This is a genomic window from Streptomyces sp. NPDC001002 (assembly GCF_053599215.1).
Map to the genome: position 1 here is coordinate 1 of NZ_JBSFLV010000024.1, position 57,671 is coordinate 57,671.

51 protein-coding genes and 5 tRNA genes (1 of these 56 running past the window's edge) are annotated in these 57,671 nt (G+C 70.0%); 21 read left to right on the plus strand and 35 right to left on the minus strand.

The genetic code is table 11. The features are described 5' to 3' along the window. Positions 1–203 precede the first annotated feature (203 nt). From ACWDR3_RS13635 to nsdA, 3 genes are all read right to left on the minus strand, one after another. Positions 204–542, minus strand: a complete 339-nt coding sequence (locus ACWDR3_RS13635) for a P-II family nitrogen regulator (RefSeq protein ID WP_123997477.1) — start codon at positions 540–542, stop codon at positions 204–206. Further along, positions 539–1,861, minus strand: coding sequence for an ammonium transporter (locus ACWDR3_RS13640; protein ID WP_450352669.1), 1,323 nt, complete (start codon positions 1,859–1,861; stop codon positions 539–541). The genes ACWDR3_RS13635 and ACWDR3_RS13640 overlap by 4 nt, the downstream gene beginning before the upstream one ends. Positions 1,862–2,185: 324 nt before the next feature. Continuing rightward, complete coding sequence (gene nsdA, locus ACWDR3_RS13645) at positions 2,186–3,673, minus strand: transcriptional repressor NsdA (RefSeq protein WP_450352670.1); 1,488 nt, start codon at positions 3,671–3,673, stop codon at positions 2,186–2,188. 456 nt (positions 3,674–4,129) lie between these two features. Here nsdA and ACWDR3_RS13650 point away from each other — a divergent pair, with 456 nt between their 5' ends. Next, on the plus strand, positions 4,130–4,786 hold the full coding sequence (locus ACWDR3_RS13650; RefSeq protein WP_450352671.1) for a bifunctional DNA primase/polymerase: 657 nt from the start codon (positions 4,130–4,132) through the stop codon (positions 4,784–4,786). 249 nt (positions 4,787–5,035) lie between these two features. Here ACWDR3_RS13650 and ftsY read toward each other — a convergent pair whose 3' ends face one another. Then, positions 5,036–6,247, minus strand: a complete 1,212-nt coding sequence (gene ftsY, locus ACWDR3_RS13655) for a signal recognition particle-docking protein FtsY (RefSeq protein WP_450352672.1) — start codon at positions 6,245–6,247, stop codon at positions 5,036–5,038. Between the two features lie 157 nt (positions 6,248–6,404). On the opposite strand from ftsY, the gene ACWDR3_RS13660 reads away from it, so the two are divergent. Continuing rightward, on the plus strand, positions 6,405–7,373 hold the full coding sequence (locus ACWDR3_RS13660) for an LLM class flavin-dependent oxidoreductase (protein WP_450352673.1): 969 nt from the start codon (positions 6,405–6,407) through the stop codon (positions 7,371–7,373). 6 nt (positions 7,374–7,379) lie between these two features. Here the strand turns inward: ACWDR3_RS13660 and ACWDR3_RS13665 are convergent, their stop codons facing one another. From ACWDR3_RS13665 to ACWDR3_RS13680, 4 genes are all read right to left on the minus strand, one after another. After that, the gene (locus ACWDR3_RS13665; protein ID WP_450352674.1) at positions 7,380–8,801 is read right to left on the minus strand and encodes a sugar porter family MFS transporter; all 1,422 of its coding nucleotides are present in this window, start codon (positions 8,799–8,801) and stop codon (positions 7,380–7,382) included. A gap of 179 nt (positions 8,802–8,980) precedes the next feature. Continuing rightward, positions 8,981–12,622 (minus strand): chromosome segregation protein SMC, encoded by a 3,642-nt coding sequence (smc, locus tag ACWDR3_RS13670; protein WP_450352675.1) that lies wholly within the window; start codon positions 12,620–12,622, stop codon positions 8,981–8,983. 215 nt (positions 12,623–12,837) lie between these two features. Then, positions 12,838–13,041 (minus strand): hypothetical protein, encoded by a 204-nt coding sequence (locus tag ACWDR3_RS13675; RefSeq protein WP_079659246.1) that lies wholly within the window; start codon positions 13,039–13,041, stop codon positions 12,838–12,840. Between the two features lie 378 nt (positions 13,042–13,419). Continuing rightward, complete coding sequence (locus ACWDR3_RS13680) at positions 13,420–13,701, minus strand: acylphosphatase (RefSeq protein WP_450352676.1); 282 nt, start codon at positions 13,699–13,701, stop codon at positions 13,420–13,422. 210 nt (positions 13,702–13,911) lie between these two features. On the opposite strand from ACWDR3_RS13680, the gene ACWDR3_RS13685 reads away from it, so the two are divergent. Together ACWDR3_RS13685 and ACWDR3_RS13690 are read left to right on the plus strand one after the other, a co-directional pair. Further along, a complete protein-coding gene (locus ACWDR3_RS13685) occupies positions 13,912–15,024 on the plus strand; it encodes a CAP domain-containing protein (protein WP_450352677.1) in 1,113 nt (370 codons plus the stop codon). An 80-nt stretch (positions 15,025–15,104) separates the two neighbouring features. Further along, entirely contained in the window at positions 15,105–15,506 is a 402-nt protein-coding gene (locus ACWDR3_RS13690) for a winged helix-turn-helix transcriptional regulator (protein ID WP_450352678.1), read from the plus strand. Here ACWDR3_RS13690 and mutM read toward each other — a convergent pair. The 8 genes from mutM to recG form a co-directional block, all read right to left on the minus strand. Continuing rightward, entirely contained in the window at positions 15,479–16,339 is an 861-nt protein-coding gene (gene mutM / locus ACWDR3_RS13695) for a bifunctional DNA-formamidopyrimidine glycosylase/DNA-(apurinic or apyrimidinic site) lyase (protein ID WP_450352679.1), read from the minus strand. The genes ACWDR3_RS13690 and mutM overlap by 28 nt on opposite strands. 84 nt (positions 16,340–16,423) lie before the next feature. Next, on the minus strand, positions 16,424–17,344 hold the full coding sequence (gene rnc, locus ACWDR3_RS13700) for a ribonuclease III (protein ID WP_450352680.1): 921 nt from the start codon (positions 17,342–17,344) through the stop codon (positions 16,424–16,426). 7 nt (positions 17,345–17,351) lie between these two features. After that, a complete protein-coding gene (gene rpmF, locus ACWDR3_RS13705) occupies positions 17,352–17,525 on the minus strand; it encodes a 50S ribosomal protein L32 (protein ID WP_073491177.1) in 174 nt (57 codons plus the stop codon). 2 nt (positions 17,526–17,527) lie between these two features. Then, positions 17,528–18,181: a YceD family protein gene (locus tag ACWDR3_RS13710; protein WP_401722748.1), complete on the minus strand. Its 654-nt coding sequence runs from the start codon at positions 18,179–18,181 to the stop codon at positions 17,528–17,530. Between the two features lie 133 nt (positions 18,182–18,314). Further along, entirely contained in the window at positions 18,315–19,376 is a 1,062-nt protein-coding gene (locus ACWDR3_RS13715) for an ATP synthase F0 subunit B (protein WP_450352730.1), read from the minus strand. Positions 19,377–19,445: 69 nt separating this feature from the next. Further along, positions 19,446–19,925 carry a pantetheine-phosphate adenylyltransferase gene (gene coaD / locus ACWDR3_RS13720; RefSeq protein WP_280880318.1) on the minus strand — a complete coding sequence of 160 codons (480 nt, stop codon included), beginning with the start codon at positions 19,923–19,925 and terminating at the stop codon, positions 19,446–19,448. Between the two features lie 26 nt (positions 19,926–19,951). After that, entirely contained in the window at positions 19,952–20,539 is a 588-nt protein-coding gene (gene rsmD, locus ACWDR3_RS13725) for a 16S rRNA (guanine(966)-N(2))-methyltransferase RsmD (RefSeq protein ID WP_450352681.1), read from the minus strand. 78 nt (positions 20,540–20,617) lie between these two features. Next, positions 20,618–22,846: an ATP-dependent DNA helicase RecG gene (gene recG, locus ACWDR3_RS13730; RefSeq protein ID WP_450352683.1), complete on the minus strand. Its 2,229-nt coding sequence runs from the start codon at positions 22,844–22,846 to the stop codon at positions 20,618–20,620. Between the two features lie 169 nt (positions 22,847–23,015). Here recG and ACWDR3_RS13735 point away from each other — a divergent pair, with 169 nt between their 5' ends. Beyond that, positions 23,016–24,875, plus strand: a complete 1,860-nt coding sequence (locus ACWDR3_RS13735) for an HSP90 family protein (RefSeq protein WP_450352684.1) — start codon at positions 23,016–23,018, stop codon at positions 24,873–24,875. Further along, positions 24,875–27,817, plus strand: coding sequence for a tetratricopeptide repeat protein (locus tag ACWDR3_RS13740; protein WP_450352685.1), 2,943 nt, complete (start codon positions 24,875–24,877; stop codon positions 27,815–27,817). Before ACWDR3_RS13735 ends, ACWDR3_RS13740 begins: the two co-directional genes overlap by 1 nt. An 89-nt stretch (positions 27,818–27,906) precedes the next feature. On the opposite strand, the gene ACWDR3_RS13745 is transcribed toward ACWDR3_RS13740, so the two are convergent. Further along, entirely contained in the window at positions 27,907–29,610 is a 1,704-nt protein-coding gene (locus ACWDR3_RS13745; RefSeq protein ID WP_450352686.1) for a DAK2 domain-containing protein, read from the minus strand. Positions 29,611–29,819: 209 nt separating this feature from the next. Between ACWDR3_RS13745 and rpmB the strand changes: the two genes are divergently transcribed. Beyond that, a complete protein-coding gene (rpmB, locus tag ACWDR3_RS13750) occupies positions 29,820–30,005 on the plus strand; it encodes a 50S ribosomal protein L28 (RefSeq protein ID WP_004924906.1) in 186 nt (61 codons plus the stop codon). A 200-nt stretch (positions 30,006–30,205) separates the two neighbouring features. Here the strand turns inward: rpmB and thiD are convergent, their stop codons facing one another. Both thiD and ACWDR3_RS13760 read right to left on the minus strand, forming a co-directional pair. Then, positions 30,206–31,018, minus strand: a complete 813-nt coding sequence (thiD, locus tag ACWDR3_RS13755; protein ID WP_450352687.1) for a bifunctional hydroxymethylpyrimidine kinase/phosphomethylpyrimidine kinase — start codon at positions 31,016–31,018, stop codon at positions 30,206–30,208. Beyond that, entirely contained in the window at positions 31,015–31,980 is a 966-nt protein-coding gene (locus tag ACWDR3_RS13760) for a thiamine-phosphate kinase (RefSeq protein WP_450352688.1), read from the minus strand. The genes thiD and ACWDR3_RS13760 overlap by 4 nt, the downstream gene beginning before the upstream one ends. A gap of 206 nt (positions 31,981–32,186) precedes the next feature. On the opposite strand from ACWDR3_RS13760, the gene ACWDR3_RS13765 reads away from it, so the two are divergent. Together ACWDR3_RS13765 and ACWDR3_RS13770 are read left to right on the plus strand one after the other, a co-directional pair. Next, positions 32,187–32,420, plus strand: coding sequence for an Lrp/AsnC family transcriptional regulator (locus tag ACWDR3_RS13765; RefSeq protein ID WP_003997603.1), 234 nt, complete (start codon positions 32,187–32,189; stop codon positions 32,418–32,420). Between the two features lie 20 nt (positions 32,421–32,440). Next, complete coding sequence (locus ACWDR3_RS13770; RefSeq protein ID WP_450352689.1) at positions 32,441–32,932, plus strand: DUF3515 domain-containing protein; 492 nt, start codon at positions 32,441–32,443, stop codon at positions 32,930–32,932. Positions 32,933–32,944: 12 nt separating this feature from the next. Here the strand turns inward: ACWDR3_RS13770 and ACWDR3_RS13775 are convergent, their stop codons facing one another. The 3 genes from ACWDR3_RS13775 to ACWDR3_RS13785 are packed head-to-tail and all read right to left on the minus strand — an operon-like array spanning position 32,945 to position 36,020. Further along, positions 32,945–34,102 (minus strand): D-alanine--D-alanine ligase family protein, encoded by a 1,158-nt coding sequence (locus ACWDR3_RS13775; protein WP_450352690.1) that lies wholly within the window; start codon positions 34,100–34,102, stop codon positions 32,945–32,947. Between the two features lie 59 nt (positions 34,103–34,161). After that, complete coding sequence (locus ACWDR3_RS13780; protein ID WP_450352691.1) at positions 34,162–35,172, minus strand: NAD(P)H-dependent glycerol-3-phosphate dehydrogenase; 1,011 nt, start codon at positions 35,170–35,172, stop codon at positions 34,162–34,164. After that, positions 35,169–36,020 carry a lysophospholipid acyltransferase family protein gene (locus ACWDR3_RS13785; RefSeq protein WP_450352692.1) on the minus strand — a complete coding sequence of 284 codons (852 nt, stop codon included), beginning with the start codon at positions 36,018–36,020 and terminating at the stop codon, positions 35,169–35,171. The genes ACWDR3_RS13780 and ACWDR3_RS13785 overlap by 4 nt, the downstream gene beginning before the upstream one ends. Before the next feature lie 155 nt (positions 36,021–36,175). On the opposite strand from ACWDR3_RS13785, the gene cofC reads away from it, so the two are divergent. Next, positions 36,176–36,814, plus strand: coding sequence for a 2-phospho-L-lactate guanylyltransferase (cofC, locus tag ACWDR3_RS13790; protein ID WP_450352693.1), 639 nt, complete (start codon positions 36,176–36,178; stop codon positions 36,812–36,814). Positions 36,815–36,996: 182 nt separating this feature from the next. Further along, a complete protein-coding gene (locus ACWDR3_RS13795) occupies positions 36,997–37,200 on the plus strand; it encodes a hypothetical protein (RefSeq protein WP_450352694.1) in 204 nt (67 codons plus the stop codon). Between the two features lie 216 nt (positions 37,201–37,416). Here ACWDR3_RS13795 and ACWDR3_RS13800 read toward each other — a convergent pair whose 3' ends face one another. The 4 genes from ACWDR3_RS13800 to leuC all read right to left on the minus strand — a co-directional run bounded on the left by ACWDR3_RS13800 (position 37,417) and on the right by leuC (position 40,720). Further along, positions 37,417–38,064, minus strand: coding sequence for an HU family DNA-binding protein (locus ACWDR3_RS13800; protein ID WP_450352695.1), 648 nt, complete (start codon positions 38,062–38,064; stop codon positions 37,417–37,419). Positions 38,065–38,201: 137 nt separating this feature from the next. Then, a complete protein-coding gene (locus ACWDR3_RS13805; protein ID WP_123997506.1) occupies positions 38,202–38,432 on the minus strand; it encodes an SCO5555 family protein in 231 nt (76 codons plus the stop codon). 264 nt (positions 38,433–38,696) lie between these two features. After that, positions 38,697–39,290, minus strand: a complete 594-nt coding sequence (gene leuD / locus ACWDR3_RS13810; RefSeq protein WP_450352696.1) for a 3-isopropylmalate dehydratase small subunit — start codon at positions 39,288–39,290, stop codon at positions 38,697–38,699. A gap of 2 nt (positions 39,291–39,292) precedes the next feature. Then, entirely contained in the window at positions 39,293–40,720 is a 1,428-nt protein-coding gene (gene leuC / locus ACWDR3_RS13815; protein WP_123997508.1) for a 3-isopropylmalate dehydratase large subunit, read from the minus strand. Between the two features lie 186 nt (positions 40,721–40,906). Between leuC and ndgR the strand changes: the two genes are divergently transcribed. Continuing rightward, positions 40,907–41,623, plus strand: a complete 717-nt coding sequence (gene ndgR, locus ACWDR3_RS13820) for an IclR family transcriptional regulator NdgR (RefSeq protein WP_123997509.1) — start codon at positions 40,907–40,909, stop codon at positions 41,621–41,623. A 200-nt stretch (positions 41,624–41,823) separates the two neighbouring features. Here ndgR and ACWDR3_RS13825 read toward each other — a convergent pair. The 9 genes from ACWDR3_RS13825 to ACWDR3_RS13865 form a co-directional block, all read right to left on the minus strand. Further along, positions 41,824–41,896, minus strand: a tRNA-Glu gene (locus ACWDR3_RS13825). A gap of 28 nt (positions 41,897–41,924) precedes the next feature. Continuing rightward, a tRNA-Gln gene (locus ACWDR3_RS13830) sits at positions 41,925–41,996 on the minus strand. A gap of 20 nt (positions 41,997–42,016) precedes the next feature. Further along, a tRNA-Glu gene (locus ACWDR3_RS13835) sits at positions 42,017–42,089 on the minus strand. 62 nt (positions 42,090–42,151) lie between these two features. Continuing rightward, positions 42,152–42,224: transfer RNA gene (locus ACWDR3_RS13840), tRNA-Glu, on the minus strand. A 42-nt stretch (positions 42,225–42,266) separates the two neighbouring features. Beyond that, a tRNA-Gln gene (locus ACWDR3_RS13845) sits at positions 42,267–42,338 on the minus strand. A gap of 91 nt (positions 42,339–42,429) precedes the next feature. Next, complete coding sequence (locus ACWDR3_RS13850) at positions 42,430–43,161, minus strand: HAD family hydrolase (protein ID WP_450352697.1); 732 nt, start codon at positions 43,159–43,161, stop codon at positions 42,430–42,432. Between the two features lie 81 nt (positions 43,162–43,242). Continuing rightward, positions 43,243–44,727: a glutamate--tRNA ligase gene (gltX, locus tag ACWDR3_RS13855; RefSeq protein ID WP_450352698.1), complete on the minus strand. Its 1,485-nt coding sequence runs from the start codon at positions 44,725–44,727 to the stop codon at positions 43,243–43,245. Beyond that, on the minus strand, positions 44,720–45,505 hold the full coding sequence (locus ACWDR3_RS13860; RefSeq protein WP_123997513.1) for a fumarylacetoacetate hydrolase family protein: 786 nt from the start codon (positions 45,503–45,505) through the stop codon (positions 44,720–44,722). Before ACWDR3_RS13860 ends, gltX begins: the two co-directional genes overlap by 8 nt. 134 nt (positions 45,506–45,639) lie before the next feature. Next, the gene (locus ACWDR3_RS13865; protein ID WP_450352699.1) at positions 45,640–45,828 is read right to left on the minus strand and encodes a hypothetical protein; all 189 of its coding nucleotides are present in this window, start codon (positions 45,826–45,828) and stop codon (positions 45,640–45,642) included. Between the two features lie 605 nt (positions 45,829–46,433). Between ACWDR3_RS13865 and ACWDR3_RS13870 the strand changes: the two genes are divergently transcribed. The 9 genes from ACWDR3_RS13870 to ACWDR3_RS13910 all read left to right on the plus strand — a co-directional run. Beyond that, positions 46,434–50,354 carry a sensor histidine kinase gene (locus tag ACWDR3_RS13870; protein ID WP_450352700.1) on the plus strand — a complete coding sequence of 1,307 codons (3,921 nt, stop codon included), beginning with the start codon at positions 46,434–46,436 and terminating at the stop codon, positions 50,352–50,354. 9 nt (positions 50,355–50,363) lie between these two features. Further along, positions 50,364–50,777, plus strand: a complete 414-nt coding sequence (locus ACWDR3_RS13875) for a roadblock/LC7 domain-containing protein (protein ID WP_123999246.1) — start codon at positions 50,364–50,366, stop codon at positions 50,775–50,777. Between the two features lie 111 nt (positions 50,778–50,888). Continuing rightward, positions 50,889–51,284, plus strand: coding sequence for a DUF742 domain-containing protein (locus tag ACWDR3_RS13880; protein ID WP_016432454.1), 396 nt, complete (start codon positions 50,889–50,891; stop codon positions 51,282–51,284). Beyond that, positions 51,265–51,840, plus strand: coding sequence for a GTP-binding protein (locus ACWDR3_RS13885; RefSeq protein WP_015657619.1), 576 nt, complete (start codon positions 51,265–51,267; stop codon positions 51,838–51,840). The genes ACWDR3_RS13880 and ACWDR3_RS13885 overlap by 20 nt, the downstream gene beginning before the upstream one ends. A 391-nt stretch (positions 51,841–52,231) precedes the next feature. Beyond that, entirely contained in the window at positions 52,232–55,537 is a 3,306-nt protein-coding gene (locus ACWDR3_RS13890; protein ID WP_450352701.1) for a nitrate- and nitrite sensing domain-containing protein, read from the plus strand. A 10-nt stretch (positions 55,538–55,547) separates the two neighbouring features. Continuing rightward, complete coding sequence (locus tag ACWDR3_RS13895; protein ID WP_005479603.1) at positions 55,548–55,961, plus strand: roadblock/LC7 domain-containing protein; 414 nt, start codon at positions 55,548–55,550, stop codon at positions 55,959–55,961. A gap of 95 nt (positions 55,962–56,056) precedes the next feature. Next, complete coding sequence (locus ACWDR3_RS13900) at positions 56,057–56,638, plus strand: DUF742 domain-containing protein (RefSeq protein WP_123997516.1); 582 nt, start codon at positions 56,057–56,059, stop codon at positions 56,636–56,638. Beyond that, a complete protein-coding gene (locus ACWDR3_RS13905; RefSeq protein WP_026248371.1) occupies positions 56,619–57,200 on the plus strand; it encodes a GTP-binding protein in 582 nt (193 codons plus the stop codon). The genes ACWDR3_RS13900 and ACWDR3_RS13905 overlap by 20 nt, the downstream gene beginning before the upstream one ends. Before the next feature lie 102 nt (positions 57,201–57,302). Then, on the plus strand, positions 57,303–57,671 hold the 5' portion of the coding sequence (locus ACWDR3_RS13910) for an NACHT domain-containing protein (protein WP_450352702.1). Its footprint extends 2,658 nt past the window's final position; 369 of the gene's 3,027 nt are visible here — the first part of the coding sequence; the start codon lies at positions 57,303–57,305; its stop codon lies beyond the right edge, outside the window.

The window sequence follows — 57,671 nt, forward strand, 5'->3', positions numbered from 1 at the left end:
GGCGGCCCGGACGCACGCCCCGACGTCCGCGACCACGAAGTGGACCCGCCAGTGGGGCCGGAGCGTGGGATCGGGGGCGGCTCCCAGAGCGCCGGCTCCTGGAGGAGGCGCAGCCGGGCCGCCGCGTAGCCGCTGGGTCCCGAATCCTCTGCTTCGTTGCGCACGTCCGTGCTCGACACCCAGCGACTCCTGTTCCTCTTCTTTTAGAGCGCGTCCGGTCCGCGCTCGCCGGTCCGGACCCGTACGGCCGTCTCGACCGGGAGGGACCAGACCTTGCCGTCACCGATCTTGCCGGTGCGGGCGGCCTTGACGATGACGTCGATCAGCTGCTCGGTGTCGTCGTCCTCGGCCAGTACCTCGATACGGATCTTCGGTACCAGGTCGACCGTGTACTCGGCACCGCGGTAGACCTCGGTGTGACCCCGCTGACGACCGTAGCCGCTGGCTTCGGTGACCGTCAGGCCGTGGACCCCGAAGGCCTGGAGGGCCTCCTTGATCTCGTCGAGCCGATGCGGCTTCACGACGGCGGTGATGAGCTTCATGCGTCCACCTTCTTCGTCTCCGCGGCGGCCAGTGCGCCGCTGCCGATGCCACCGCCGGCGCCGCTGAAGTCGTATGCGGTCTCGGCGTGCTCGGCCTGGTCGATGCCCGAGATCTCCTCGTCCTCGCTGACCCGCATACCGATGGTCTTGTCGATGAGGAAGGCGAGGATCGCGGAGGCGATCAGGGAGTAGGCCAGGACGGCGAAGACACCGGCGCACTGCTTCCAGAACTGGTCGAGGCCGCCGCCGTAGAAGAGGCCCTCGACGTCGGACTGGCCCTTGCCGCTGGCGAAGAAGCCGATGAGCAGGGAGCCGACGACACCGCCGACCATGTGGACGCCGACCACGTCGAGCGAGTCGTCGTAGTTGAAGCGGTACTTCAGGCCGACGGCCGCGGCGCAGGCGACACCGGCGATGACACCGACCGCGATCGCGCCGAGCGGGCTGACCGCACCGCCGGACGGGGTGATGGCGACCAGACCGGCGACCGCGCCGGAGGCGGCGCCCAGGGTGGTGAACGCGCCGTGCCGGATCTTCTCGTAGGCGAGCCAGGCGAGCATGGCGGCCGCGGTGGCGATCTGCGTGTTGACGAACATCAGCGGGCCGACGCCGTCGTCGTTGCCGAGCCAGGAGCCGGCGTTGAAGCCGAACCAGCCGAACCACAGGAGACCGGCGCCGAGCATGACCAGCGGGAGGCTGTGCGGGCGCATCGGGTCACGCTTGAAGCCGGTGCGCTTGCCGATGACGAGGATCACGCCGAGTGCCGCGGCACCCGCGTTGATGTGGACCGCCGTACCACCGGCGAAGTCGATCACACCGAGCTCGAAGGCCCAGCCGCCGGTGCCCCAGACCCAGTGCGCGACCGGGAAGTACACGACCGTCGCCCACAGCACGACGAAGAGCGACCAGGCGGTGAACTTCACGCGGTCGGCGATCGCGCCGCTTATCAGGGCCGGCGTGATGATCGCGAACATCATCTGGAAGACGGCGAAGACGAAGACCGGGATCGTGTACCCCGACCAGATGTCCATCTTGTCGATGCCGCTGAATCCGACGAAGTCGGACTCCCAGCCGATCAGCGAGCCGTGGTCGGTTCCGAACGACATGGAGAAGCCGTAGAGCACCCACAGGATCGTGACGATCCCGATGCTGATGAAGCTCATCATCAGCATGTTGAGCGTGCTCTTGACGCGGACCATGCCTCCGTAGAAGAAGGCGAGGCCCGGAGTCATGATCAGCACCAGGGCGGAACAGATAAGCATGAAGCCTGTGTTGGCGGCAGACAACTTGTCTGCGGCAAGCGTGATGGCTGGTGCCATCGGCGTCTCCTCGTCGTTGGTACGGCCCCGTGCGGGCGAAGCCTGAGCGGTCATGAGGGGTGGGCCGGTTATGCGCCATGAGATTGGCGCAGCGCGGTTTCCGTCGAAGCCCCTCGATGTTTCGCCGCCGTGACGAAGGCGTCCTGCGTGTTACGCGTCGATGAACTGGCAGATGTTCGGCGGAGCGATCGTTATCGTGGCGCAACCTTCCCTGGAGGAAGCAAACCGGCCGCGGTCGGCCTTCCGATGACCTGGCATGGGGGAGCCGAGTCGGGCAGTTCGGGAGGGCCGGCCGCGGCCGGAGTTCTGGGGCTGTGCCGTGTCTCAGACCGCTTCGGCGGTCTCCGGCAGCTCGATGGCGAGCTTGTCGGTGAGGTCGATGACCTCGGCGAGGTCACCGAAGTCGCGGACGGCCGTGTCGACCGTCTTTCGAATACGAGTGTTGACGCGCTCCGAGCGGACCTTCTTGGCTACGTGCATGGCCTCCTCGACCAGAACCGTGCTCCGCTCGGGCTCACGCTGCAGCAGGTGCACGGTGGCCATGCCGATCAGATTCAGTGCGTACGACCGCTGGTGCTCGCTGTCCTTGGCGAACAGGTCGACGGCCCGCCGCATCACGGGCTCGGCCAGCGAGGCGTAGGTGGGGCTGCGGCCGGCCACGTAGGCCAGGTCGCGGAAGGAGTGGCTGTTCTCGCCGTGCAGTTCGGCCTCGGAGAAGAAGCGGATCCAGTCGGACTCCGGCTCGTCCCAGTCGTCGACGTCGGCGAAGGTGTCCTCGGCCATCCGGACCGCCCGCTTGCACTTGCCGGGCTGCCCCATGTTGGCGTAGGCGCGGGCCTCCATCGCATACAGCATGGACTGGGTGCGCGGGCTCGCGCAGTCCCGGCTGCCGTACTGCGCGAGGTGGATCAGCTCCAGCGCGTCCTCGGGCCGGCCGAGGTGGATCATCTGACGGCTCATGCTGGACAGGACGTACGAGCCGAGCGGCTTGTCGCCCGCCTCCTTGGCGGCGTGCAGGGCGAGGACGAAGTACTTCTGCGCGGTCGGCTGCAGCCCGACGTCGTACGACATCCAGCCGGCCAGCTCCGCCAGTTCGGCGGCGACCTTGAACAGCTTGCGGGTGGTGGAGTCGGGCTGGGGCTCCTGGAGGAGGTCCGTCACCTCGTGCAGCTGGCCGACGACGGCCTTGCGGCGCAGCCCGCCGCCGCACTGGGCGTCCCACTGGCGGAACATCACCGTGGTGGACTCCAGCAGCTCCAGCTCGGGCCGCGACAGCCGGCCGCCGCGCCGACTCGCCGCGAGCGACTCGGCCTGGGCCGACTGGGGGGTGTGCTGCGAGGGCACCAGCCAGCGCTGCATGGGCTCGATGAGGGACGGGCCCGCGGACAGGGCCAGCGAGGTTCCGAGGAAGCCGCGCCGGGCCAGCATGAGGTCACTGCGCGAGAACTCGCTGAGCAGGGCCACCGTCTGCGGGCCCGTCCAGGGCAGGTCGACGCCGGTCGCGGAGGGTGACTGGCGGGCCGCGCGCAGGCCGAGGTCCTCGACGGAGACCACACAGCCGAAGCGCTCGGAGAACAGCTCGGAGAGGATCCTGGGGATGGGTTCGCGGGGGTTCTCGCCGTCCAGCCAGCGGCGCACGCGCGAGGTGTCCGTCGAGATGTGGTTGGCGCCCAACTGGCGTGCCCTGCGGTTGACTTGGCGGGCGAGCTCGCCCTTCGACCAGCCGCTGCGCACGAACCACGACGTGAGCAGCTCGTTGGGCAGCTTCTCCGTGCTGGTCGCGGTTGTCCCGCTTCCGCCGTTGCCGCTCACTGGAACGCCCCCATCCCTGAGACCACTTGTCGCTGAGTGCGCCAAGCCTTATCAGAATGCCGGTAAATACGGCCGTCCGTCTGCTGGTTGTCACCCTTCGAACGGAAAGCCGACTTGCCTCCGGCATACCCACGAGTGCATGTGCCCCCAGGACCCGTGCACTCAAAGTAATCCTACGATCACCGCTCCAGCCATGGCGATCCCGGAAACGCCACCATTCGCCACCCCTTCGAATGAACCTACGGTCGCCCACGCACGATTCACTTGACATAGGACGACCGGGAGTCGGCGGAGCGGTGCACTCAGGGGCGCGCACCGCCGAGTTCACCACCCGGGGCACACTCGCGCGCCGCCTGGACCACGCGACGCGGGGAAGTCGAGAAGCACGAGACAACACAGAGTCACGTTCCGCATCCGCGTCGTAACCACCGACGCGTCGGACACGTTGGAGGGGGCATGGGCTTCACGATCGGCGGCATCCGGGAGATCCGCTCCGGCACGCGTCGGCGCGGCCGCTCCTTCGAGTGCACGGCCGTCGCCGAGTTCACCGGTCTCTGGGGCTGGGACGTGGTACGGGGCGCGCGGGCCGCGGGCGGCGCCTGCTCCTGCGGTCGCACGGACTGCCCCGAACCGGGCGCGCATCCACTGGAGTTCGCGCCCCAGGTGCCGGCCGGCGCCACGCTCGACGAAGTCACCAAGGCCTGGGCGGAGTTCCCGGGAGCGTCGGTCATGCTGGCCGTCGGCCGCGCGTTCGACGTCATCGAGGTGGCCGAACCCGCCGGGCGCCGCGCCCTGGTCCGCCTGGAGCGCATGGGCCTGCCCGTCGGCCCGGTCGCCGCGACCCCCGAGGGCCGCGCCCACTTCTTCGTCGCCCCCGGCGCCGCCGCCGAACTCCCCGAGCTGCTCTACCGCATGGGCTGGGACGACCCGACCTCCCTCGACCTGCGGGGCCTGGGCCCGGGTACGTACATCACGGCCCCACCGTCCGACCGCGGCGGCCTGGGCCCGGTCCACTGGCTGCGCCCACCCGCCCTGGACGCGGCGACCCGCCCCCCGCAGGCCCGCCTGCTCCTGGGCACGCTGGCGTACGTGGCCCACCGCTCGGGGGCGTAGGCCTCCGGCGGTTGGCACGGGGTTCCGGCGTGGGCGTCCGGCAGTGAGCACAGCGAGTTCCGGCGCGGACTCCGGGCGACGAACGCCGCAGGGCGCCGGTCGACGAACACGGAGGGCCTCGGTCCGAGGGCACGAATGGCGCCGCTCCCGGCGCACAAAAGCCGCGCCCGCCCCTGACTGCATATCGGGGGCGGGCGCCTCTTCTTCGGTGCGCGCGGGCTCGCGGTGGCCGCAGGCGGCGCGTGCGGGTCAGTCCCCGATAAGCGCATCCACGAACGCCTCCGGCTCGAAGGGTGCCAGGTCGTCCGCGCCCTCGCCCAGGCCCACCAGCTTGACCGGTACGCCCAGTTCGCGCTGGACCGCGATCACGATGCCGCCCTTGGCGGTGCCGTCGAGCTTGGTGAGGACGATGCCGGTGACGTCGACGACCTCGGCGAACACGCGGGCCTGGACCAGGCCGTTCTGCCCGGTCGTGGCGTCGAGGACGAGCAGCACCTCGTCCAGCGGCGCCTGCTTCTCGACGACCCGCTTCACCTTGCCGAGCTCGTCCATCAGGCCGGTCTTGGTGTGCAGCCGTCCCGCGGTGTCGATGAGGACGACGTCGGCCCCCATCTCCTTGCCCTCCTTGACCGCGTCGAAGGCGACGGAGGCGGGGTCGCCGCCCTCGGGCCCGCGCACGGTGTAGGCGCCGACCCGCTCGCCCCAGGTCTGCAACTGGTCGGCGGCGGCGGCACGGAAGGTGTCGGCCGCGCCCAGCACGACGCTGTTGCCGTCGGCCACCAGGACGCGGGCGAGCTTGCCGGTGGTGGTGGTCTTGCCGGTGCCGTTGACCCCGACGACCATCACGATGCCGGGCTTGCGGTCCTCGGGTTCGGTCTTCACGACCCGGTCGACGTCGGTGCCGACCAGCTTGAGCAGCTCCTCGCGCAGCAGCGAGCGCAGCTCGTCGGGGGTGCGGGTGCCGAGCACCTTCACCCGGGCACGGAGGCCGTCGACCAGTTCCTGGGTGGGCTGCACGCCGACGTCGGCGGTGAGCAGGATGTCCTCGATCTCCTCCCAGGTGTCCTCGTCGAGGTGCTCGCGCGACAGCAGCGTGAGCAGCCCCTTGCCCAGGGCGTTCTGGGAGCGGGAGAGACGGGAGCGCAGCCGGACGAGGCGTCCGGCGGTCGGCTCGGGGACCTCGATCTCGGGGGACGTGAGATCGGGTCCGGCGGGCGGTTCCTCGACGGCGACGGGCGCCGAGCCGCCCGGCAGATCCACCTCCTCTATGGTCCGGCGCGGTTCGTCGCGCGGGGTCTCGGCCTCGTCGCCGACGTGCGGCTCGGCCGGCGGGGCGGTGATGTCGGGCACGGAGGTGGGCGGCGGGGGCAGCGGCTTCTTGCGCCGGCTGCCGATGACGAGCCCGCCGATCGCACCGAGCACGACCACGGCGATGACTACAGCAAGGATGACGGTTTCCATAACGCACCCAGTATCGGCCATGGGTCTTCGCCGTGCTCAGTGCCGTACGGCCCGGAACCACCGCCCGTACGGATCGTGACCGGGGGCCCACGACTCTGGCCGTCTGACGCTCCGTCAGCTACCGTCCCCCGCACATCCGCCCGGCGAAGGGGACCCCATGCCCGTCACGGTCGTACGTTTCAACCTCGTCGAACCCGACGCCACCCCCGCCTCCCTCGGCGCCCGCTACCGGGCCGCCGTGGAGATGGCCGCGTACGCGGACGAGCGCGGGGTCACCACCGTGCAGACCGAGGAGCACCACGGCGTCGCCAACAACTGGCTGCCCTCGCCGTTCGCCTTCGCGGCCACGGTGTTCGGCGCGACCCGCACGATCGCGGTCACCGTCTCCGCGATCATCGGCCCGCTGCACGACCCGCTCCGGCTGGCCGAGGACATCGCGGTGCTCGACCTGCTCAGCGGCGGCCGCCTGGTGACGGTCGCCGGCATCGGCTACCGGCCCGAGGAGTACGCCCAGTTCGACGTCGACTGGAAGCGCCGCGGCAAGCTCCAGGACGAGCTCCTGGAGACCCTCCTCAAGGCCTGGACCGGCGAGGAGTTCGAGTACCGCGGCCGTACGGTACGGGTCACCCCGCGCCCGGCGACCGAGCCGCACCCGCTGCTCCTGGTGGGCGGCTCATCGAAGGCCGCCGCCCGCCGCGCCGCCCGCCTGGGCCTGCCGTTCTTCCCCAGCGCGCATCTGCCGGAGCTGGAGGCCTACTACAAGGAGCGGCTGGTCGAGTACGGCACCGAGGGCTGGACCATGATGCCGACCGCCGAGACGCCCCTGCTGCACATCGCCGAGGACCCCGACCGGGCCTGGGCCCAGTACGGCGAGCACTTCCTGCACGAGGCACGGACGTACGCCTCCTGGCAGTCCGGCGAGATCCGGTCGGCCGTGAAGTCGGGGGCGACGGACGTCGACGAGCTGCGCGCCGAGGGCGTCTACCGGATCCTCACGCCGGACGAGGTCGTCGAGCAGGGGCTCGACAACCTCGTACTGCATCCGCTCGCCGGTGGGATGCCGGTGGAGGAGGGGTGGCGGAGTCTGCGGCTGTTCTGCGACGAGGTGCTGCCGCGGCTCGGCTGAGCCGGGTCAGCCCATCTCCTCCAGCTTCTTGCCCTTGGTCTCCTTCACGAACTTCAGGACGAACGGGATGGAGAGCGCGGCGAAGACCGTGTAGATCACGTAGGTCGCGGAGAGGTTCCAGTCGGCCAGGGACGGGAAGCTCGCGGTGATGGCCCAGTTGGCGATCCACTGTGCGGAGGCGGCGACGCCGAGGGCGGCGGCGCGGATCCGGCTCGGGAACATCTCGCCGAGGAAGACCCAGACCACGACGCCCCAGGACAGGGCGAAGAAGAGGACGAAGACGTGGGCCGCGATCAGCGCGGTCCAGCCCTGTGCGCTGGGCAGCTTGCCGTCGACCAGGTCGAAGGAGAAGGCCCATGCCTCCAGCGCGAGACCGACGACCATGCCGACCGAGCCGATGAGGGCCAGCGGCTTACGGCCGATGCGGTCCACGAAGATCATGGCGATCACGGTGCCGATGATGTTCACGATCGACGTCGTGAAGGAGTAGAAGAACGACTCCGTGGGGTCGACGCCGACCGACTGCCACAGCGTCGAGGAGTAGTAGAACGCGACGTTGATGCCGACGAGCTGCTGGAAGGCCGAGAGGCCGATGCCGACCCAGACGATCGGCTTGAAGAAGAAGCCGCCACCGCCGAGCAGGTCCTTGAAGGTCGACTTGTGCTCGCTCTTCATCGCGTGCTCGATCTCGGCGACGCGGGCGTCCAGGTCGACGTCGTCGCCCTCGACCTCGCGCAGCACGGTGTGGGCGCGGTCGATCTTGCCCGCGGAGATCAGGAAGCGCGGGGACTCGGGGATGGCGAAGGAGAGCAGGCCGTAGAGGACGGCCGGGATCACCATGACGCCGAGCATGACCTGCCAGGCCTCCAGGCCCATGAGCTTGCCGCGCTGGTCGCCGTCGGCGGCGTTCAGCAGACCCCAGTTGACCAGCTGCGAGATCGCGATGCCGATGACGATGGCGGCCTGCTGGAAGGAGCCGAGCCGGCCGCGGTACGCCGGCGGGGAGACCTCGGCGATGTAGGCGGGGCCGATGACGGAGGCCATGCCGATGGCGAAGCCGCCGATGATCCGCCAGAAGGCGAGGTCCCAGAGCGCGAAGGGCAGCGCGGAGCCGACGGCGCTGATGGTGAACAGCACGGCGGAGATCTGCATACAGCGGATACGGCCGATGCGGTCGGCGATCCGGCCCGCGGTCGCCGCGCCGATGGCACAGCCGATCAGGGCGATGGCGATGACCTGCGCCAGGGCCGCGGAGCCGATGTCGTAGCGGTCCCGGATGGCCTCGACGGCGCCGTTGATCACGGAGCTGTCGTAGCCGAAGAGGAATCCGCCCATCGCGGCCGCCGCCGCGATGAAGATGACGTGCCCGAGATGTTCGGGGTGAGCCGGTCCGGCTCCTGACTTGGGGGCCTCAGCGGTGCTGGTCACGTGTACTCCTTGGGCCACCGGCAACACTGCCGAATGGGGACCATGCCAGATCGGTGGCATCTGCAAGTAAAAACGACGTTGCCGAGACTATGCCTTCAAGTTTCGAAGTCAATGGGCGATGAATGTGAGATATCAGCCCACCCGTGAGGGGTTTGTGTTCAAGATTTGAAGGAACGGCTTCAGCGCAGTCGCTGGCTGATGACCTTCGAGACCCCGTCGCCCTGCATGGAGACGCCGTACAGGGCATCGGCGACCTCCATCGTCCGCTTCTGGTGCGTGATCACGATGAGCTGTGACGCCTCCTGCAGCTCCTGCATGATCCGGATCAGTCGCTGGAGGTTGGTGTCGTCGAGGGCTGCCTCGACCTCGTCCATGACGTAGAAGGGGCTGGGTCGAGCTTTGAAGATCGACACCAGCAACGCTACGGCGGTGAGTGAGCGCTCGCCACCGGAGAGCAGGCTCAGCCGCTTGACCTTCTTGCCCGGCGGGCGGGCCTCGACGTCCACGCCCGTGGTGAGCATGTTGTCGGGATCGGTGAGGATCAACCGGCCCTCACCGCCCGGGAAGAGCCGGCTGAAGACGCCCTCGAACTGCACGGCCGTGTCCCGGTAGGCCTCGGTGAAGACCTGCTCGACGCGCTCGTCGACCTCCTTCACCACCTGGAGCAGGTCGGCGCGGGTCTTCTTCAGGTCTTCGAGCTGCTCGCTGAGGAACTTGTGGCGCTCCTCCAGCGCGGCGAACTCCTCAAGCGCGAGCGGATTCACCTTGCCGAGCTGCTGGTACGCCCGTTCGGCCGACTTCAGCCGCTTCTCCTGCTCGGCCCGGTGGAAGGCCTTGGGCCGGTTGCGCGGGTGCTCGGGATCGTCCGGGAGCTCCTCGCCCTCGGCGGCGAGCGAGGGCGGTACGAGCTGGTGGGGGCCGTACTCCTCGACGAGCCCGGCCGGCTCCACGCCGAGCTCCTCCAGTGCCTTGGTCTCCAGCTGCTCGATGCGCATCCGCTTCTCGGCGCCGAGCACCTCGCCGCGGTGCACGGAGTCCGTCAGCTTGTCGAGCTCGCCCTTGAGGTCGCGGCCGGTGGTGCGGGCGACGGTCAGCTCCTGCTCGCGCCTCGCCTTGGCCGCGTCGGCCGCGGTCCGCTCCTCGTCGGCCCGGCCGAGCGACACCTCCACGTGCAGGAGCAGCTGGCGCGCACCGGAGGCGACGGCTTCGGCGACGGCCGCCTCGTGACGCAGCCGGGCACGGCGCTGTTCGGCACGCGCGCGGGCCTCGCGTTCGGCGCGGGCGGCGCGGTCGAGGGAGTCGGCTCGGCCGGCCAGGCCCTTCACACGTTCCTCGTGTGTACGGACCTGGAGGCGGGCCTCCATCTCCGTCTGGCGGGCGTTGGCGCCGTCGGCGGCGAGACGGTCCCGTACGGAGGTGTCGGGTTCCTCCTCGACCGGCATCTCCTCGGCCACGGCGAGCCGTTCGGCGAGTTCTTCGGCGTCTTCCAGGGCCTTGTCGAGGGCGTCCTGTGCGCGGGCGGCGGCTGCGGTGGATCTCTCGGCCTCGCCGGCCGCTCCGCGAGCTTGGCCGGACAGGCGGCCGAGCTGTTGTGCGACGGCGGACTTCTCTCGGTCGGCGGCTCTGCGGCGCTCCCCCAGCGCCTCGACCTGTGCGGCGGCTTCTTTGCGGTGTTCTGTTGCCGCGTGCTGGGTCTCGGTCAACTCGTCGCAGCGGACTGCCAGTTCTTCGAGTTCTGCGGCGGCCTCGTCTACGGAGGCCTGTACTTCGAGGAGGCTGGGGGCGCCTGCGGAGCCGCCGTGGGCGAAGTGGGCGCCCAGTAGGTCGCCTTCGGCGGTGACGGCGGTCAACTCCGGGTGCCGGTAGACCAGTTCCTCGGCGTCTTCGAGGGTGCCGACGACGACGATGCGGTTGAGGAGGCGGCGGATGGCCGGCATGAGGTCGGAGGGGGCGCGGACCAGTTCCGCGGCAGAGAGGGAGGTGTTCTGTGATTCGGCGGCTGCGGGCTCGTCGTGGCTGGTCGCGCCCCGCGGCGGAGCCGCAAATGGATGCAGCCCCGCGCCCCTTGAGGGCGTTGTGGCACCCGGCGTCGAGTCGTCAGGGCCCCCCGCCAACAGCAACGCTGCCCTGCCGCCGTCCTGTTTGCGCAGCAAGCGGATTGCGTCCGCCGCCGAGGACGGGGAGGTCACCGCGATCGCGTCCGCCGCCGCGCCGAACGCCGCCGCCAGTGCCACCTCGTAACCCGGTGTCACCGTGAGGAGTTCTGCGGCCGGGCCCAGTAGTCCGGTGAGGCGGTCCTTCGCGCCCAGCAGTATTCCGGTGCCGTCCTTGCGGCGCAGGCCCAGGGCCAGGGCGTCGTGGCGGGCCTTGGTCGCGGCTCGGCTGCGTTCCGCCGTGGTGGCCGCTTCTCGGGCGGAGGTCAGCGCTGATTCCGCCTCGGCCAGCCGCTGCTTGGCGGTGTTCTGTTGCTCGCCGAGTTCCGCGTCGTCGGCGTCCAGGCCGTCGACCTCCGCCTTGAGGGCCTCGTACTCCTCCTGGGCGGTGACGGCGCGTTCCTGGGCCTCGTCGCGGGCGGCGGCCAGGCGGTCGATCTCGGCCTGCGCGGAGGCGGCGCGCGAACGGGCCGCGTTGACCTGGCCGTTGAGCCGGGCGAGGCCCTCGCGGCGGTCGGCGATCGCGCGGGCCACGTCCTTGAGGCGCCGTTCCTCCTGGGTGAGTTCGCGCTCCAGGTCGGCGCGGTGCGCGACCGTGTCCTCCAGGGCGCGCTCGGCCGCTTCGAGGGCCGCTTCGAGTTCGGCCTCCTGCTCGCGGACCCGGGCGGCCTCGCGCTCCATGTCCTCGGGGTCACGCCCGCGCCGCTCCTCCGGGGGCACCGAGGTGGCGCTCTTCACGCGCGCGTCGGCCAGCGAGATCGTGCCGCGCACCCGCTCGGCGAGCTGGGAGAGTTCGTACCAGGTCTGCTGGGCGCGCTGGAGTCGCGGGGTGAGCTGGCGTACCTCGTCCTCAAGGAGGGCCTCGCGCTGCTGGGCCTTCTTCAGCTCCAGCTCGGCGGCTTCCTTGCGTTCCTTCAGCGCGGCCTCGTCGGCGACCTCGGTCTGCAGCGCGGAGCGCAGCCGTACGAGGTCGTCGGCGAGCAGGCGCAGGCGGGCGTCGCGGAGGTCGGCCTGGATGACGGCGGCCCGGCGGGCGACGGCGGCCTGCCGGCCCAAAGGCTTGAGCTGGCGGCGCAGTTCGTCGGTGAGGTCCTGCACGCGCGCGAGGTTGGCCTGCATCGCGTCCAGCTTGCGCAGCGCCTTCTCCTTGCGCTTGCGGTGCTTGAGGACGCCGGCCGCCTCCTCGATGAAGGCGCGGCGGCCCATGGGATCGGCGTGCAGGACGGAGTCGAGCTGGCCCTGGCCGACGATGACGTGCATCTCGCGGCCGATGCCGGAGTCGGACAGGAGTTCCTGGATGTCGAGGAGGCGACACGTGTCGCCGTTGATCTGGTACTCGCTGCCGCCGTTGCGGAACATGATCCGCGTGATGGTGACCTCGGCGTACTCGATGGGCAGCGCCCCGTCGGAGTTGTCGATGGTCAGGGAGACTTCGGCGCGGCCGAGGGGCGGACGCCCCGTGGTGCCGGCGAAGATGACGTCCTCCATCTTGCCGCCGCGCAGCGACTTGGCGCCCTGTTCGCCCATGACCCAGCTGAGCGCGTCCACGACGTTGGACTTGCCCGAGCCGTTGGGCCCGACGACACACGTGATACCCGGCTCGAACCGGAGCGTGGTCGCCGAGGCGAACGACTTGAACCCTCGGAGGGTCAGGGCCTTGAGGTGCACGCCGCTGGACTCTACCTTCCGCCGCTATCTCACTCCACGAACGTCCGGTTCCCCGCGGTTTCGCCTTTGAACGTGCAGGGCACACCAAACGTTAAAGAGGGTGAAGGGCGACGGGGGAAAGAAAGAAGGGACGCCGAAGCGTCCCTTGCAAACTCTGACAACTTAGCGGCTGATGTTCGCCACCGAACCCCTGCTGTCGTGGTGCGATGCAGTGATCAGGTGAGCGCAGGCTCCGCCTGGCGTGCGTCGATGCTCTCGAGAAGCGAGTCGTGAGAAGCGGCAGCCGTCAGCGCGTCGTTCTCCGCCTGGATCCGTCCGAGCTCGGATTCCAGGTCCTGGACGCGCTGCTGGAGCCGTCGCATCTCGGCGAGGAGTCGCGGGTCGGAACCGCCGACGTAACCGAGAAGCGCCTTTGCCATGATGGATGGTCCTCCACACTGAGTGACCGACCGAAGCGGTGTGGGTCGTGAGGGAATCGCACCCGCAGTGCCTGGCACTGTTGAGATAGTGCTGCCGTTCTCCATGCCAAACAGCTAAGGTGCGCGGGGTTTTCAGCGTCTCACCAAAAAGTTTGACGGTCAACACGATCACGCCCTGTATTGACGGGCAACCCGCTGTCGGCGGCCTGAAGACGGCGGCGCCGCGACTCCTGCGGGGTCCTGAGGGCGTTCGATCATTCTTAGCTGCGGAGCCTGCCACGACACGGGGTTCTTGACAACCACCAGGCCATTTCTGCTTCGGGCAGCTGCCGGTGGCATGTCCCTCCGCTTCCGCCTGCGCCTCTTTACAGAACCGGCTCAACGGATGGCGAAGCCGTCGTATCCCCCACGGGGTGTGTCCCAGATCTCGGTGACACCGTCCACGCGCCCGGGCGTGTCGTCACCCTGGAGCCACCCCAGGAGTCCCTCGCACCGCTCCCGAGGCCCCTCCGCGACCACCTGAACCCGTCCGTCCGCCAAATTGAGAGCAAAACCACTCAGGGACCCGAGCTCCAGCGCCTTGGCCCGCGTGAACCAGCGGAAACCCACACCTTGGACCCGTCCCCGCACCCAGGCGACCAGCCGCACATCCTCGCTCATGAGTGCAACCTAACCGGCCAATGTCTCTCGGGGCACTCCCTCCTCTGGCGCCATGCGGTACCGTCCCCATCCAATGAATCTCATATGAAACTCACTCGATCGAGTGAGATCGCGTGAGTCGGGTCACAGCGAAGATTCCACGGCCCAGAGGTTCCGCGGATCCCGAGGTCCTATGGGTCCGCTCGACCGCAGAACGAGGAAGGCAAGGACATGGGACGCCACCGACGCTCCGCCGCCGGCCGCGCCGCCACGAGCCGCGCCACGGGGGTCACTACAAGGGACGGCTCGTACACGAGCGGCTACGACCCTCAGGAGTACTCGTACAGCTATGAAGCACCGCAGTCCTACGGCGGTGGGGCCCCGGAGTCGTTCGGGACCGGCCCCGTCACGGACAGCGAGGCGCACACCAGGGCGTCCGCGCGCAGCGCCGCCTATCTCTTCGCCAACGAGGACGACTTCGCCACGGTCTTCCCCGACGACGGGCGCTCGCCCGGCGGGGGCTCCGGCCGGGGCCGCTCGCACCGCCGGCGCAAGAAGACCGTGACGCCGGTGAAGTCCGGTCTGCTCGGGGTCTCGGCCGCGGTCGCCATCGGCACCGTCGCGGTCGCCACGGGTTCGATGCCCGGGCTCGAGAACTACAAGCTCGGCGGCGGGGGCGGCGGCGACAAGACGCAGGCCGTCGGTACGCCGAGCAACTCCGCGACCGAGCAGGGCGGCACGTCCGGCAGCGCGGAGAACCGGGACGACGGCTCCTCGACGAGCCGCGACTCCGACCGGGCGGCCTCGCCGAGCACGGTTCCCTCGACCTCGCCCTCGACGGCCGCGCCGACCAAGAAGCCGACCGAGAAGCCGGTGGAGACACCGAGCGAGAAGCCGACCACCACGCCGTCGGCGAAGGAGCCGGCCCCGCCGAAGGAGAGCTCCTCCGCGATCACGGTCACCGCGGAGGCCGCCGCCGAGGCGCAGGTGCTCCAGCTGGTCAACGACGAGCGGGCCAAGGCCGGCTGCAGCCCGGTGGCCGCGAACAGCGCGCTGTCGGACCTGGCCACGGCCTTCAGCGACGCGATGGCCGCGCAGGGCTTCTTCGACCACACCGACCCGAGCGGGGCCACTCCGTGGGACCGCGCGGCGGCCCTGGGCATCACCGGCCTCGGCGGCGAGAACATCGCCCGCGGCCAGGCCGACGCGGCCGCGGTGATGGAGGCCTGGATGAACAGCCCCGGCCACAAGGCCAACATCCTGAACTGCGACTTCAAGACCCTGGGCGTCGGCGTGCACTTCGGCGAGGGCGGCCCCTGGTGGACGCAGGACTTCGGGTACTAGATCCCGTACGTACCCGGGTAGGCACGAATCGAAGGCAGCGCTAACCGGTGGTTAGCGCTGCCTTCGAGTACGCTCGTGGCATGGACATCACGCAGGAGCCCACGGACGTACGGGACCTCCCCTTCAGCGTGTTCGCGAAGGCCTGCCCCTCGCGCGTGACGCTGGAGCACGTCACGGGACGCTGGGGCGGACTGACCCTCGGGGCCCTGTACGAGGGCTCGCTGCGCTTCAACGAGCTGCGCCGGCGCGTCGACGGCGTCAGCGAGAAGATGCTCTCCCAGACCCTGCACGCGCTGGAGCGCGACGGCCTGGTGCACCGCGAGGCCCAGCCGACGAACCCGCCCCGCGTGGACTACGAACTGACCCCCCTCGGCCGCGAGGTCGCCGAGCGCCTCCTCGGCCTCATCCACTTCGTCGAGGGCCGCATGGACGAGGTCCTCGCGGCCCGCGAGCGCTACGACGGGACGCGCGGCGCCCGCTGACACGTCGGGCAGAAGTAGCTGGACCGGTTCATCCACGGCCGCCGGCGCATCGCCGTACCGCACCTCTTGCACGGCAGACCCTCACGCCCGTACGCGTCGAGCGACCGGTCGAAGTACCCGGACTCGCCATTGACGTTGACGTAGAGGCTGTCGAAGCTGGTGCCGCCGACGGCGAGCGCCGCGTTCATCACATCCCTTACGTGGCCCAGGAGTTCGGCCGTGCGCGGGCGGGTGAAGCCGGACGTGGGGCGTTCGTAGTGGACGCGGGCGCGCCAAAGGGCCTCGTCCGCATAGATGTTGCCGACTCCGCTGATCAACGACTGGTCCAGCAGGGCCCGTTTGATCGTCGTGCGCTTGCGGCGCAGCGCTTGGTGGAAGGCCTCGTCGTCGAACAGCGGGTCGAGGGGGTCACGGGCGATGTGCGCGATGACGTCGGGCAGTCCCTCGGGGGTGTTGTCGTGCAACGACAGTCCGCCGAAGGTGCGTTGGTCGACGAAGCGGAGTTCCGTGGCCAGGTCGTCCGCGAATCGGACGCGAATGCGCAGGTGCTTCTCGTCGGGCGACTCCTGCGGCTGGACCAGGAGCTGGCCGCTCATCCCGAGGTGCGCCAGGACCGACTGGTGGGTGTCCTCCAGGGGCAGCCACAGGTACTTGCCGCGCCGGCTGGGGACGCCGACGCGGTGTCCCTTGAGGCGGTGCGCGAAGTCGTCGGCACCGGCGATGTGCCGGCGTACGGCACGCGGGTGCAGCACCTCGGCGTCGGCGACGACACGATGGGCGACCCACCGCTCCAGGCCGCGCCGGACGACCTCGACCTCGGGCAACTCGGGCATCGGGACTCCCGTACCGGAAAACCGCTGTGGATGAACCGAGCGCCCGGCCCACGGAGGGGACGGGCGCTCGGGGTGCGCTGTTCGTCAGGCGGAGACGGACGACGGGCCTTCCCCGTCCTCCTCGGCGGCTTCGACGACTGCCGGTTCGGCAGCCTCCTCGGCCTCCTGCTCGGCGGCCTGTGCGGCCGCCAGCTCGGCAGCTTCCTCGGCGGCCTTCTCGACCGCCAGTTTGGCTCGCTGGTCCGCGTCGGCCCGGATGGACCGCCATGCGGACTCGGCGGCCTGCTGCTCCGCCTCCTTCTTGCTGCGGCCGGTGCCGGTGCCGTACGAGACGCCTCCGACGCGGGCGGCAGCAGTGAAGGTCTTCTCGTGATCGGGGCCGGTCTCCGTGACCAGGTACTCGGGCACGCCGAGACTTTCGGTCGCGGTGAGCTCCTGGAGACTGGTCTTCCAGTCCAGGCCGGCTCCGAGGTTCGAGGACTTCTCGATGAGCGGGTCGAACAGGCGATGCACCAGTTCGGAAGCCGCGTCGAGGCCTCGGTCGAGATAGACCGCGCCGATCACCGCTTCTAGGGTGTCGGCGAGGATGGACGCCTTGTCCCGGCCGCCCGTGCCCTCTTCACCACGGCCGAGCCGGATGAAGGAACCCAGGTCGAGACCTCGACTGACCTCCGCCAGCGCACGAGAGTTGACCACCGCGGCCCGCAACTTGGCCAGTTGGCCTTCGGGCAGGTCGGGGTGGGTCGTGTACAGCGTGTCCGTGACCACGAGGCCGAGCACGGAGTCCCCGAGGAACTCCAGCCGTTCGTTGGTCGGCAGACCGCCGTTCTCGTACGCGTAGGAACGGTGGGTCAGCGCACGCACCAGAAGGGCGGACTCGAGCTGGTAGCCGAGCCGCCCTTCCAGAAGCGTGTGGGACGAGGCCGTGTTGTCCGACTTTTTCCTGGCGGTTGGGTCCGCCTTGGCGTCATCCGCCTTCTTGGCAGTGGACACGGTGCCTCTCACCAGCCGCTCAGACCTCGAGGACCTGGCGCTTGTTGTAAGTGCCGCAAGACGGGCACGCGATGTGCTGCAGCTTGGGCTCGTGGCAGCGCTCGCACGCAACCAGGTTGGGGACCGCAGCCTTCCACTGCGACCGGCGGTGGCGCGTGTTGCTGCGCGACATCTTCCGCTTCGGAACAGCCACGGCTACTTCTCCTGCTTCTCGGCGGCACGGGCTGAACGAGGCTCGTCGCCGCTCATCTTGTCCTTCTCGCCGTCTTCGAGTGAACCGGCGAGTCCCTGCAGTGCCGCCCAACGGATGTCGACGGCGTCGTGGTGGTGGTCCGGGTCGTCCGTGAGCCGCTCTCCGCACTCGGAGCACAGGCCCAGACAGTCGTCCTGGCACACCGGCTGCATCGGCAGTGCGAGCACCACCGCATCCCGCAGCACGGGTTCGAGGTCGAACAGGCCGTCCTCGATGAAGAGTCTGTCCTCGTCTTCCTCGGCGTCGTCGACCGGCTCCGCCTTGGGGCGGCCCCGGTCATCGGCGTCGGGGTAGGAGAACATCTCCTGGAATTCCGCTACGAGCGCCAGCTCAAGCGGCTCCAGACACCTTACGCACTCCCCCTCGGCCTGTGCACGGGCGGTGCCTGTGACAAGCACCCCTTCCATGACCGACTCAAGGCGGAGGTCGAGCTCCACCGGGGCGCCTTCCGGCACTCCGATGACCCCCTGGAGACCGAGGTCCTTCGGGGCGTCGATCGTGCGGGACAGCCGCTGCAGCGCGCCGGGCCGCCGCCCGAGCTCGTGAGTGTCGAACACGAGCGGGTTGCGGTGGTCTAGGCGTGCGTTGGAGGTCATTCCTGCTTTCGATCTTCAGAGCTCAGAGGGACGCTGCCCTTCGGTGACTCCGGGCAGCGCTGATCGCGGACGTACACGCGACCGAAGAGCCAGGATACTGGACCTTTCGCTCTCGGCCCAATCCGGATGTCCGTTACTGGCCGCGACCCTGTTCGTAGGCCCGCAGCTGCTCCGGAGTGATCATGCCGGTGTCGAAGAGGCTGGTCTCGTCCAGGGCGTACGACTGCTGGGCCTGCTGCGCCTGCTGGGCCTGGTTCGGGTCGTACGCCTGCTGCTGGGCGTCGTAGCCCTGGCCCTGGTAGGCGTAGGGATCGGCCTGCTGCTGATAGCCGTACGCGTCCTGCTGGCCGTAGCCCTGCTGCTGGTACTGCCCGGCGTAGGGGTCGGCCTGCTGCTGATAGCCGTACGCCGGCTGCGGCTCGGCGTAGCCCTGCTGCTGGGCGGGCTGCTGGGGCGCCGCCGCGGCGTTCTCCTGCTCGGTGAGGGCGGTGAGGTCGGCCAGGTAGTCGGCGTCGCTGGAGTGCTGGAAGGTCGTCTGGTCGTCGGCCAGGGCGCCGAGGTCGTCGGTGGCGATCCGGCCGTGCAGCTTCTGCCGGCCGCGGCCGACCGCCTCCAGGGTCTTGGCGAGCACCGCCTCGAAGGCACCCAGCTTGACGTCCACGTAGGAGTCGGCGTCCTTGCGCAGGGTCTCCGGGTCGTGGCTGCGCTCGGGGGCGTCCTCGTCCTCGTAGCCCTGCTCGTCCAGGCCCGGGCCGGTGCCGAGCAGCTTCTCGCGGCCGCGGCCGACCGAGCCGAGGGTCTTGGTGAGGACGACCTCGAAGTTGGCGAGTTTGGAGTCGACGTAGTCGTCGGCCTCCGCGCGCACGTCCTCGGCCTCCTTGCGGGCCTCGGCGAGGATGCGGTCGGCCTCGGCCTGGGAGCGGCGGGCGATCTCGGTGTCGGAGATCAGGGAGCCGCGCTCGGCGTGCGCGTGCTGGATGATCTGCTCCGCCTCCTGGCGGGCCGACTCGACCATGTGGTCGCGGTCGCCGATCAGCTCCTGGGCCTGGGCGAGCGAACCGGGCAGCGCCTGCCGCAGCTCTTCGAGCTGCGCGAGCAGTTCGGCGCGGTTGACCACGCACGACGCCGACATGGGCATGGAACGGGCGCCCGAGACCGAGGCCACGATCTCGTCGAGCTTCTTCTGCACGTCCACCTGTACGTCCACCGGTGCTCGCCACTCTCTACAGCTGGGTTGGAGACGGACGGGAAGACTGTAGCCCCATCAGCCCTTGCGCAGGCGCTTGTCCAGAGCCTCCAGGACCAACGGCGGTACCAGGTGCGAGACATCGCCGCCCCAGGTGGCCACCTCCTTGACCAGCGAGGAGGAGAGGAAGCTGTAGGTGGGGTTGGTCGGCACGAAGAGGGTCTCCACGCCGGACAGGCCGTTGTTCATCTGCGCCATCTGCAACTCGTAGTCGAAGTCGCTGACGGCGCGCAGGCCCTTGACGATCGCCGGGATGTCTCGCTGCTTGCAGAAGTCGACGAGGAGGCCGTGAAAGGCCTCGACGCGTACGTTGCCGTAGTCGGCGGTGACCTCGCGGATCAGGTCGATCCGCTCCTCGATCTCGAACAGGCCCTTCTTGGACTTGTTGATCATCACCGCGACGTAGACCTCGTCATAGAGGCGGGAGGCGCGGGAGATGATGTCGAGGTGTCCATTGGTGATCGGGTCGAACGACCCGGGACAGACGGCACGGCGCACTTGTGGTCCCTCGCTCTCCGGTCCGGTCATCGTGCGTCTTCGCACGTAGAGGCGGCGCGACCGTACCAAAACGTCCCTTCGCCGTAGCGACGGGCCCTGATCGCTTCGAAACCGTCCGGCCACCGGAATTCGCCGCCTCTGGTGCTGCGCTCAACGGTGACCAGTGCGTCCCGCGTGAGCCAGGCCCCGGTGCGGAGTGTGAGGAGAATCTCCCGAAGATCGGCGTCCGTGACGGCGTACGGCGGGTCCAGGAAGACCAGGTCGTACGGCTGTGACGGGGCCGGTGACTGGATGATCTGTTCCGCCTTGCCCGCGCGGACCTCGGCGCCGGGGAGGCCGAGGTTCTTGACGTTCTCCTTGATGGTGCGGGCGGCTCTGGCGTCGGCCTCGACCAGGAGGGTGTGGCTCGCGCCCCGTGACAGTGCCTCCAGGCCGATGGCTCCCGAGCCGGCGTACAGGTCCAGGACCCGGGTCCCTTCCAAGGGGGTGCCGAGGAGGGACTGCCAGGTGGAGAAGAGGCCTTCTTTGGCGCGGTCGGAGGTGGGGCGGGTTCCGGTTCCCGGCGGGACGGCCAGGCGGCGTCCGCCGGCTTCGCCTGCGATCACGCGGGTCATGTGGGGTCCTTGTGTGTGGACGGCTTCAGGTCTCAGTGTGGCTGGTCGCGCAGTTCCCCGCGCCCCTGGGGGGTGCCACTAGCCCTTTTCCAAGTACTGCTCTCTCTCCTCGTCCAAAAGGGCGTCCAGGGCCGTTCGCAGACCTGGGAAGCCCGTCAGCTCGGGATCCGTCGCCACCACGGCCGTCGCCTCCGCTCTCGCCTCGGCGATGACCTCCTCGTCCTCGATGACCGCCAGGACGCGGAGGCTGGAGCGGGCGCCGGACTGGGCCTGGCCGAGGACGTCGCCTTCTCGGCGTTGTTCCAGGTCGATGCGGGAGAGTTCGAAGCCGTCGGTGGTGGAGGCGACCGCGGTCAGGCGCTGGCGGGCGGGGCTGGCCTCGGGCATCTCGGTGACCAGGAGGCAGAGGCCGGGGGCGGAGCCTCGGCCGACGCGGCCGCGGAGCTGGTGGAGCTGGGAGACGCCGAAGCGGTCGGCGTCCATGATCACCATCGCCGTGGCGTTCGGGACGTTCACCCCGACCTCGATGACCGTCGTGGCGACCAGGACGTCGGTGTCGCCGGCGGCGAACCGGCGCATGACGGCGTCCTTGTCGTCGGGGTGCATCCGGCCGTGCAGGACCTCGACGGAGAGGCCCTGGAGAGGGCCCTTGGCGAGGTGGTCGGCCACTTCCAGGACGGCCAGGGGCGGGCGCTTCTCGGCCTCGTCCTCGGGAGACTTCTTCTTGGCGGCCTTCTTGGGGTCGCCCTGTTCGTCGGCGTCATCGCCGATGCGGGGGCAGACGACGTACGCCTGATGGCCGTTCTCCACCTCCTCGCGCACGCGCTCCCACGCGCGGGCCAGGAAGTGGGGTTTGTCGGCGGCCGGGACGACGTGGGTGGCGATGGGTGAGCGGCCGGCGGGGAGCTGGTCGAGGACCGAGGTCTCCAGGTCGCCGAAGACCGTCATGGCGACCGTGCGCGGGATGGGGGTGGCCGTCATGACCAGCAGGTGCGGGGGCTGCTTGCCCTTGCCGCGCAGGGCGTCCCGCTGCTCGACGCCGAAGCGGTGCTGCTCGTCCACCACCACCAGGCCGAGGTCGTGGAACTGGACCTTGTCCTCGATCAACGCGTGCGTGCCGATCACGATGCCGGCCTCACCGGTGACGAGATCGAGCAGGGCCTGCCGCCGGCCGGCCATGCCCATGGAACCGGTGAGCAGCACCACCTTGGTGGCCGTTTCGGCCCCGCCCAGCATGCCGCCCTCGGCCAACTCCCCCATCATCTCGACGATGGACCGGTGGTGCTGCTGCGCGAGCACCTCGGTGGGGGCGAGCATCGCGGCCTGCCCACCGGCGTCGACGACGGCGAGCATGGCGCGGAGGGCCACCATCGTCTTGCCCGATCCGACCTCGCCCTGCAGCAGCCGGTGCATCGGGTGGTCCGTCGCCAGGTCGTCGAAGATCTCCTTCGAGACCTTCTGCTGACCCTCGGTGAGGGTGAAGGGGAGGCGGTCGTCGAAGGATGTGAGGAGGCCGTCGGGGGACGGTTTGCGGGGGACCGCCGGGAGTTGGGCGTCGGCGTGGCGGCGGCGGGCGAGGGCTACCTGGAGGACGAAGGCCTCGTCCCACTTGAGGCGGGTGCGGGCGTCGGCGATGTCGGCCTGGGTGCGGGGGCGGTGGATCTTGAGGAGGGCCTCGGGGAGGGAGACCAGGCCGCGGCCCTCGCGCAGAGTGTCCGGGAGGGGGTCGATGGCCTCCTGGGCGCTGGGCAGCACCGTCTGGATCGCCTTGCCGATCTTCCAGGACTCCATCTTGGCGGTGGCGGGGTAGAGCGGGATCAGGGAGCCGGCCCAGGTCTCGACCGGTTCGTCCGTGTCTCCGTGCAGCAACTCGTAGGCGGGATGCGCCAGTTGGAGGCGGCGGTTGAAGACGGAGACCTTGCCGGCGAACATCGCGCGCGTGCCCGGCAGGAGTTCCTTGTGGGGCTTGTGCACGCCGTTGCCGAAGAAGACCAGCTGAATCCGGCCGCTGCCGTCGGTGATCGTGACTTCGAGGCGCTGGCCCTTGCCGCGCGGTGCCTTGGACGAGGCGAAGGTGTGCAGACGGGCGTCGGCGACCTGGGCGACCACCGTGACGTGCTCGTCCATGGGGAGCTCGGCCAGGTGCGTGAGCTGGCCCCGCTCCTCGTATCTGCGCGGGTAGTGGTGCAGGAGGTCGCCTACGGTGTGCAGGCCGAGATGCTCGGCCATCACCTTCGCGGTGGCGGGGCCGAGCACCGATTTCAGTGGCTGGTGCAGCGGTTCTTTCAGTGCGGGCACGAGATCCATTGCACACCACACCACTGACATTGCCGTATACGTCTCGCGAAACCCCTGGTCAGACGGCTCGTTCGGGCTTTAGGATGGCGCGCTCCGGCCATCCCCCGCGGTCACCACCCCAACCAGGGACCGCCCGACCCCGCGCCGTGCGTAAGTTCCCCCCAGCGGCGCTGCGACGATGGACTCCCAGACCTCACAGTCATCCCAGCCGTCCCAGCCACCTCATACGTTCCAGGTCGATCTGCGTGGCCTGGTGGATCTACTCTCCCACCACCTCTACTCCAGCCCCAAGGTCTACCTCCGCGAGCTGCTGCAGAACGCGGTGGACGCCATCACCGCCCGGCGCGCGGAGCAGCCCGACGCCCCGGCGCGGGTACGGCTGTTCGCCGAGGCCGGCGTCCTGCGGGTCGAGGACACCGGTGTGGGGCTCACCGAGGCGGACGTGCACAACCTGCTCGCGACCATCGGGCGCAGTTCCAAGCGCGCCGAGGGGCTGGAGGCGGCCCGCTCCGACTTCCTCGGGCAGTTCGGCATCGGTCTGCTGGCCTGTTTCGTCGTCGCCGAGCGGATCCGGGTCGTCAGCCGCAGCGCGCGTACGCCGGACGCGGCCCCCGTGGAGTGGACGGCGAGCGACGACGGTTCGTACACCGTGCGGACGCTGCCGCACGAGGCGCGGCCCGAACCGGGCACCACCGTGCACCTGGTGGCACGCGCGGGTGCCGCCGAGTGGCTCGCCCCCGCGCGCGTGCTCACGCTGGCACGGGACTTCGGAGCGCTGCTGCCGTACGACGTCCGGGTCGGCGACGAGGCGGTCACCGATCTGCCGGCGCCCTGGGACCGCTCCTACCCCTCCCCCGCCAACCGCAGGGTGGCCCTGGCCCGGCACTGTCACGACCTGTTCGGCTTCACGCCGCTCGACTCGATCGAGCTGGCCGTGCCGCTGGCGGGCATCCGCGGGGTGGCGTACGTGCTGCCGTCGGCGGTGAGTCCGGCGCAGCGGGCGAGTCACCGGGTGCACCTGAAGGGGATGTTGCTGACCGAGCGGGCCGAACAGCTGCTGCCGGACTGGGCGTTCTTCGTGCGCTGCGTGCTGGACACCGACAGCCTGCGGCCCACGGCCTCGCGGGAGTCGCTGTACGAGGACGAGACGCTGGCGGCCGTACGGGACGCGCTGGGCGAGCGGATCCGGTCCTGGCTGACGGGTCTGGCGGCCGGCGATCCGGAGCGGCTCTCGGCGTTCCTGTCCGTGCACCACCTGGGCGTCAAGTCGCTTGCCCGGCACGACAAGGAGATGCTGCGCACGATGCTGCCGTGGCTGCCCTTCGAGACGACCGACGGGCGGTTGTCCCTGGAGGAGTTCGCGCAGCGGCACCCGGTGGTGCACTTCACGCGCACGGTGGAGGAGTACCGGCAGGTCGCGCCGATCGCGTCCGCGCAGGGCGTCGGGGTCGTCAACGGCGGTTACACGTACGACAGCGAGCTGGTGGAGGCGTTGCCGTCGGTGCGGCCCGGGACGGTGGTCGCCGAGCTGGACGCGGACACGGTGACCGCTCATCTGGACACGGTCGACCCGGCGGAGGAGCTGGCCCTGTCGGGCTTCCTGGCGGCCGCGCGGGCCAAGCTCGACCCCCTGGGCTGTGACGTCGTCCTGCGCGCCTTCCACCCGCTGTCCGTGCCCGCGCTGCACCTGGACGACCGGGAGGCCCGGCACGAACAGGCCCGCGCGGCGGCCGAGGAGGGCGCCGACGACCTGTGGGCGGGCATCCTGGGCTCGCTGCGCGGCAGCACGCCACGCGCGCGTCTGGTGCTCAACCACCTCAACCCGCTGATCCGCAGGATCAGTTCGATCGGCGATCCCGAACTCATCGGCACGGCAACGGAGTCGCTGTACGGACAGGCGCTGCTGATGGCTCAGCGTCCGCTGCGGCCTGCGGACACGGCGTTGCTGAACCGGTCGTTCATCGGCCTGCTGGAATGGGCCACCCATGGCGAAGCCGACCCCGGCTCCGATTCCGACACCGCGGGGGGCGGTCACTGATGAGTGAGATCACCGATTTCGACTCGCTCCGCCAGGAGATGGCGGAGAACTCCGAACGCCCGGAGGGTCCCGCACGCAACGCGCGCGCGGAGCAACTGCTCGCCGAGGCCGAGAAGTTGAACATCCCGCTGGCCGTGATCGAGGCGCTCGGACATCAGCTGAAGGTCTACAACTACAGCTCCGAGAAGGACAAGATGTTCGTCCCCTTCGCGCGTCTGCTGCGCATGTGGGACGAGCGGCCCGAGGACTTCGACGAGTACGAGACGCACTCGCTGCACTGGGTCTTCAAGTGGATGTCGTCCGGCATGCTCGACCAGCCGCACGTCCCGCTCGCCTCCATCGAGAAGTGGCTCGGCGAGATGGAGCACCGCTACCGGCTCGCCGGGCACTCCGAACGGGCGGTGCGCAGCGCCGAGTTCAGCGTGGCCGCGCACATCGGTGACGTCCCGCGCGCGGAGCGGGCGTTCGACGCGTGGCTGGCGGCCGACCGGGACGGCATGGCCGACTGCCACGCGTGCGAGTTGCAGGGGCAGGGCTGGTGGCAGGCGGAGCGCGGCCGGGACGAGGCGGCGTTGGAGCTGCTACGGCCGGTCCTGGAGGGCGAGTTCACCTGCGCCCACGAGCCGCACACCGCGCTGGCCTCCTCCCTGACGCCCCTGCTGCGCCTGGGCCGCACGGACGAGGCGCGCGCGAACCATCTGCGGGGCTTCCGGCTGGTGCGGTCCATGGAGAGCATGCGGGGCGCGTACGCGGACCACGTGGAGTTCTGCGCGCTGACGGGCAACGAGGCGCGCGGACTCGAACTGCTCGCCGAGCGCCCGGCGTACTTCACCGACGCCGGACAGCCGCGCAGCAGGCTGGACTTCCTGTCGGTGGTGGCGCTGCTCATGGACCGGCTGACCGAACTCGGCCTCGGCGAGCGGCAGGTGCCCGGACCGCCCGGCCGGACCTGGACCGCGAGCGAACTCGCCCCGCACGCACGCGCGGAGGCCCTCGCCCTGGCGGCCCGGTTCGACGAGCGCAACGGCACGCCGTACGTCAGCGAGCGGGCACGCGCGCGTATGGACCAACGCCCCCTGGTGGAACGGCTGCCGCTCGGGGTGCGCGCGACCCGCCCCGCGTCCGTGTCTCCGCCTGTGGTTCCGGTCGCCGAGACCGCCTCGGCACCGGACCTGCCCACCCTCCTGGCCGAGGCGCGGCGGCTGTCCGACACCCTTCAGCCGAACGCCGTCCCGGCCTGGGCGGCGGTCGCGCGGGCCGCCGAGGGCGTCGAGCTGGACGCCCGCGACCGTGCGGAGATCGTCGACCACGAGGCGATGGACCGGGGCCCCGAGGGCGCCGAACTCTTCGAGCGGGCCGCCGAGTTGTACGCCGAGGCGGGCGACCCCGGCGAGGCCCTCGCGGCACGCGCGCGTGCGGCCTACATCCGCGCCCTGTCCGGCCATGTCGACGAGGCCGTCGCGATGGTCACCGACCTCTACGACGAGGTCCTCGCGCTCTACGCCGATGAAGCGACCGGCGTACGCCAGACGGCGTCGGTGCTGATGGGCCGGGCCCGCATCCTGATGCGGCGGGCGCATGAAGCGGGCGAGTCGGGCGAGGGCGTCGACGAGACGGTCCTCGGAGCCGCCGATGCCGCCGTGCGGGAGTTGCTCGCGCTGGTCGACGGACGGGGCGAGGGGGACGTACGGCTGGCGTCCCGGTCCGCCGAGGGGCAGGCCATGCTGGCGGAACTGGCGCTGCAGAGCGGTGAGTTGGAGAAGTCCGCGGAGCTGTTCGGACGGGCCTCGGAGAAGTTCGTGACGGCGGGGCTGCCCTGGTTCGCCGTGGAGTACGAGGCGCGGTTGGCGGGCCTCGCGCACCATCTGGGCGATGTCCCGGAGGCGGAGCGGGCATTGCGGGCAGCGCTGGAGCACGGCGGGCCGCATCTGGAGGCGGTCGGGCGGGCCCAGCTGCACCTCCAGCTCGGCGAGGTGCTCGGCGGCCGGGGACTGCTCCAGGAGGCCGCGGAGCACGCCCTGGAGGCGGCGCACTGGGCCGATGAGGCGGGCGAGGGTCCGACCCTGGGCGCCCTGGCACGGCACCAGCTCGGCGGGGTCCTGCTGCGCCGGGAGCGGTGGGCCGAGGCCGCGGAGGTGCTGGAGTCGGCGCTGCCCGACCTGACCGCGGAGACGCACGGCGACGGCGCGATCGTCCAGACCCAGTGGTGGCTCGGCGACTGCCTGAGCGAACTCGGCGAACACCGCGCGGCGGCCGAACGCCGGTTGCAGGCCGCCGAGATCGCCCGGCACTGGCCCGAGCAGCAGGACCACGCGACGCTGGCGCACCTCGCCGCCGAGTCCCTCGGCAACGCGGGGCTGCTCGCCGAGGCGGACCAGGCCTACGCGCGCGCGGGCGACCTGTGGCAGTCGCTCGACAACGTCCACGGCCTCGTCCGCTCCCTGCGCGCCCGCGCGTGGCTCGCGCTCCGGGTGGAGGACGAGGACGGCAGGGAAGCGGCACGGGAGTTCATGGCGGACGCGGTCCGCGCCTGCGAGGACGCCCTGGGCGACGGCGTGGACGACGACACGGCACGGCTGCGGCTCGTCGCCGAACTCGGCCACACCCACCGCCAGTTCGGCGACCTGCTGGCCCGCTCCGCCGCCGAGGACGCCGACGACGAGGCGATCCGCGCGACACTCGAAGCGGCCCTGGCCCAGGTCGACGAGGCGATCGCCGTCTTCGTCCCGCTCGGCGACGGCGCCCTGGACAGCCGCACCGGCGCCGAACTCGCCGCCGGCTGGCTGGAGTCCGACCTCAGCCGCCCCAACCGCGCGGCGGCCCGCGCCCGTTCGGTCCTCTCGGCGTACGACGGCGCCACGAAGGAGGACACGACGGCCCAGGCGAGGCGGGCGGAGGCGGAACAGATGCTCGAGGTGGTCCTGGAACAGGGGGCGGACTGACGCGCGTAGCGCCGGGCGGGCGGGCGCGACGCCGGGTGAGGGTGCCTCGGGGTGGGCCGGCGATCGACCGCAGGTGAAGCGACCGTGCCCTACTCCACCCCGATCAACAACAACGCCCCCTGCCGCCCACCCCGGTACACCACCGTGTCCACGGCCAAGTACCCCTCACGCACGCGTGCTTCGAGGCGGGTGGTGACGGAGTCGGGGGCCTCGTCGCCCAGGACGAGGGTGACGAGTTCGCCGCCGGCCGAGAGCATGCGGTCGAGGACGGCCTCGGCGGTGGCGGTGACGTCCGAGCCGATCACGGCCACGTCGCCGTCGATGAGGCCGAGCACGTCACCGGCCTGGCAGATGCCGGCCATCGTCCAGGACTGGCGCTCGGCGACCGCGACCTCGGCGTACCGGGTCGCGCCGGCAGCCGACGTCATCGACACGACGTCCTCGTCGAAGCGCCGCTCCGGTTCGTGCACGGCGAGTGCCGCGATGCCCTGGACGGCGGAGCGGGTCGGGATCAGGGCGACCCGGATGCCCTCGGCGCGGGCCTGCTCGGCCGCCGCGGCGGCGGTGTGGCGCAGGTCGGCGTCGTTGGGCAGCAGCACCACCTCGCGCGCGTGGGCCCGCCGTACGGCCTCGACGAGCTCCCCGCTCGCGGGCGGCTCCCCGGGCCGTGCGAGCACGATGGTCGCGCCGGCCTCGGTGTACAGCCCGGCCAGGCCCTCGCCCGGCACGACCGCGACCACGGCCCGCTGGGCGCGCTCCCGGGGCGGCCGCTCGGCACCCGTCGTATGGACGTCACCGAGCCCGAAGTGGGTGATCCGGATCCGGTACGGCCGCCCGGCCTCGACGCCCGCTTCGACGGCGGCGCCGGCGTCGTCCACGTGCACATGGACGTTCCACAGCCCGTCGCCGCCGACCACCACGAGCGAGTCCCCGAGGGCGTCCAGGCGGGCCCGCAGCCGGTTCACGGCCGTGTCCTCGGCCTCCAGGAGGTAGATCACCTCGTAGGCGGGACCGCCCTCTTCAGGGGAGTCGGAAGCGGGGGCGCACTCTTCGAGGGTCACGTCGTCGGCGGCAGCGGCCGTATCGGCCTCCACGCGTGCGTGCCCCCCGAAGACCACGACCGCCCCCGGCGTCTCCCCCGTGAACGTCTCCACCAACGCGGCCAGCACCGCCACCAGCCCCCGCCCACCGGCGTCGACCACCCCGGCCCGGTCGAGGACGGCGAGTTGTCCAGGGGTGGCGGCCAGCGCCGTACGAGCCCCTTCGTAGGCGGCCCGCGCGACCGTCCCGCAGTCGCCCTCCGCCTCCTCGGCAGCCTCGGCCGCGGCGGAGGCGACCGACAGGACCGTGCCCTCCACGGGGTGCGCGACGGCCTGGCGGGCGGAGTCGGCGGCGTGCCGCAGGGCGAGGCGGAGACCGGAACCGTCGGTGTGAGGCGTCTCACCGTCGACGGCGAGCACCTGGGCCATGCCGCGCAGCAACTGGGCGAGGATGGTCCCGGAGTTCCCCCGGGCGCCTATCAGCGCGCCGTGCGCCATCGCGTGCGTGGCGTCCGCGAGCGTCGGCTTCTCCGGCGTCCCGGGGCCCACCTCGTGGGCCGCGAACACCGCCTCCACGGCCGTGACCGCGGACTCCATGGTCAGATACAGGTTGGTGCCGGTGTCCCCGTCGGCCACGGGGAAGACGTTGATCGCGTCGATCTCCTCGCGCGCGCGGCCCAGTGCCGTCAGCGCGAGACCGCACCAGGTGCGCACCGCGAGAGCATCGAAGAATGTCTGCGGCACCTGCGCCACCTGCGCCTCCCTGAGCTGCTGGACTGCAGGAAGCGTAGAGCAGCCGTGGTAGTTTCGTTCTACTGGCGCAGCCGTTGTATGCTGCTCCGGTTGCCCGATCCACATCGGGCCATTCCCCTGGCAGCGCCACCAAGATCTCTGTTTCAGCGATCTCGATCCCGGCATGCCGGGATCAACCGTAAGTGCATCTGAAGTCTTTGGAGTGACCCGTGGCTGCCAACTGCGACGTCTGCGGCAAGGGCCCGGGCTTCGGCAACAACATCTCCCACTCGCACCGCCGTACGCCCCGTCGCTGGAACCCGAACATCCAGCGCGTACGTACCGTGGTCGGTGGGACGCCGAAGCGCGTGAACGCCTGCACCTCGTGCATCAAGGCCGGCAAGGTCTCGCGCTGACGCACTGTTGAGCGCGTAGCCACTGCTGGTTCGCCGCACTGAGCCGGTCCACCTCGTGTGGACCGGCTTTTTGCTGTGTCCGCACGACGCCTCGCAGACGGCCTGTACGCCGCCCAGCCGCCCTCCGGGACCGCCGGCCGCAGATGTCCGCCTGCGCAGGCGGCCGGCCCCGCACACGGACATCGAGGCGGCCGCGGCCATCACACCGCGGGAGTACCCGGCCCCGCCTCCGGCCTGAGAGCCCAGCCGTGGTCCACGGGCCCGATCCCCGCGCCGAGCGCGAAGCCGGCCGCGATCGCCCCGGTGACGTACTCCTTCGCGGCCCGTACCGCCTCCGGCACGGACTCCCCCTTCGCCAGCTGTGACGCGATCGCCGAGGCGAGGGTGCAGCCCGTGCCGTGGGTGTGCCGGTTGTCGTAGCGGGGTGCCCGCAGCCAGTGCTCCGCGGAGCCGTCGGTGAGCAGGTCCACGGCGTCGCCCGCCAGATGACCGCCCTTGATCAGCACCCACCGAGGCCCGTACGCCAGCACGGCCGCGGCGGCCTCCGGCAGCTGCTCCTCCGACTCGACGCGCACGCCGGTCAGTTGGGCCACCTCGTCCAGGTTCGGGGTCGCCACCGTGGCGACCGGCAGCAGCCGCTTGCGTACCGACTCCAGCGCGGTGGCGGCCAGCAGCGGGTCGCCGTGCTTGGAGACGCCCACCGGGTCGACGACGGTCGGCACGTCCGTCCCGCCGATCAACTCCGCGACGGCCTCGACGAGTTCGGCCGAGGCCAGCATCCCGGTCTTCACGGCCTGGACGCCGATGTCGTCCACGACACTGCGGTACTGCGCCCGCACCGCCTCCACCGGCAGCTCCCAAGCACCTTGCACGCCCAGGGAGTTCTGCGCGGTGACCGCGGTGAGGACGCTCATGCCGTGCACGCCGAGCGCGAGCATCGTCTTCAGGTCGGCCTGGATACCGGCCCCGCCACCGGAGTCGGAGCCGGCGACGGTAAGGACGTTGGGCTTCACGACTCGATGTCCCCGAAGTGGTCCCAGCCGCCCTTGCTGGTCCAGGGCGCCCCGTCCACCGTCACCTGGGGCAGCGCCGAGGGGTTGAGCACCTCGCCGATGACCTTCCAGCGGGCCGGCAGCTTCACGTCCGGCGCGAAGGTCGCCACGATCGCGTGGTCCTCTCCCCCGGTCAGCACCCACTGCATCGGGTCGACCCCGACGGCCTGCCCGATGTCGTTCATCTGCGAGGGGATGTCGATCGCGCCGGACCGGATGTCGATCCGGACCTTGCTGGCCTCGGCGATGTGCCCGAGGTCGGCGATCAGCCCGTCGCTGACGTCACACATCGCGGTCGCGCCGAGCGCGGCGGCGGCCGGACCCGCGTGGTACGGCGGTTCGGGGCGCCGGTGCGCCTCCACGAAGGCCCGCGGCGAGCGGAAACCGCGGGAGAGCACCGCGAATCCGGCCGCGGACCAGCCCAGCCAGCCGGTCACCGCGACGAGGTCGCCGGGCTGGGCACCGCCCCGGGTGACGGGCTCGTGGTTGCGCAGATCGCCGAGCGCCGTGATCGACACCATGATCGTGTCGCCTCGTACGACATCGCCGCCGACCACGGACGCGCCCGCCACCTGGCACTCGTCGCGCAGCCCGTCCATCAGCTCGCTCGGCCAGGTCACCGGCAGTTCGGCCGGGACGACGAGACCGAGCAGCAGCGCGGTCGGCACGGCGCCCATGGCCGCGATGTCCGCGAGGTTCTGCGCGGCGGCCTTGCGGCCCACGTCGTACGCGGTGGACCAGTCCCGGCGGAAGTGCCGCCCCTCAAGGAGGATGTCGGTGCTGGCCACGACCCGTCGGTCGGGCGCGGCGACCACGGCGGCGTCGTCGCCGGGGCCGACCCGGACCGCCGGGGTGGTGGTGAGACGGGAGGTGAGCTCCCTGATGAGCCCGAACTCTCCCAGCTCACCAACAGTGCCCTTCATGTCCCTTGCTCCCCTTCTGTCCCCGGCCGTGCCCGGTCGCGCGTCATCAGTGTCCTCGATACGGTCGTAAGGACCGTCAACCTCTGTCGTGCCCGCGCCTCGGCACACGGTCCTCCCTCTCCGCGGGTCTCCCCGCGGTGAGCGGCGACGCGATACCGTGGCGTTCCTTTTCCCCACATGATCCTCGTGGCCGCCCTGGAGGTTCCGTGGTACAGGCGTACATCCTGATCCAGACGGAGGTCGGCAAAGCGTCGACCGTCGCCGAGACGATCAGCAAGATTCCTGGGGTGATCCAGGCCGAGGACGTGACAGGACCCTATGACGTGATCGTGCGTGCCCAGGCCGACACCGTGGACGACCTCGGCCGCATGGTGGTCGCGAAGGTCCAGCAAGTGGACGGCATCACCCGCACCCTGACCTGCCCGGTCGTGCATCTGTAGCCCCCGTCTACCCTTGGCCGGTGAACTTCTTCCGTCACCGGCACCGCACTGTCCTGGGGCCGCCGGCCCTCGCCCTGCTGCTCGCCGCGACGGGCTGCTCCTCAGCAGACGACAGCCCGTCGGCGGCGGTTCCCTCGCCGGGTACGAAGGTCACCGAGCTGTGCCGGAAACTGGACAGTGCGCTGCCGTCGAAGGTCGACGGTCAGGCCCGCCGGGATCCCTCGCCCGCGTCCGCGCTGACCGCGGGCTGGGGGAACGCGGCGATCATACTGCGCTGCGGTGTCGAACGGCCCGAGAAGATGAGCGATCCGGAGGCCGACGGGGTCGAGGTGAACGGCGTCGGCTGGCTGCTGGAGAAACAGGACGACGGATCGTTCCGCTTCACCACGACGCTGCGGACGGCGTACGTGGAGGTCACCATCCCCAAGGCCCGCACGGGAAACGGCGTGGCACCCCTTGTAGACCTGGCCTCATCAATAAAGAAGGCGATCCCCGAAGGGATCGCCGACTAGCCCAAGCCTCAATCAGCGCAGGCCGGTTGAGCGGCGCAGGGCCGCCTGGACCAGGAGGTCCACCAGTTCCGGATAGCTGACGCCGGCCGCCGCCCACATCTGCGGGTACATCGAGATCGGCGTCATGCCGGGCATCGTGTTGATCTCGTTGATCACGAACTCGCCGTCCTCGGTGAGGAAGAAGTCCGCGCGGACGAGCCCCTCGCAGGAGGCCGCCTCGAAGGCGTCCACGGCGAGCCGCCGTACCTCCTCGGTCTCCTCCGGCGTCAGCGGCGCCGGCACGATCCCCGGAGTGGAGTCGATGTACTTGGCCTCGAAGTCGTAGTACGCGTGCGAGTCCGCCGACGGGATCTCCGAGGGCACGCTCGCTCGCGGCCCGTCCTCGAACTCCAGCACCCCGCACTCGATCTCGCGTCCCCGAAGCGCCGCCTCGACCAGGATCTTCGGGTCGTGACGGTGGGCCTCCGCGATCGCCTCGTCGAGGCCGGAGAGGTCGTCGACCTTGGTGATGCCGATCGAGGAGCCCGCGCGCGCGGGCTTCACGAAGAGCGGCCAGCCGTGTTCGGCGGCGAAGTCGACGATCTTCTTGCGGGCGGCCGACTCGTCGCGCTCCCACTCGCGCGGCCGGATCACCACGTACGGGCCGACCTTGAGCCCGAAGGAGGTGAACACCCGCTTCATGTAGTCCTTGTCCTGGCCGACGGCCGAGGCGAGCACACCCGAACCGACGTACGGGACACCGGAGAGCTCCAGCAGGCCCTGCAGGGTGCCGTCCTCGCCGTAGGGGCCGTGCAGGACGGGGAAGACGACGTCGACCTCGCCGAGCGCCTTGGGCACCGATCCCGGTTCGCTGTAGACGACTTCGCGGTTGGCGGGGTCGATGGGGAGCACCACACCGCCCTCGCTCGACTCGGCGAGTTCCTCGACGTTGGGCGTACGGCGGTCGGTGATCGCCATGCGGTCCGGCTCGTCGGCGGTGAGCGCCCACCGGCCGTCCTGGGTGATGCCGATCGGCAGGACGTCGTACTTGCTCCGGTCGATGGCCCGCAGCACGGCGCCCGCGGTGACCACGGAGATCCCGTGTTCGGAGCTGCGACCGCCGAACACGACGGCCACACGCGGCTTACGAGCAGGCTGCTCAGGGCTCTGGGGGAGGTTCTCGGTGCTCATATCGCGTTGAGAGTACCCGTTGGTAGTGGCTTGAGTCAGCGTCCGCAGAGCGGGGTCGCTCAGCGTCGTTCGGGCTTCGCGCTGCGCGACATCAGTTCCTTGAGGGCGACCACCGGGGGCTTGCCCTCGTGCACGATGTCGACGACCGTCTCGGTGATCGGCATGTCGACTCCGTGCCTGCGGGCCAAGTCCGCCACGGACTCACAGGACTTGACGCCCTCGGCGGTCTGCTTGGTGACCGCGATGGTCTCCTGGAGGGTCATGCCCTTGCCGAGGTTGGTGCCGAAGGTGTGGTTGCGGGACAGCGGCGAGGAGCAGGTCGCCACCAGGTCGCCCAGGCCCGCGAGTCCGGAGAACGTCAGCGGGTCGGCGCCCAGCGCCATGCCGAGCCGGGTGGTCTCGGCGAGCCCGCGCGTGATGAGCGAGCCCTTGGCGTTGTCGCCCAGGCCCATGCCGTCCGCGATGCCGACGGCGAGCCCGATGACGTTCTTCACCGCGCCGCCCAACTCGCAGCCGACCACATCGGTGTTGGTGTACGGGCGGAAGTACGGCGTGTGGCAGACGGACTGGAGGCGTTGGGCGACGGCCTCGTCGGTGCAGGCGACCACGGCGGCGGCCGGCATCCGCGCGGCGATCTCCCGGGCCAGGTTGGGTCCGGTGACCACGGCGATGCGGTCCGCGCCGACCTTGGCGACGTCCTCGATGACCTCGCTCATCCGCATGGCGGAACCGAGTTCGACGCCCTTCATGAGGGAGACGACGACCGTGTCGGGCGCGAGGAGCGGCGTCCACTCGGCGAGGTTGGCGCGCATCGTCTGGGACGGCACCGACAGGATCGTGAAGTCCGCGCCGGCGGCGGCCTCGGCGGGGTCGGTGGTGGCCCGCAGGTTCTCCGGGAGTTCGACGCCGGGGAAGTAGTCGGGGTTCGTACGCGTGGAGTTGATGGCCTCGGCGACCTCCGGGCGGCGCGCCCACAGGGTGACCTCGCACCCCGCGTCGGCCAGCACCATGCCGAACGCCGTGCCCCATGAACCGGCGCTGAACACCGCCGCCTTGACGGACTTGCTCACGCGCCCTGCCCCTCTTCCTGTGCGGCCGTTGCCTGTTCGGCCTTCGCCTCTTCGGCCTTCTCCAGATCGGCCTTTTCCCGCTCGGCCTTCGCGTGCGCCTGCGCCTGCCGGGTCTGCTCGGCGGTCCTGCGCCGCTGCTCGATCCGTTCCTGGCGCGGGTCGTAGGGGGTGTCGGGCGCCTTCGCGCCGCGAATGTCCTCCAGCAGGCCCGTGATGGCGGCCATGATGACCTCGGTCGCCTCCTTGAGGACGTCCGGGGACATCTCCTTGTCGTAGAAGGGAGAGAGGTCGACGGGCGGGCCCGCGAGGACGTGCGAGGTCTTGCGCGGCAGGACGTGCAGCTTCTTGGCGTACGGCGGCAGGAGTTCGTTGGCGCCCCACTGCGCGACGGGAATCACCGGGCACTTGGTCTGCAGGGCCACGCGCGCGGCGCCGGTCTTGCCGGTCATCGGCCACTGGTCGGGGTCCCGGGTGATGGTGCCCTCGGGGTAGAACGCGACGCATTCACCGCGCTCCACGGCGTCGATCGCGGCCCGGAAGGCGCTCAGCGCGTCGGTGGTCTCGCGGTAGACGGGGATCTGTCCGGTGCCGCGCATCATGGCGCCGACGAATCCCTTGTTGAAAAGACCGCTCTTCGCGAGGAATCGCGGAACGCGCCCGGTGTTGTACTGAAAGTGCGCGTACGCGAAGGGGTCGATGTGAGAATTGTGGTTCACCGCGGTGATAAATCCACCGTCGGCCGGAATGTGCTCCATTCCTCGCCAGTCCCGCTTGATCAGAACCACCAGCGGCGGTTTGGCGATCACCGCTGCGAGGCGGTACCAGAAGCCGATTCTGCGGCGGGACACGCGAACACCTTCCTCCAGGGCCCGGGGGGCCGCACAAGTGTCGCCCCAGGCCGTCGGTCTGTCGAGAACACCGTACGCCCCGACGGCGCGACCGCCAGATGGACCAGGTGACGGCTGAGTGACAATGGCCGCGACAAGAGAGGGACGAAACGCTCGTGCAGTGGACCTTGGTCATACCCCTGAAAGCCCTGGCTCAGGCCAAGAGCAGGCTCTCGGACACCGCGGCCGACACGCTGCGCCCCGGCCTCGCCCTGGCCTTCGCCCAGGACACCGTGGCAGCGGCCCTGGCCTGCCCCGCGGTCCGGGATGTGGCGGTCGTCACGGGCGACGCCCTGGCCGGCCGCGAGCTCGCCGCGCTGGGCGCGCGGATCGTCGCCGACGAACCGCCGGGCGGCCTGAACAGCGCTCTGGCGCACGGCGCGTCCGTCATACGCGCCGAGCGCCCGGGAAGTCCCGTGGCGGCCCTCAACGCCGATCTCCCGGCACTGCGCCCCCAGGAATTGGCCCGGGTACTGGACGCGGCCGCCGAATTCCCCCGCGCCTTTCTCGCCGACGCGGCCGCAATCGGCACCACACTGCTGGCCGCGGCCCCGCACCGGGAATTGCTCCCGGCATTCGGCACGGAATCCCGCGCCCGCCATCGCGCGTCCGGCGCGGTGGAGCTCCCTCTCGACACGGTGGATTCGGTACGGCAGGACGTGGACACCGGCGACGACCTGCGCGCGGCGCTCGCACTGGGCGTGGGCCCACGGACGGCGGCGGTGGCCGCACAACTGCTGATCCCGGGGCAGTAGTCCCGCCGGCGACGGAGGGCCGACGAGGCACGGGCCGATCCCAGAGCCGCTCCGGGAGCATTGCGGGGCGGCACCGACCCTCGCGGTGGCGCCCCGAGACGGCCCCGCAGCCGCACACTTGCCGATCCCTGGGCTGCCGGGCCGTCGTCCCCTCGCCCACCGCGGAGCACTAGGCTGCGGCCATGCAGGCGACCGCGTACACCTACGACCCCGACACCCGCAGCGGGCAGGTGCTGCTCGACGACGGGACTCCGGTGCCCTTCGACGCGTCGGCGTTCGACGCGGGCGGGCTGCGGCTGTTGCGGGCCGGGCAGCGGGTGCGGATCGAGACCGAGGGCGCGGGCGAGGCCCGCCGCATCACGCTGGTGACGCTCCAGACCTTCTGAGCCTTCTGAACGGCTCCTGCAGAGCCGCCGGGAGGCTTCCCGACAGCCTGCGGGCCTTCTCAACTCACGGTGGACGCCCGGACCTTCTGAACGAACCCTCCGAACGGCCCCTGCAGAGACGCCAGAAGCCCTCCCCGCGCCCCCAGGACTTCTCAACGCGCCGCGGGCCGGACTCCGTTGCGGAGTCCGGCCCGGCGCGTGAGTGCCCGAACGCCCTTACCTCTTGCGGGCGGTGGCCTTCTTGGCGGTGGTCGTGCGCGCCGCCGACTTCTTGGCGGGGGCCTTCTTGGCCGTCGCCTTCTTCGCCGGGGCCTTCTTGGCCGTCTTGGCGGTGGTCTTCTTCGCCGCGGCGGTCTTGGCGGTGGCCGAGGTCTTCTTGGCCGTGGCCTTCTTCGCGGTCGCCTTCTTGGCGGTGGCCGTGGTCTTCTTGGCCGTCGCCTTCTTCGCCGTCGTCTTCTTGGCGGCGGCGGACGCCCGCTTGGCGGGAGCGGCCTTCTTGGCCGCGGCCTTCTTGACCGTCGCGGAAGCTCCGCCGGTCAGGCTGCCCTTGGGCGCCTTCTTGACGGCGACGTCGTTCTTCGGGAGCTTCTTCGAGCCGCTCACCAGGTCCTTGAAGCCCTGGCCCGCGCGGAAGCGCGGAACGGAGGTCTTCTTGACCCGAACCCGCTCGCCCGTCTGGGGGTTGCGGGCGTAGCGGGCCGGACGGTCGACCTTCTCGAACGAGCCGAACCCGGTGACCGAGACCCGGTCCCCCGCGACGGTCGCACGGACGATCGCGTCCAGGACCGCGTCCACCGCCTCGGCGGCCTGCTGACGGCCACCGACCTTGTCGGCAATCGCTTCTACGAGCTGCGCCTTGTTCACGTCTTCCCCTTCGGAGACATTGCCAGAACGAAAGTGTTCAAGCTTTTTCGCACGTTAGGCAGATATATACCGCAAATCAAACACGAAACGGGCTTATCACCCTTGTGCCGCAACGGTTTCGACTGCCTGGGACGTGTTCAGCGTTCCTCTTCGGGGAATCGACCCTCGTCGAGGTCCGACCTGAACCGCTCCAGACGCCTTGCCGCGTCGGCGAGATCGTGCTTGGCCGCGGCCGTAATGACCAGCAGCTTCCGGGTCAGCGCCATCCGTACGCCCTCCGGGACTTGCAGTGAGCGCACCCTTGTGTGCGCTTCCTTGAGTTGGTCCGCGACTGCCGCATAGAGCTTGAGTTGGCCGTCGTGTTCCATGCACAGATTGTGCCATCTGGGGCGAGTTGTCGCCTGCGGGGGTCGCAACTGATGCCTCAAACGGCCTTCCGGGCGGTTGCGGAAGTCACGGTTACAACCCTCGGCTACCCCTGCAACAGCCTTACTAACGTGGGAAGTTGAGCGCGACTGCGAACGCTCGCAGGGCCGTTCGGGTACAGACATGGCTGTACCCCCGATCGGGCTGATCGGGGGTACAGGAAGGGTCCGTGGTGGCCGAAACTCGTCAGGCTTCGGCCTGCTGGGTCAGACCGGAAGCGTCCGCGGCTTGTACGAGGGGCGCTTGGCCTCGTACGCGGAGATGTCGCCCTCGTTCTGGAGGGTGATGGAGATGTCGTCGAGCCCGTTCAGCAGCCGCCAGCGGGCGTTCTCGTCGAGTTCGAAGGCCGCGGTGATGCCCTCGGCGCGCACCTCGCGGGCCTCCAGGTCGACCGTGACCTCGGCCTGCGGGTCCTGCTCGGTGAGTTCCTGCAGCGCGTCCACGATCTTCTGCTCCAGAACCACCGTGAGCAGGCCGTTCTTGAGCGAGTTGCCGCGGAAGATGTCGGCGAAGCGGGAGGAGATGACGGCCTTGAAGCCGTAGTTCTGCAGCGCCCACACGGCGTGCTCGCGGGAGGAGCCGGTGCCGAAGTCGGGTCCTGCCACCAGGACCGTCGCGCCCTTGCGCTCGGGGCGGTTGAGGATGAAGTTCGCGTCCTTGCGCCAGGCCTCGAAGAGTCCGTCCTCGAAACCGTCCCTGGTCACCTTCTTGAGCCAGTGAGCTGGGATGATCTGGTCGGTGTCGACGTTGGAGCGGCGCAGCGGAACGGCCCGGCCGGTGTGCGTGGTGAATGCTTCCATGGCTATCGGACTCCAGCGGGCACGGGGGCGTCGGACAGATCGGCGGGCGAGGCCAGATGGCCCAACACGGCGGTCGCGGCGGCGACCTGCGGCGAGACGAGGTGCGTACGGCCGCCCTTGCCCTGCCTGCCCTCGAAGTTGCGGTTGGAGGTGGACGCGGAGCGCTCACCGGGCGCCAGCTGGTCGGGGTTCATGCCCAGACACATCGAGCAACCCGCGTGCCGCCATTCGGCACCGGCGTCCTTGAACACGACGTCCAGGCCCTCGGAGACGGCCTGCAGACCGACCCGCGCGGAGCCCGGGACGACCAGCATCCGTACGCCGTCGGCGACTTTGCGGTCCTTGACGATCTCGGCGGCCGCCCGCAGGTCCTCGATACGGCCGTTGGTGCATGAACCTACGAAGACGGTGTCCACCTTGATGTCACGCAGCGGCTGACCGGCCTCCAACCCCATGTATTCCAGGGCCTTTTCGGCGGCGAGGCGCTCCGAAGCGTCTTCGTACGAAGCAGGGTCGGGGACGGAGGCCGAAAGCGGCGCGCCCTGACCGGGGTTGGTGCCCCAGGTGACGAACGGCGCCAGCGAGGGCCCGTCGATGACGACCTCGGCGTCGAATTCCGCGTCCTCGTCGGTCTTCAGCGTCTTCCAGTACGCGACGGCCGCGTCCCAGTCCTCGCCCTCGGGCGCGTGGGCGCGGCCCTTGATGTACGCGAAGGTGGTCTCGTCGGGCGCGATCATGCCCGCGCGGGCGCCGGCCTCGATCGACATGTTGCAGATGGTCATGCGGGCCTCCATCGAGAGTTTCTCGATGGCCGAGCCGCGATATTCCAGGATGTAGCCCTGGCCGCCGCCGGTACCGATCTTCGCGATGATGGCGAGGATCAGGTCCTTGGCGGTGACGCCGTCGGGCAGTTCGCCGTCGACGGTGATGGCCATGGTCTTGGGGCGGGCCAGCGGCAGCGTCTGGGTGGCCAGCACATGCTCGACCTGCGAGGTGCCGATGCCGAACGCCAGCGCGCCGAACGCGCCGTGGGTGGAGGTGTGGGAGTCGCCGCAGACGACCGTCGTACCCGGCTGGGTCAGACCCAGCTGCGGGCCCACGACGTGGACGACGCCCTGCTCGACGTCGCCGAGCGAGTGCAGGCGCACCCCGAACTCGGCGCAGTTCTTGCGCAGCGTCTCCAGCTGGGCGCGGGAGACCGGGTCCGCGATGGGCTTGTCGATGTCGAGGGTCGGGGTGTTGTGGTCCTCGGTGGCGATGGTGAGGTCGAGCCGGCGCACGGGACGCCCCGCCTGCCGCAGTCCGTCGAAGGCCTGCGGGCTGGTCACTTCGTGCAGCAGGTGCAGATCGATGAAGAGGAGGTCGGGCTCGCCCTCGGCGCGCCGGACGACGTGGTCGTCCCAGACCTTCTCCGCGAGTGTCCTACCCATCGCTTTCCCTCCGGCCGGCCATGACGCGCCGGCCCAACTAGAGATCTGTGGAGGCGACGCCCGCGCCCCTGTACCCGGGCACCCGCCACCAGGCCCGTCGGTCTTCGGGCCGCCATGCATCCAGGGTTGCGCGTCTCACGGAAAAATGAACTTGCGTTTCACAGAGTGAGACGGGAGTATCGTTTCATGGACAACAGTAGCGGCGTGGGCGTTCTGGACAAGGCGGCCCTTGTCCTGAGCGCCCTGGAGTCCGGCCCGGCCACCCTCGCGGGGCTGGTCGCGGCCACCGGACTCGCACGACCAACGGCCCACCGCCTGGCGGTGGCCCTGGAGCACCACCGCATGGTGGCACGTGACATGCAGGGCCGTTTCATTCTCGGCCCCCGGCTCGCGGAGCTGGCCGCGGCGGCGGGCGAGGACCGTCTGCTCGCGACCGCGGGCCCGGTCCTCACGCATCTGCGGGACATCACGGGCGAGAGCGCCCAGCTCTACCGCCGCCAGGGCGACATGCGCATCTGCGTCGCCGCCGCGGAACGCCTGTCCGGACTGCGGGACACGGTCCCGGTTGGCTCGACCCTGACGATGAAGGCCGGCTCCTCCGCCCAGATCCTGATGGCCTGGGAAGAGCCGGAGCGCCTGCACCGGGGCCTGCAGGGCGCCCGCTTCACAGCGACGGCCCTCTCGGGCGTACGACGCAGGGGCTGGGCCCAGTCCATCGGCGAGCGCGAGCCGGGCGTAGCGTCCGTCTCGGCCCCCGTCCGAGGCCCCTCCAACCGCGTGGTGGCCGCGGTCTCCGTCTCCGGCCCCATCGAGCGCCTGACCCGCCACCCCGGCCGCATGCACGCCCAAGCGGTGATCGACGCAGCCGGCCGCCTCTCAGAGGCCCTACGCCGCACCAGCTGACAACCCACGACTTCAGGGGCCAGCCTCAACGCCGCGGCAGCCCTTGAAGATCAACGAGGTTCACTTCTGGGCACAGGGTGCCGTCTCCCACCCAGGGGCGCGGGGAACTGCGCGACCAGCCACACACAACGCGCACCCGCCAACAAACAGAAACGGCCCCTCACCTCAGCGTCTGCTAAGGCGAAGAGCCATCGTCTGCGTACCCCCGACCGGATTCGAACCGGCGCTACCGCCTTGAGAGGGCGGCGTGCTAGGCCGCTACACAACGGGGGCCTAGATTCTGCGTTTCCGCAGATCAGAGCTGGTCTACCAGGACTCGAACCTAGAATGACGGTACCAGAAACCGTAGTGTTGCCAATTACACCATAGACCAATGCAATTCAAGGAAAAGCGTACCCCCGACCGGATTCGAACCGGCGCTACCGCCTTGAGAGGGCGGCGTGCTAGGCCGCTACACAACGGGGGCCCTAGCGATCCTGCATGGGATACAGCGGGTGCGACCCGTACTGCTTCCCCGGGAAGGATCTGTACCCCCGACCGGATTCGAACCGGCGCTACTGCCTTGAGAGGGCAGCGTGCTAGGCCGCTACACAACGGGGGCTTCGTGGAGTTGATCTCCACGTGTGCAGATGAGCTCTGCGAGCTGGCCTACCTGGACTCGAACCAAGACTAACGGAACCAGAAACCGTCGTGCTGCCAATTACACCATAGGCCACTGGAACTCAAGCCCCTGCGGGGATCTTGTTCTAGCGTGCGCCTTCGGTTTCCGGCCTTTCGGCCCGCTCCCGGGCGGCGCAGGAAGAACATTACCTGAAGGTGGACGGGGCTCCAAAACGGGTATCCGAGCCGAGGATCATGGGGAGTTCGGCGAGGGAGGCGATCCGGTGCGGGCCCTCGGGGGCGTCCCCGCCGGCGTACACACCGCCGCGGTCGATCCACACCGAGAGCAGTCCGGCGTCCGCCGCACCGCGGCCGTCGATCTCCGGATGGTCCCCGACATAGGCGACTTGGCCGGGGGTGAGTCCCAGGGCGTCGCAGGCGGCCAGGAAGGCGCCGGCCTCGGGCTTGGAGACGCCGAGTTCGGCGGCGCAGAGGATGACCTCGAAGCGGTCGTGCACGCCGAGGGTGCGGAGTTTGCGGTCCTGGACGGTGATGCTGGAGTTGGAGAGCACCGCGTGCCGGTGGCTGGCCGCGAGGGCGTCCAGGACGGGCAGCACGTCCGGGAAGAGCGCCCAGGCCGCCTCGTAGTGCGTCATGTACCGCCGGAACCACGTGTCCGCCTCGGCGTCGGTCAGCTCCTCGCCCAGGAACACCCGTACGCGGTCCCTGCGTTGCCCCTCGAAGGTCGTCTCGCCCGCCGAGAACCTCACCCACTGCTGGTCGGTGATCTCGCGCCAGCGAGCGAGCCCCTGCTCGACGGTTCCGTACCCGTCGAGCAGCCCCTCGGCGGCGAGATGCGCGCCCATGCCGATCCGGTCGGCGCCCGTGTAGTCGAAGAGGGTGTCGTCGACGTCCCAGACCACGGCTTTGATCACCATGACCTCGACGGTACCGGGCGGGGTACGGCGAAGGGGCGGCATCCGGTGGTCCGGGTGCCGCCCCTTTCAGGTGCGGGTGCCTTACGCGGCGAGCTTCGCCAGTGCGGCGTCGATGCGGATCAGGGTCTTCTCCTTGCCCAGGATCTCCAGGGACTCGAAGAGGGGGAGGCCGATCGTGCGGCCGGTGACGGCCACGCGGACCGGGGCCTGGGCCTTGCCGAGCTTGAGGCCGTGGAGTTCGCCGGCGGCCAGGACGGCCTCCTTGAGGGACTCCGGCGAGGTCCAGTCCGCCGACTCCAGCTTCTCGCGGGCCGTGCGCAGGAGGGCGTCGGAGCCCTCCTTCATCGCCTTCGTCCAGGACGCCTCGTCCTCGACCGGCTCCGGCAGGAACAGGAAGTCGACGTTGTCCGTGATCTCCGAGAGGACCTTGAGGCGGGTCTGCGCGTGCGGGGCGACCGCCTGCCACTTGGCCTCGTCGAAGTCCTCCGGCGCCCAGGGGGCGAACGGGGCCCGCAGCCACGGGGCGCAGCGCTCGGTGAAGTCCTTCACGTCCAGGAGGCGGATGTGGTCGGCGTTGATCGCCTCGGCCTTCTTGAGGTCGAAGCGGGCCGGGTTGGGGTTCACGTCGGTGACGTCGAAGGCCGCGACCATCTCGTCCATCGTGAAGATGTCCTGGTCGGCCGAGAGCGACCAGCCCAGCAGGGAGAGGTAGTTGAGCAGTCCCTCGGGCAGGAAGCCGCGCTCGCGGTAGAGGTTGAGGGACGACTCGGGGTCGCGCTTGGAGAGCTTCTTGTTGCCCTCGCCCATCACGTACGGCAGGTGCCCGAAGGACGGGATCTGCTTGGCGATGCCCAGGTCGATCAGCGCCTTGTAGAGCGCGATCTGGCGCGGGGTGGAGGAGAGCAGGTCCTCGCCGCGCAGGACGTGGGTGATCTCCATCAGGGCGTCGTCGACCGGGTTGACGAGCGTGTACAGCGGGGCGCCGTTGGCTCGTACGATCCCGTAGTCCGGGACGTTCTCCGCGGTGAACGTCAGCTCGCCGCGGACCAGGTCCGTGAAGGTGATCGTCTCGTCGGGCATGCGGAAGCGGACGATCGGCGTGCGGCCCTCGGCCACGTACGCGGCCTTCTGCTCGTCGGTCAGGTCGCGGCAGTGGCCGTCGTAGCCGGACGGCTTGCCGGCCGCGCGGGCGGCCTCGCGGCGGGCGTCCAGCTCCTCGGTGGAGCAGTAGCAGTAGTACGCGCGGCCGGCGTCCTGGAGCTTCTGCGCGACGTCCTTGTAGATGTCCATCCGCTGCGACTGGCGGTACGGCGCGTGCGGGCCGCCGACCTCGGGGCCCTCGTCCCAGTCGAAGCCCAACCAGCGCATCGCGTCGAGGAGTTGGCCGTAGGACTCCTCGGAGTCGCGGGCCGCGTCGGTGTCCTCGATGCGGAAGACCAGCGTGCCCTGGTGGTGGCGGGCGAACGCCCAGTTGAACAGGGCGGTGCGGACCAGGCCCACGTGGGGGTTACCGGTCGGCGAGGGGCAGAAACGGACGCGTACGGGGGAACCGGGTGCGCTAGCCACGCTTGACAACCTTGTTGGTGAGAGTGCCGATGCCTTCGATGGTGACGGCGACCTCGTCGCCGACGGTGAGCGGTCCGACGCCTGCCGGGGTGCCCGTGAGGATCACGTCGCCGGGGAGCAGCGTCATGGCCTCGGTGATGTTGACGATCAGATCCTCGATCGAGTGGATCATCTCGCTGGTACGGCCGAGTTGGCGCTGTGCGCCGTTGACCGTGAGCTGGACGGTCAGGTCGGACGCCGTCGCGAGGTCGAGGTCCGTCTCCACCCAGGGGCCCAGCGGGCAGGAGGTGTCGAAGCCCTTGGCCCGGGCCCACTGCTTCTCGCGCTTCTGGACGTCGCGCGCGGTGACGTCGTTCGCGCAGGTGTAGCCGAAGATCACGTCCTGGACGCGCTCGCGCGGGACCTCACGGCACAACCGGCCGATGACCACGGCCAGTTCGGCCTCGTGGTGCAGTTCCTCGGAGAAGGGCGGGTACTGGATCTCGTCGCCGGAGCCGATGACCGAGGTGGACGGCTTGAAGAAGGCGAAGGGGGCGTCCGGGACCTCGTTGCCCAGTTCGCGCGCGTGCTCCGCGTAGTTGCGGCCGAAGGCCACGACCTTGCTGGGGAGCACCGGCGGCAGCAGCCGGACCTTGCTGAGCGGGACCTTCGTACCGGAGAGCTCGAAGTCCGTGAACGGGATGCCCTTGATGATGTCGAGGACGAGCTCGTCCGGCTTGTCGCCCTCTACCGCGCCGAAGGCGACGTTCCCGTCGATGGAGAATCTGGCGATGCGCACGGGATCCTGGCGCCCCTCACTGAGCCGGCTGGAGTCTGACGCTCCAGGCTAACGCGGTGAAGAGGGCCGGACCGCGCGCATTACGGCGCGCGGCCGGCCGTGCACTTCTGAATCACCCGCACCCGCGGCACGTACTACTGCCCGACGGAGACCGTCTCGGGGAGTTCCATGAGGATCGTGCGGCGGGGGTTGGCGGTGTTGGCGGGGAGGTCGACGGAGTGTTCCGGCTGCTCCAGGGTCTGCAGTTCGTCCGCGCCATCGAGGTGCATCAGCGTCGTGCGCCGCGGGTTGGCTATCGTGCGGAACATCATCGTCGTCTTCACCGTTGTACGTGACCTTGTCGTGTACGGGCCCCCGGACCAGGGCCGATACGGGCTCTGGCGGACGCGGTTGTCAAAGTGTTACGTCTTGTAAAGCGTCAGGCTAAACATGCAATTCCCCTCCGAAGACGCCAGGACCCCCTGAACCCCGTGTGAGTTTGCTCACCACCCCCCGGGCAAACCGGTCAATTCAGGCCTGCAACTGACCCCGACGAAAGGGACATTGGGCGCCTGAAGGCATCATTCCGCTCCTGATCATGGCGACTGGGACACCCCCCTTACGTGGTCGACTCGCGGACATAAGTCCGATATGCAGGAGATCACTTTCTACGTCCGGTGACCCGCCACTCACATGCTGTCACGTAGGTCACGGCATGGCCCACGGGCCTTGTTGGAGATCCGGCACTGTGCTGGAATTCCACGGACCGCCGCAGGATCGAGCCGGCGCACAGGGGGCGTGAACTCAGCGCCAGTGGCGGCGAGAGGGGGAACCAGCGCCGGTCACTCACGACCAAACATTGGGGCGCGCGTTCAGGGCGTTCCCCAACGCCGACACCGTGTCCTTCCGTTCGCGCGGAGGGGTGCCTGGTCCAGAGGTTGCGACGCTAGTGCAGGGACGTTTCAAGAGGGATGGCAGTGCTTCGGCGGAGCCGGAGCCGCACGGCGGGGCTGGCCCCAAGGCTGGCAGCTCCTCGCCCCAGCACGCCCAGAACCCGGGCCCGGCCCCGTCAGGTGACGGCGGAGGCGCCGGGCGCCCTGGTGCGTCGACAACCGGAGGGCCTGCGGGCACGCCCGCTCCCCCGGTCAAACCGCCCAAGGGTCCAGCGGGCCCCGGACCGCGCGTAGCGCTGCGCAACTGGCGAATCTCCACCCGCCTGGTGTCGCTGCTCGCGCTGCCCGTGGTCGCGGCCACCTCGCTGGGCGCTCTGCGCATCAGCGACAACATGGACGACATCCAGCAGCTGGACAACATGAAGCTGCTGACCGACATGACCAAGCAGGCGACCGAGCTGGCCGCCGCGCTCCAGGAGGAGCGCGACCAGTCCGCCGGCCCGCTGGCGCACAACTCGAAGTCGAGCGCGTACACGGTCAAGGGCGTCCGGGACAAGTCGGACCGGGCCGTCCAGAACTTCGTGGACGCGGCCGAGGAGATCGACACCTCCAGCAAGGACGGCAACCTCCAGGGCGTCCGCGAGAGCCTGGTCGGTGTGGTCAGCGACCTCGACCAGCTGGCGAAGATCCGCTCCACCGCCTACGAGGCCAAGGGCAACTCCACGCAGACCGTGGAGGCCTACCACCGCCTCATCACGCACCTGCTCGACCTCTCCCAGGACATGGCCGAGGCCACGAGCAACCCCGAGATGATCCAGCGCACGCGCGCCCTGTCGTCGTTCTCCTCCGCCAAGGAGTACGCGTCGATGCAGCGCGCGGTCCTGGCGGCCGCGCTGCCCGTCACCGACAACACCTTCGGCGACCTCTCGGACAACGACCGGCTCTACGCCCAGTCGGCCCTGCAGAGCCAGACCTCCGAACTGCGCAGCTTCAAGAGCATCTACGGCACCGAGGCCGCGGCCAACCTCCTCAAGCCCATCGAGGAGAACAACGCCACGATCAAGGCCACGGACACCTACGCGGGTCGCGCGCTGGCCAGCACCGACGGCCTCGACGACCTGCAGAAGCGGTCCTACCAGGACTGGGTGGACGACAGCTCCACCAAGATCGACCAGATGAAGAAGATCGAGCACACGCTCCTTGAGGACATGGAGCAGAAGGCCCGCCAGCTGCGCTCCGCCTCCGAGCGCGAGGCGATCATCTCCGGTGCGCTGATCCTGCTCGTGCTCGGTGTCTCCCTGGTCGGCGCCTTCGTCATCGCCCGGTCCATGATCCGCTCGCTGCGCCGGCTCCAGGAGACGGCCAACAAGGTCGCCCAGGACCGGCTGCCCGAGCTGGTCAAGCAGCTCTCCGAGTCGGACCCGCAGGACGTCGACACCTCCGTCGAGTCGGTCGGTGTGCACTCCCGGGACGAGATCGGCCAGGTGGCCGCGGCCTTCGACGACGTGCACCGCGAGGCGGTCCGCCTCGCCTCCGAGCAGGCCATGCTGCGGGGCAACGTCAACGCGATGTTCACCAACCTCTCGCGCCGTTCCCAGGGCCTCATCCAGCGTCAGCTCTCGCTCATCTCCGAACTGGAGTCGCGCGAGGCCGACCCGGACCAGCTCTCCTCGCTCTTCAAGCTCGACCACCTCGCGACCCGCATGCGCCGTAACGGTGAGAACCTCCTGGTCCTCGCCGGTGAAGAGCCCGGCCGCCGCTGGACCCGTCCGGTCCCGCTGGTCGACGTGCTCCGCGCCGCCGCCTCCGAGGTGGAGCAGTACGAGCGCATCGAACTGGCCTCCGTGCCGACCACCGAAGTGGCCGGCCGCGTGGTCAACGACCTCGTGCACCTGCTCGCCGAGCTGCTGGAGAACGCGACCTCCTTCTCCTCGCCGCAGACCAAGGTCAAGGTCACCGGTCACGCGCTGCCCGACGGCCGCGTCCTGATCGAGATCCACGACACCGGTATCGGCCTCTCCCCCGAGGACCTCGCGGCGATCAACGAGCGGCTCGCCTCGCCGCCCACCGTGGACGTCTCGGTCTCCCGCCGCATGGGTCTGTTCGTGGTCGGCCGGCTGTCGCAGCGCCACGGCATCCGCATCCAGCTGCGCCCCTCCGACTCCGGTGGTACGACCGCGCTGGTCATGCTGCCCGTCGATGTCGCCCAGGGCGGCAAGAAGACGCAGGGCAAGCCGGGTCAGGGTGCCGCCGGCGGTCCCGCCGCCGCGCAGGCCGCCGCCGGTATGGCCGCGGCCCGACGTCAGGCCGGTGCCGGTGCGCCGGCGGGCGGTGCCCTCGGCGCTGGTGCGCCGGGCGGTGGCGCCCTCGGTGCCGGTGCCCCCTCCGGTGGCCGGCTCGCCGCCGGTCAGGGTCCGCGGGCCGCGCTGCCCGGTGCGGGCCAGGGCGGCGGTCGTCCGGGCGGACCGGGCGGCCAACGTGGACCGCAGTCTCCCGGCGGTGCCCCCCAGGGCCGGCCGGCTCCCGCGGGTGCGGGCGCCGGGTTCGCTCAGGGACCGGGCTCGACGCAGGGCATGCAGTCCGTGGGTCAGGACAGCTTCGGTCAGGACAGCTTCGGCGGCGCCCGTGGTGCCGTACCGCCGCAGGGCGGGCGGGGGAACGCGCCCGCCGAGCAGGGTCAGGGTGGTGGCGGCCGACGTCGTCAGCCGCTGCTGCCGGGTCGCGGTGGACCGCGGGCCGAGCTGCCGGGCGGCAACAACCCGCAGCAGCCCCGCACGCCGAGCTGGAGCGACGAGAACGCGCAGCCGCCGGTGCCGCGGGCCTCGCTGGACACCCCGCGTGGCCACGACGAGACCTCCCGGATGCCGCGGATCGACGCGACGAGCGAGATGCCGGTGGTCCCCCGCTTCGACGAGCGACAGGGTCCCGCTGCCACCTCCGAGTTCGCCCGCCCCGACTTCGGTGCCAACGGCAACGCGCAGCAGACGGGCCAGTTCGCCCGTCCCGGCGCGGAATCGCCGCACCACACCGGGCAGTTCCCGCGTCCGGACCTCGACGCGCCGCAGCAGGGCGCGAACGGCTCGCAGAACACGGGCCAGTTCGTCCGCTCGGACGTCTTCGGCAGCCCGAACCACGGACCGAACGGGCAGAGCAACTCCAACAACCCGAACAACCCCGCCAACACGGGCCAGTTCGCCAGTCCGCAGGCCTACGACCCCGGTTCCACCGGGCAGTTCGCCGTGCCGGGCTACGACAACGGCTCCACCACCGGCCAGCACTCCCTGCCGGGCCGTCAGAACCCCGGTTCCACCGGGCAGTTCGAGCGCCCGCAGGCCAACGGCAACGGTGGCGGCGACTTCGGTCCCCCGCGTCAGCCCGTCCCGCCGCGTCCGCAGCAGCGTCCCACCCGTCCGGAGCCCGAGGCCCTGCCGCCGGCGTCCGGTCCGGGTGACGGCCGTACCCCGCTGTACGACACGCTGGAGACCAACTGGTTCCACGGTCAGGGTCAGAACGGCCAGCACGGCCAGGGCGCGCAGAACGGCACGAACGGGACCGGCTCCCACGGAGTCGTCCCGAACGGCCAGCAGAACGGTCAGTCCAACGGCCGGCCGATCAGCAACGGGAACGGCTCCGCGCCGGCCCCGCAGCCGCAGGCTCCCGCGGCTCCCCCTCAGCGTCCCGCCCCGACTTCCTGGCGCACGTCTCCGAACGACGACCTCGTTCGACAGGCGGAGCGCGTACGGCAGCCGGCCGCGGGCGGCGTCACCACCTCCGGCCTGCCGCGCCGGGTGCCCCGGGCGAACCTCGTCCCGGGCACGGCTCAGCAGCAACAGCACCAAGCCGGTCCGCAGGTCTCGCGTGCGCCTGATGACGTACGCGGCCGGCTGACCAATCTCCGTCGGGGCATCGCGCAGGGTCGGGCCAACACCGGCCAGACCGGCAGCTTCCCGAGCCCCACTCACCAGCAGGAGCGTTAGTTGAGCCAGATGAGCCAGGCGGCACAGAACCTCAACTGGTTGATCACCAACTTCGTGGACAACACCCCAGGTGTGTCCCACACCGTCGTCGTCTCCGCCGACGGTCTCCTTCTGGCGATGTCGGAAGGTTTTCCGCGTGACCGTGCCGACCAGTTGGCGGCCGTCGCGTCCGGGCTCACCTCGTTGACGGCCGGGGCCTCCCGGATCTTCGAGGGCGGCGACGTGGCGCAGACGGTCGTCGAGATGGAACGCGGTTTTCTCTTCCTCATGTCCATCTCGGACGGCTCGTCGCTCGCCGTGCTCGCACACCCCGACTGCGACATCGGCCTCGTCGGTTACGAGATGGCACTTCTGGTCGATCGCGCGGGCGCGGTGCTCACGCCCGACCTGCGCGCCGAACTACAAGGCAGTCTGCTCCACTGATCGGCCCCGGCACCACCCGTCTCACCAAATCACCGTCCGGCCGCCACAATCCCCCCACCGGCCTCGTCAGACGGCACGACTGACCGACTTGCTGTCCCGCCCGGAGGATTCATGACCCCGCCCACCGCCTCTCATGATCCGTACGCGGAGCCGTACGAGGATGAGGGCGACCAGCCGCTGGTACGTCCTTACGCGATGACCGGCGGCCGGACCCGGCCGCGCTATCAGCTCGCGATAGAGGCGCTGATCAGCACCACGGCCGACCCGGCAGCGCTCATGGGGCTGCTCCCGGAGCACCAGCGCATCTGCCACCTGTGCCGTGAGGTGAAGTCGGTCGCGGAGGTGTCGGCGCTCCTGGCCATGCCGCTGGGCGTGGCCCGGATCCTTGTCGCGGACCTGGCTGAGGCCGGGCTCGTCGCCATCCACCAGCCTGGTGGCGACGAGACGACCGGTGCGCCGGACGTGACCCTGCTCGAAAGGGTGCTCAGTGGACTTCGCAAGCTCTGACGGAGGGCGGGCAACCACCTCCGCGAAGATCGTGGTGGCGGGTGGCTTCGGCGTCGGCAAGACCACGTTCGTGGGCGCCGTCTCCGAGATCAACCCGCTGCGTACCGAGGCCGTGATGACGTCCGCGTCCGCGGGCATCGACGACCTCACCCACACCGGGGACAAGACCACCACCACGGTGGCCATGGACTTCGGCCGTATCACGCTCGACCAGGACCTGATCCTGTACCTGTTCGGTACGCCGGGCCAGGACCGGTTCTGGTTCATGTGGGACGACCTGGTGCGGGGTGCCATCGGCGCGGTGGTGCTCGTGGACACCCGGCGCCTGGCCGACTGTTTCCCGGCCGTGGACTACTTCGAGAACTCGGGTCTGCCGTTCGTCGTCGCCCTCAACGGCTTCGACGGGCACCAGCCCTACGCCCCCGAGGAGGTGCGCGAGGCCTTGCAGATCGGGCCCGACACCCCCATCATCACCACTGACGCCCGACACCGGTCCGATGCCAAGAGCGCGCTGATCACCCTGGTCGAGCACGCCCTGATGGCGCGGCTGCGGTAGCCGGCACTCAAGTCGGCAATGCTGTACGGCAGTTGTCGTAGATGTCCCGGAGCCGACTGTGGCCTTTGACACGGTCGGCCTCGGTGTTCATAACGTTTCGGCAGAGGAATCGGGTGGTACGGCCACGCGTCGTCGTCAGCCGGTCTCACTGCGCGCACGAAGGCCCCGTCTTTTGACGGGGCTCGTTCTTTATGACCGTTTTATCTGGGGCTTACATCACGTAGAAACCGTGCTTTCCACTGTTTGGAAGAGCACTGGTCGTCGTGCTGGAATGCCTGAACTGCCCATAAGTCAAAGACGTACTCGCTAGTACTGCGTACTCATGGGTGAACTGGGCTCTGAGACACTGCGGCACACCGTTGGTGCCGACCGCCGGAAGGTTGTTGGTCGAGTGAGGCGAAGCAAGAACGGTCCCGAGCCGTCGGCACGGGGCAACTTCACCCCGCCGCCGCGCGGAGCGGCGCCCGCCCCTATGCCTGGTCCGGAGCCGACGGCCGCGCCACCATCGAGCGGCGGCCGTTTCTCCCCCCGCAACTGGCGAGTGCCGACGCGGCTGAACGCGATCCTGCTCATACCCGTGCTGGTCGGCCTCGTCATGGGCGGCTTCCAGGTGAAGAGCTCGATCGACACCTGGCAGGACGCCGAGGACGCGGCCGATACCGCACGTCTGGTCCGCGCGTCGCTGACCTACGGCGACGCCCTCTACAACGAGCGCGACATCAGCGCGGCCCCGCTCCTGAAGGGTTCGTCGCAGAGCGCGAGCGACAAGGCCACCGTCAAGGCCGTACGCGCCAACACGGACAAAGCAGCCGACGCCTTCGACGAGGCGGCGCAGAACATGCCGCAGAAGGCCGGCCTGCTGCGCCGCCTCAGCCTGTTCCGGGCCCAGGAGCCCAAGCTGGCGGGCATCCGCGCGGCCGCCTACACCTCCAAGCTCCCCGGCGTGCAGACCGAAGAGGGCTACACCCTCATCGCGCACCCCCTGATGGAGTTCGCCAACGAGCTCGGTCTGGGCACCGGAAACATCACCAGCTACGGCCGTACCGTCTACGCGATCTCGCTGACGAAGGCCGCGCTGTCCCTTGAGCGCTCGATCGGCATGCACCTGCTGGTCAACCCGGGCCCGTCGGCCGACTCGCTCGGCAAGCAGCGCGTCGCCATCTCCTCGTACGCCTACCTCGAAGGCATCGCCATCGAGGAGTACGTCGGTGGCGGTACCGCCGCGGACGCGAAGAAGCTCGACGTCGCCACCGCGAAGATCAAGACCGAGGGCGCCGCGCTGGCGCAGAAGGCCGCCGCCGACGCGAAGGCCAAGGGCGAGACCTACGTGCCGCCGCCGAGCAACCCGACCGACATGGTCACGGCGCTGGCGACCCTGCAGACGACCGACCCCAGCGCCCGTGCCGCGCTCGCCCAGAAGGGCACCACCGCCGAGAACTGGTGGGCGGTCAACACGCTCAAGTACAACGCCTACCGCCAGATCGAGTCGGACCTGGCCGACAAGGCGGTGAGCGAGGCCACCACCATCGCGGACAACGCCAAGCGGGACGCGCTGATCACCGGTGCCGCCGTCGTGGTCGCCCTGCTGCTGGCCTTCATCCTGGCCGGCGCGGTGGCCCGCCAGATGTCCCGGGCCATGCGCCAGCTGCGCAACGCCGCCTTCGGCATCGCCGAGCAGCGGCTGCCGATGCTGGTCGACCAGCTCTCGCGCACCGACCCCGGCCGCGTCGACACCCGGGTCGCGCCGATCCCGATCACCACCAAGGACGAGATCGGCGAGGTCGCCCGGGCCTTCGACCAGGTCCACCGCGAAGCGGTCCGGCTCGCCTCCGAGCAGGCCCTGCTGCGGGGCAACATCAACGCGATCTTCACCAACCTCTCGCGCCGCAACCAGTCGCTGATCGAGGGCCAGCTGACCCTGATCACCGACCTGGAGAACAACGAGGCCGACCCGGACCAGCTGGAGAACCTCTTCCGCCTGGACCACCTCGCGACCCGTATGCGCCGCAACGGCGAGAACCTCCTGGTCCTCGCCGGCGAGGAGCCAGGCCGCCGCTGGGACCAGCCGGTCCCGCTGGTCGACGTGCTGCGCGCCGCCTCCTCCGAGGTGGAGCAGTACGAGCGTGTCGAGCTGTCGGGCGTCCCGGAGGCCGAGATCCACGGCCGCGCGGTCACCGACCTCGTGCACCTGCTCGCCGAGCTCCTGGAGAACGCGACCACGTTCTCCTCGCCGCAGACCAAGGTCCGCGTCACCGCGACCCGTCTTCCCGACGGCCGCGTGATGATCGAGATCCACGACAAGGGCATCGGCCTCACCGCCGAGGACTTCGCGGACATCAACCACAAGCTGGCCAACCCGCCGACCGTGGACGCCGCGATCTCCCAGCGCATGGGTCTGTTCGTGGTCGGCCGGCTGTCCGACCGGCACGGCATCCGGGTCCAGCTGCGCCCCTCGGGCGAGCAGGCCGGAACCACCTCGCTGGTCATGCTGCCGGACGCGATCACCCACGGTGGTGGTGGCGAGCAGCAGCTGGACCGCGACGAGTTCACGGTCTCGCAGATCATCCCGGAGCAGAACTTCGGCGGCGAGGACTTCAACCTCGCCCCGCTGCGCACGGCGGCCGAACTCGGCTTCGACGACAGCCGCTACGCGGAGGTCCCGGACGACATACGGGAGCTGGACCCCGTAGGCCGCTCGCTGATGCGTGAGGAGCGCCGGGCGGCCCTGGAGGCCCAGACGGGCCAGCAGCCCGGTCAGGAGTCCGCTGACGGCTCCGGGTACCCCGACTCGTTCGACGCGCAGCCGGCGTACGAGAACGGCCAGGGCGGCTACCCGGAGCAGACCGGGGCGTACGAGGTCGGTCCGGCGTACGAGGAGCCGCAGCAGGCCCCGTACGAGGAGCACCAGCAGCCGTCGTACGAGGAGCCGTACTACGCGCCGAACGGCGGACTGCCGCAGAACGACACGTTCTCGCCCAATGGCGGTTACCCGGAGCCCGCTTATGCGGAGCCGGTGCAGGAGGAGCGGCCGGCCGAGCGGGCCGGCGCGACTCCGGCCTTCGCCGCCTTCGAGGAGCGTCGCTACCAGGACGACTGGCCGCAGCAGGACGGTTACCAGAACGGGTACGCCGACCAGTACGCTCCCGAAGCGGAATCCTCGCAGGCCGCTGACGTGACCGAGCGCGACCACGTAGGCTTCGACCGTCCGGGACCGACCCCTTCCGTCGGCCACGACCTGACCGACGCCGGACTTCCGCGCCGTGGCTCCATGGCGGGCGGAACGAACGGTTCGAACGGTGTACGGCACGCGAGCCTGGAAGCGTCGGCCCCCGCTCCGGCAACGGAGAGCAGTGCCAATGGGAACAACAACGGCAACACCAACGGCATCGGCAGCGGCGACAGTTGGCGCTCGGCGAACGACGCGCGCTGGCAGCAGGCCTCGGCGCTGAAGAAGCCCAAGGCGGGCGGAGTCACCTCCTCCGGTCTGCCCCGGCGGGTACCCAAGGCCAACCTGGTCGAGGGCGCCGCCGAGAGCACCCCTCAGGGAGGCCCACAGGTCTCCCGCGCCCCGGAGGACGTCCGGGGCCGGCTGAGCAACCTGCGGCGGGGCGTCCAGCGCGGACGCAGCGCGGCGGGCAGCAGTGAAACGAACGGCCAGGGCTTCGGCTCTGACAGCACCTACAACCAGGAGCGTTAGTGTGAGCCCGATGAGCCAGGCGGCACAGAACCTGAACTGGTTGATCACCAACTTCGTGGACAACACCCCGGGGGTGTCCCACACGGTGGTGGTCTCCGCCGACGGACTCCTTCTGGCGATGTCCGAAGGGTTTCCCCGCGACCGTGCCGATCAGCTCGCGGCCGTCGCCTCCGGTCTGACCTCGTTGACCGCCGGTGCCTCGCGCATCTTCGAAGGCGGCAGCGTGAACCAGACAGTTGTGGAGATGGAGCGGGGATTCCTCTTCATCATGTCCGTCTCCGACGGTTCGTCCCTCGCGGTACTTGCACACCCCGAGGCGGACATCGGTCTCATTGGGTACGAGATGGCCCTTCTGGTCGACCGGGCGGGCACCGTCCTGACCCCCGACCTCCGTGCCGAGCTCCAGGGCAGCCTGCTCAACTAACAGTCAGACGGTGCGTATTGGCGTCCCGGGGCCTTAAGGTTTCGGGACGCGGCTCCATAGGGATCGGGTGCCCGGCACAGTCGGAGGAGGAGAAAGTGGCAACACCCCCAGGCGGTTCTAATTCGGGCAACTGGTCGTACGGCCCTGCCCAGGGCCAGGGCGACGGTTCCCAGAACCCGAACCGTTACAACTTCCCCTCCGCGCCCAGCCACCGGCGTCAACAGCCGTACGCGCCCCAGGGCCCCGGTCCTTCGCCGTACGACCAGCCGCCGGCGCCGCGTATCCAGCCCGTGCAGCCGCAGCGACGCTCCGAGCCGTCGCCCGCAGGGGCGGCGAACAACCCGCTGGTACGTCCGTACGCCATGACCGGCGGCCGGACGCGCCCGCGTTACCAGCTCGCCATCGAGGCGCTGGTGCACACCACCGCACAGCCGCACCAGATGCAGGGGCAGTTGCCCGAGCATCAGCGGATCTGCAATCTGTGCCGCGAGATCAAGTCGGTGGCCGAGATCTCGGCACTGCTGACCATCCCTCTCGGCGTGGCCAGGATCCTCGTCGCCGACTTGGCGGAGGCGGGCCTGGTCGCCATTCATCAGCCCGGCGGCGACGAGAACGCCGGCGGTCAGCCAGACGTGACACTGCTCGAAAGGGTGCTCAGTGGACTTCGCAAGCTCTAGCGGCGGTCCTTCCCGCTCCACCACCTCGGCGAAGATCGTGGTGGCGGGTGGCTTCGGCGTGGGCAAGACCACGTTCGTCGGGGCCGTCTCGGAGATCAACCCGCTGCGTACCGAGGCCGTGATGACGTCCGCGTCCGCGGGCATCGACGACCTCACCCACACCGGAGACAAGACGACCACCACGGTCGCCATGGACTTCGGACGCATCACCCTGGACCAGGACCTGATCCTGTACCTGTTCGGCACCCCCGGCCAGGACCGCTTCTGGTTCATGTGGGACGACCTGGTGCGTGGCGCGATCGGCGCGATCGTCCTGGTGGACACCCGCCGTCTCGCCGACTGCTTCCCCGCGGTCGACTACTTCGAGAACTCGGGTCTCCCGTTCGTCATCGCCCTCAACGGCTTCGACGGCAACCAGCCGTACAACCCGGACGAGGTCCGGGAGGCCCTGCAGATCGGCCCCGACACCCCGATCATCACGACGGACGCGCGGCACCGCGCGGACGCGAAGTCGGCGCTGATCACGCTCGTGGAGCACGCGCTGATGGCGCGGCTGCGGTAGCCAACTCGCTTGCGCAAAGGGGCTCTTTCCTTCCGGAAAGGGCCCCTTTGTCGTAGCCCGCTGCCACAATGGTCGCTCTTCGGTCCGGCGAGGGGGAGCAGGGTGAGCGCGGAGGCGGCTGCATTACGTCTGGGGACGACCGTGGCGAACACGGCGGCGCAGATGTGGCTGGGGGGCAAGCGGCGGGAGCAGGAGCGCCGGCTGCCGATGGAGGAGCTCATACGGCTGCGGGTGCCGGGGTTGCGGCAACAGCGCAGCGTCCGGCGGCAGTTCGAGGGCATGGCCGACACCGTCGCGGAACGGATCGAGCCGTTCCTGACCCAGAAGTTCCGCGGTCTCGACGAGAGCAGCCGCGAAGCCGCGCTCAACGGAGTGAGCGACACGTTCTCGCACGCCGATCTGTCCGACGAGGCGATCCTGGCGGCCGACGCGCAGCCGGCCGAACTGATCCGCCGCATCAGGCGATCGGTG

Coding starts and splice junctions, on each gene's coding strand:
- rsmD (WP_450352681.1), bottom strand. CDS start 20,539: ATGACCCGCGTGATCGCAGGCGAAGCCGGCGGACGCCGCCTGGCCGTC.
- ACWDR3_RS13690 (WP_450352678.1), top strand. CDS start 15,105: ATGGACATCACGCAGGAGCCCACGGACGTACGGGACCTCCCCTTCAGC.
- ACWDR3_RS13685 (WP_450352677.1), top strand. CDS start 13,912: ATGGGACGCCACCGACGCTCCGCCGCCGGCCGCGCCGCCACGAGCCGC.
- ACWDR3_RS13775 (WP_450352690.1), bottom strand. CDS start 34,102: ATGAGCACCGAGAACCTCCCCCAGAGCCCTGAGCAGCCTGCTCGTAAG.
- ftsY (WP_450352672.1), bottom strand. CDS start 6,247: ATGGAAACCGTCATCCTTGCTGTAGTCATCGCCGTGGTCGTGCTCGGT.
- mutM (WP_450352679.1), bottom strand. CDS start 16,339: ATGCCCGAGTTGCCCGAGGTCGAGGTCGTCCGGCGCGGCCTGGAGCGG.
- ACWDR3_RS13640 (WP_450352669.1), bottom strand. CDS start 1,861: ATGGCACCAGCCATCACGCTTGCCGCAGACAAGTTGTCTGCCGCCAAC.
- ACWDR3_RS13735 (WP_450352684.1), top strand. CDS start 23,016: ATGGACTCCCAGACCTCACAGTCATCCCAGCCGTCCCAGCCACCTCAT.
- ACWDR3_RS13880 (WP_016432454.1), top strand. CDS start 50,889: ATGACCCCGCCCACCGCCTCTCATGATCCGTACGCGGAGCCGTACGAG.
- ACWDR3_RS13660 (WP_450352673.1), top strand. CDS start 6,405: ATGCCCGTCACGGTCGTACGTTTCAACCTCGTCGAACCCGACGCCACC.
- ACWDR3_RS13680 (WP_450352676.1), bottom strand. CDS start 13,701: ATGAGCGAGGATGTGCGGCTGGTCGCCTGGGTGCGGGGACGGGTCCAA.
- ACWDR3_RS13635 (WP_123997477.1), bottom strand. CDS start 542: ATGAAGCTCATCACCGCCGTCGTGAAGCCGCATCGGCTCGACGAGATC.
- ACWDR3_RS13850 (WP_450352697.1), bottom strand. CDS start 43,161: ATGGTGATCAAAGCCGTGGTCTGGGACGTCGACGACACCCTCTTCGAC.
- ACWDR3_RS13650 (WP_450352671.1), top strand. CDS start 4,130: ATGGGCTTCACGATCGGCGGCATCCGGGAGATCCGCTCCGGCACGCGT.
- recG (WP_450352683.1), bottom strand. CDS start 22,846: ATGGATCTCGTGCCCGCACTGAAAGAACCGCTGCACCAGCCACTGAAA.
- ACWDR3_RS13805 (WP_123997506.1), bottom strand. CDS start 38,432: ATGGAACACGACGGCCAACTCAAGCTCTATGCGGCAGTCGCGGACCAA.
- leuC (WP_123997508.1), bottom strand. CDS start 40,720: ATGGGTAGGACACTCGCGGAGAAGGTCTGGGACGACCACGTCGTCCGG.
- ACWDR3_RS13675 (WP_079659246.1), bottom strand. CDS start 13,041: ATGGCAAAGGCGCTTCTCGGTTACGTCGGCGGTTCCGACCCGCGACTC.
- ACWDR3_RS13760 (WP_450352688.1), bottom strand. CDS start 31,980: ATGAAGGGCACTGTTGGTGAGCTGGGAGAGTTCGGGCTCATCAGGGAG.
- leuD (WP_450352696.1), bottom strand. CDS start 39,290: ATGGAAGCATTCACCACGCACACCGGCCGGGCCGTTCCGCTGCGCCGC.
- ndgR (WP_123997509.1), top strand. CDS start 40,907: ATGGACAACAGTAGCGGCGTGGGCGTTCTGGACAAGGCGGCCCTTGTC.
- ACWDR3_RS13795 (WP_450352694.1), top strand. CDS start 36,997: ATGCAGGCGACCGCGTACACCTACGACCCCGACACCCGCAGCGGGCAG.
- ACWDR3_RS13740 (WP_450352685.1), top strand. CDS start 24,875: ATGAGTGAGATCACCGATTTCGACTCGCTCCGCCAGGAGATGGCGGAG.
- ACWDR3_RS13875 (WP_123999246.1), top strand. CDS start 50,364: ATGAGCCAGGCGGCACAGAACCTCAACTGGTTGATCACCAACTTCGTG.
- ACWDR3_RS13710 (WP_401722748.1), bottom strand. CDS start 18,181: ATGACCTCCAACGCACGCCTAGACCACCGCAACCCGCTCGTGTTCGAC.
- ACWDR3_RS13895 (WP_005479603.1), top strand. CDS start 55,548: ATGAGCCAGGCGGCACAGAACCTGAACTGGTTGATCACCAACTTCGTG.